Origin of the sequence: Cellulophaga fucicola, from assembly GCF_900119145.1 — a bacterium.
In the GTDB taxonomy this organism is placed as follows: Bacteria; Bacteroidota; Bacteroidia; order Flavobacteriales; family Flavobacteriaceae; genus Cellulophaga; species Cellulophaga fucicola.
Genome location: NZ_FPIY01000004.1, coordinates 115,343 through 173,013, shown reverse-complemented (window position 1 = coordinate 173,013; position 57,671 = coordinate 115,343). Strand labels below are relative to the sequence as shown.

The following is a 57,671-nucleotide window of genomic DNA, read 5'->3' as shown; positions in this document are numbered from 1 at the left end:
TAACTCACCAATTAACTCGTATGGGATATCATCTATCTTTTTAAATCTTATACAACTCTTGCCCGTATCTAATTTGCGTTTGCAATGCTTAGGATATTCTGTAGTAAACCAATTTAAAAGTTCTGGGTCTGCATAAATTCCAGAATGATACAATGCTATAAAGTTTTTTTGCGATGCCACATTCATAAACGGTAGCGGCAACTTTGGGTCACAATGGTAGCCATCTGCATATAAAGTATGTGGTACAACATAGCCTAACATACCATAACTCATAGTTTCTGTAAAACCAGCAGGAATATTATTTAAAATTGTTTCTCTAATTTTAGAAACAGCTTCCTTACGTTCTTCTGGCAGCTCTTTAATGTATTCTTCTGGAGTAGTTGCTTTAGATTGCATAATTGCTGGTGTATTGGTTGTTTTAAAGTTACAAAAACTTTGCTTTTACCTTGTCTACAATAGTTTGCGCTAGTTTAATTTTGCTTTCAACAGTCCATCCGCCAACATGTGGACTAAGTAAAACCTTATCAGAATGTATTAAATATTGAAAAGCTTCTGGTAACTCCTTATCTGTAAACATATGTTCAAAAGATGCTTTTTCGTATTCTAAAACGTCTAAACCTGCGCCTACTATTTTACCTTCTTTTAGTGCGGCCACTAAATCTGCTGTTACTACACATTTACCACGAGCTGTATTAAACAACCAAAACGACTTTTTAAAGCCATTTATAAATGTACTTGTCACCATATTTTTGGTAAGCTCTGTTTGTGGTACGTGTAAACTTAATACATCTGCTTTTTGTTGCAATTCTTCTAGAGATACTTGTGTTGCATTTTCGTTGCCAACACCATCTTTAATGTCATAACAAATAACATCAACATCAAAACCACGTAGTTTTTTAGCAAATGCATTGCCCATATTTCCGTAGCCAATTATGCCCACAGTTTTGCCGTCTAACTCAATTCCACGGTTGCCTTCTCTGTCCCATTTTCCGTTACGTACTTCTTGGTCTGCTTTGTTTAGTTTGTTAAACAAAGATAAAATCATACCCAATGTATGTTCGCCAACAGCATTACGGTTGCCTTCTGGCGCAGAGGCTAAAAAAATGCCTTTTTTTGTGGCGTAATCGGTATCAATATTTTCTAGACCAGCACCTAATCTTCCTATAAATTTTAAGTTGTTTGCTTTGTCTAAAAATGTTTTGTCTAACGGAAATCTACTGCGTATAATTAAGCCTTCGTAGTTATGAATAATAGCTTCTACTTCTTGTTTAGTTGCTGTATAATCTACATCATTTATAAAGCCAAAACCTTTAAATTGTTCTATTATTAAAGGATGATTTTTATCTAAATGCAATACTTTCATTATTATATTTTTGGATATTCAGTTTGTGTTTTCTCGTCAATAACAGTACCTGTGTGCGAGATAGATAGTTTTTCAAATAATAAAACCTCTACAACTTCATCATTTTTGGTTCTAGGGCAATGCTCTATACCTTTAGGAATCACAATAATTTCACCTTCTTTAACAATTTCTGTACGGTCTCTAAATTGCATATATAAAGTGCCTTTTAGAACCTGAAAAAGTTCATCTTCATTCTCGTGTGCGTGCCAAACAAAGTCGCCCTTTAATTTGGCTAAAAGTACCTGCATATTGTCTACAACAGCAATTTGGTGCGGATGCCACTGTTTGCTAAACTTGCTTTGTTTTTCTTGTAGGTTAATAGTTTTCAAAATAAAATGTATTAAAATTAATAACCAACAGCACCGCCATCTGGACTAGATGAGTCTGATGCTCCTACATAAACTTTATTTTCAGTATCAACAGTAATACCCATTAATCTGCCTAGATGCTCGCGTTCTACCATTGTGTGTCCCATAGCCTCTAAAGCTTTTACTGTATCTGGTGATAATAAATCTTTTTCGTACAAAATACGATCTGGTAACCATTGGTGGTGAATTTTCATAGCTTCAATGGCTTTATGTATAGGCATATCAAACTCAATTACATTTAAAACTGTTTGAAAAACCGTGTTTATAATTGTTCTTCCACCAGGGCTGCCTATAACCAAAACGGCCTTACCATCTTTAGCAACAATTGTAGGAGTCATACTAGAAAGCATTCTTTTTTCTGGCTTAATAATATTAGCAGCAGAACCTATTAAGCCTTTGCTATTTGTGTAACCTGGTTGCGGATTAAAGTCGCCCATTTCATTATTAAAAATAAATCCAAGTTTTGGAGAGCCTAATCTAGAGCCGTAGGAGTGTTCTAGTGTATATGTTAAAGAAACAGCATTGCCTTCTTTGTCTAATATAGATACGTGTGTTGTATTTTTGCCATCGTAAATTTGTCCAAATTTAGTAGAATCGCTAACAGATGCTTTTTTCCAATCTATATTGTTGTACCTGTTTTTAGCAAACTCTTTAGAGGTTAACTTGTCTATAGGCATATCTAAATTAAAGTCAGGATCCCCTAAATGTTCTGCTCTATCTGCAAAAGCTCTACGCATAGCTTCTGCAACCAAATGTACATAAGGAGTAGAATTAAACGGCGCGTTTGTAAAATCTGCTAGTTCCATAATATTCATCATTTCTAAAAGAGCAACACCACCAGAGCTAGGAGGTGGCATTACAAAGATGTCGTGCCCTTTATACGTGCCTTTTAATGGCTCTCTTTCTACTGCATCATATTTAGCTAAGTCTTTTAGCGTAATAAGGCCGTCGTTTTTCTTCATAAAACGAGCAATTTCCTTGGCTACTTTTCCTTTGTAAAAGCCATCTTTGCCATTGTCTCTAATTTCTTTTAAAGTAGCAGCAAGTACAGGTTGTTTCCAAATTTCATCCATTTGTGTTATTTCACCTTTTTCATTGGTAAAATAATTGGCCATAAATTCAGATTCTTTTTTATAATGTAATGCGTGTTTGTATAATGTGTAAGATAGCGAAACACCATTTTCGGCTAAATCTATTGCAGGTTGTACTAACGAAGCCCAAGGTAGTTTTCCGTATTTTTTATGTGCCATATATAAACCGGCTACAGTACCAGGAACACCAACAGATTGTAAGCCGTTGTGATTAGAGCCAGATATTAAATTACCTTCTTTGTCTAAAAACATATCTGTAGTAGCTTTTAAAGGTGCTTTTTCTCTAAAATCTATAGTTGTAGCGTTACCATCAGATTTCATAAAAACTAAAAAACCACCACCGCCAATATTACCTGCTTGTGGGTGTGTAACAGCTAAGGCAAAGGCAGTTGCAACCGTAGCGTCTATTGCATTACCTCCTTTTTTAAGGATTTCTGAGCCAGCTTTAGATGCGGCATTATTGTCTGATACAACCATACCGTTTTTGGCATACGTTTGTGCGTTGCAAATACCAACGCATAAAACGACAGCTAACAAGTAAAACAGTTTTGTTTTCATAAGTGTAAAGTTTAATGGTAAATATAATTTATTTAGATGTTTTCTATAGATTATAGACGTTGTTAATCTGCGCTATATTAAATCCGTTTTTAATAATTTGTTTTGCCTTAGCACTTTCTAGATTTAAGGCTGGATTTGTATGATTAAAATGAATGAAATTAATTTTGCTTTTCTCAGTAGCAGAAAGCTCTTTAAATAATTCCATACTTTCTACTATAAACGGATGCGGAATTTCTGATATATCTCTATTGTTTATTTCTTCAGCATCAAAAAAAGTAGCATCTATAAATGCATAATCTACCTTGGCAATCTCTGTAGTAATATCTTGCTCCCATTTTTTCCATTTATCAATATCCGGAATAAATAAAGCGCTTTTGTTTGGGCCTGTAATAGTATAACCAACAGTTTCCGAAAACTCATCTCTGTGTGGCACAGTAAACGGAATTACTTTTAAATTAGAAGTAAGTTCTAATGTTTTTCTATTTTCAGTAGCTTTTATCTCTATGTTTTTATTTACTAGAAGCTGACTCCAAGGTCCGTTTTCTTCAATAAAAGTTTTCATTTTAGGCATAGCATAAACTGCAGCGCAATTGGCATTCATAGCTTCTTTGCCTAAATACATTAGGCCTGCATAATGACCTATGTGTGCGTGAGTTAAAAAAATACCAGTAGGGATTTCTTCTGCCGTAAAACTTGCACTATTTTTTAATGCTTTTACTTGTGATGCTATATCTGGTGTTGCCTCAAACAAAAAAGTTGCTTTGTTTTCGGAGTCTACAACTCCTAATGAAACAACTTTTCTGCTTGCGTCAGGGTTTGTAAATAATTCTTTACAACAATCTTTTTTACAACCAATTTGTGGCGATCCTGCATCTTGTACAGTTCCTAAAATAACCAAAGCTGTATTGCTAATTTTAGGCGTGGTAAGTACAGTTTTTTCAGTTGGCTTTGTTGTTTTGTCTTTAGATACGCAAGCGCTAAAAAAAACAAGTAGTACTAGTGCTTTTAGTAGATTTTTTGCCATTAGTTGTGGTTTTGTTGTTCTATAAAGATAACTATTTGGCATTAAAAAAAGCCAATGGAAATTGCATCCATTGACTTTTGGTTTTTAAACTAGTAGTGTTAATCTAAAAATCTAGCTCAAATTCTTCTTCTACAGTGTTAGGGCAGACAGATATATCATAAATAAATTCGTCTATTTGTGCTTTTGTAACATTAGGCATACAAATAACGTGGGCAACGTCACCTTCTGTCGCTAATTGCCATTTTTGCTTAATTTCTAAAGATGTTTTAGGTAAAACAACGGTAATAGAATTAGGGTTTCTCCAAGCATTTATGCCAATTTCTTTTAATCTATTTTCGCAATAAACAGCTGTTTCTAAACTTTTTTGGTAGCGCGCTCTTAAACCATCTACACCTAGTTTTTTAAGTGCATACCATAAAAATAACGGACTATGGCCATTTCTAGAACCTGTAATAGTAGTGTCTAAAGAACCAATATAAGAAATGCCTTTTGCTATGCGGTCTCTGTTGCTGCGTTTTGTAATAATAACTCCAGATGGTATTGGCGAGCCAATAAATTTGTGTCCGCTTATAGATATACTATCTGCACCGTCTCTAAAATCAAACGGTATACGTGGCTCCATAAATGCACCGTATGTGCCAGATAATGCAGCATCACAATGTATGTAATGGTCTTGTATAGCTAAATTTTTTAAAATACTTTTTATTTTAGAGACATCGTCTTTAGCTTCTTTCATTGTAGTGCCAAAAGTGGTAAGTACAATTGCTGGTTTATGACGATTCATTCTAACTGTATTCTCAAAATCTTCATAATCTATTTCTCCATTTTCCTGAGAACGTATTATAATACTTGGAATGTTTAGTAAGTGAATGTTTTTGCGTACACTGTAGTGTGTAGACTCAGAATAATACACCATACCTTTTGGGTACAATTCGCGAGCTAAGTATAAGCCATATAAATTACTCTCAGATCCACCATTGGTAATGTATCCCCAATAGTCAGATGGTTGTGCTCTAAATAACTTGGCAAAAAAACTAACAACTTCTCTTTCCATTTCGTGGGTTTGTACTTTGTACGTTCCGTCTTCAAAAGGATCTCCTAAATTATTTATTGGGTATTGTAAAAAGCTGCTAAGCTCAGAATAATCAAAATCTTTAGATACAGGGTAACCTAAAAATGAATCTCTTGCCTGCTCTATAGTTTCTTTTAATTTATAAAGACGTTCGGTGTCTTTTTCTGATATTTTTTGATACATAGTAGTATTGTAGGTTTTAATGCTGTAAAATTAGTTTTTTCAGGCAAAGTGTCTTTATTTTGTTGTTAGTTTGATAAATAATTCTGTAAGTATTTAATTTTACAATTTTTAATTATTGTTTTTAAGGTTGATTTATCACTCTCACAAAAAAAAATACTGAAATGGACGCTATAGACAAAAAAATACTAATGCTGTTGCAAGAGAACGCAAAGCAAAACACAAAAGAAATAGCAGATAAAATAGGCTTAACTGTATCGCCAACTTTTGAGCGTATAAAGAAGCTAGAGCAGCAAGATTATATAAAGAGTTATGTGGCGTTACTTAACGAGAAAAAAGTAAACAAAGCCATAACAGTGTATTGCCATATTACTTTGGCAACGCACTCCAGGGAGTTAATAGATAATTTTAAGGACCAAGTTGCTAACCTGCCCGAAATTATGGGCTGCCAGCACGTATCTGGTAATTACGATTTTTTACTTAAAGTTGCGGTTAATGATATGAACCAGTATCAGCAATTTGTTGTCGATAAATTATCGGTAATAAAAGGAATCTCTAACGTACAAAGTTCTTTTGTATTAGATGATATTAAAAATGGTACAGCGTATGTTCTATAAAAACATTTTGGCAATAGAGAAATAAATAATAATACCAAAAATATCGTTACTTGTGGTAATAAAAGGTCCTGTTGCTATGGCAGGGTCAATACCTCTTTTATGTAAAAAGATAGGTACAAAGGTGCCAATTATACCAGCAACAATTATTACTGCAATAAGCGAAATTGAAATTGCAAGAGCCATTTTTACATCTCCTTCTATAAGCCAAGCAAAACAGAAAAGTATAATTGCTAGTATGGTTCCATTAAGTGCAGATAAAAGAATCTCTTTTATTAGTCTATTAACCATACTTCCTTTTAAATCATCATTAGCAATACCCTGCACAACAATGGCGCTAGATTGTACGCCAACATTACCAGCCATAGCGGCAATTAGTGGTGTAAATAATAATAAAGAAAGGTGGTCTTTTATAACGCCTTCAAAAGTACCCATTATGGTAGCTGAACCAACACCACCAAAAAGACCTAAAATAAGCCAAGGTAAACGTGCTTTTGTTAAATCTAGAATGCTATCATCTGCTTCTACATCTTGAGATATACCTGCAGCCATTTGGTAATCCTTGTCTGCTTCGTCCTTAATAACATCTACAATATCATCAATAGTAATTCTACCAACTAGTCTACCTATTTCATCTACAACAGGTATAGCTTCAAGGTCATATTTAGACATTATTTTTGCAATTTCCTCTGGTTTCTCATTTACAGAAACAGAGTCTACCTTTGGTATATAAACGTCTTTTATATGTGTTTTTGTAGAGGTTGTAAGCAAGTCTTTTAAAGAAAGCCTTCCTTTTAATTTTTCTTCATCATCTACAACATAAATAGAGTGTACTCTGGTTACATTTTCTGCTTGTGCGCGCATCTCTTTAACACACGTAAGCACATTCCAATTTACATTAACTTTTACAAGCTCTTTTGCCATTAAACCACCTGCAGAATACTCGTCATAACGTAAAAGATCTACAATGTCTTTTGCGTGTTCTCTATCTTCAAGTTCAGAGATTACTTCTTGTACAATGTTTTGTGGTAATTCTGCAACAATATCGGCGGCATCATCCGTATCTAGCTCATCTAATTCTTCTGCAATTTCTTTTGTAGATAAGTTTGCTAAAATAGACTCTCTTACATCTTCATCTAATTCAGTTAAAATATCAGAGGTTTTATCACTCTCTAATAATTTAATAATATAGGTAGCATCTGCAGTGTTTAGCTCATTAACAATTTCTGCAATATCCGCATAGTGCACCTCTTCTAAAAGAAGCTGTAAGCCAGTATCTTTTTGATCTAATATTAAGGTTTCTATGTGTTCTAAAAACTCGTCTGTTAATTTAAACGGTATCATTGGCTATCTTTTTTGTAAGTGCTACAAAATCTGCAACTGCTAATTGTTCTGGACGTTTGTCAAAGATAGGGTCTTCTTTTAAATTATCAGAAAGTTCAAAGGTTTTTAAGCTGTTTCTAATGGTTTTTCTACGCTGATTAAATACAGCTTTTACAACACGATATAATAATTTTTCGTCTACGCCAATATCTAGATTTTCTTTACGTGTTAATCGCAATACACCAGAATCTACTTTTGGTGGCGGATTAAATACGGTTGGTGGTACGGTAAATAAATATTCGGCAGTATAATAGGCTTGTGTAAGTACAGATAAGATACCATATGCTTTACTACCTTCTTTTGAGCAGATACGCTGTGCAACTTCTTTTTGAAACATACCTGTAAATTCTGGAATACGCTCTTTGTTTTCTAATGTTTTAAAAACTATTTGCGTAGATATATTGTACGGAAAATTTCCGGTTATAGCATATTGTTCAGCTCCGAAAATAGTAGATAAGTCTTGTTTTAAAAAATCTGCTTCTACAACAGTAAAACTACCTTTACGGTTAAGTAATTCTGGATGTTCTAATAAAAAATTCTGATTTAAATACGCTATAGATTCTCTGTCTAAATCCATAGCTATTAAATCTAAATTATGTTTTAAAATGTATTTGGTAAGCACACCTGTTCCTGGGCCAATTTCTATAACATTGGTGTACCCTTTATGGGTTAACGTTTCTGCTATCTGTTGGGCAATAGGCTCGTCTGTCAAAAAATGCTGACCAAGATGTTTTTTAGCCTTAACTGGGCTATCACTCCTGCGTTCTGCTTTATTTTTTTTAAAATATTCTTTTTTCTTTTTTGACATAGGTGTGTAACTATATAATTTAAACTTAGATAAACAAAGAAGGGTAGTGGTTTACTCTTTTGTAGGGGTTAATACAGCCTCGCCAATAACCTCTAACTCTGTTCTAAAAGCAACAAATTTACCAGCAAATAATTTGTTTGCTTCTTGGCGTAATCTATCTGCGTCTTCTTTGTAATATACCTCTAAAGTTTCTTTATTAGGAGTGCTATATTGTACAGAATATGTAAGTCCGCCCATTTCTTCTTCAACTAAAACTTTACACATTTTAGCACCAGTAAATTTACCTGTTGAAAGCATATCCGGAATGTGAGTTTCTTTCATCCAAGAAAACCAGTTATCGTGTACTTCCTCTTCTACATTTATAGTTACGTTGTATATGTACATAGTATTATTTTTAAGTTTGATGTATTTTTTTTATCGATTGCAAAGCTAAAACTAATTAATAGCGTCTCCTCTAAGTTTTCTAAACTCTTTTCTGGCTAACGGAAAATAGTAGCTGTCTTGGTAGCCATATATAATTTTTTCGTAATGATACTTTGCCTTTTCGGTGTTGTATAATATGTTTCTGTATAATTCACCCAAGGCATAATGCGCATCATCGGCAAGTATTCCGGAGCCGTAAAACTCTATAATTTTTAGATAGTTAAATTCTGCCTCTTCGTATTTTTTTTCTTCTTCTAATAATTCTGCTTGTCTTAAAAGAGCTTCATCTTCAATTTTTTCTCCTTTATGGTTTTTTAAAATATCATCTAAAGCAGTTATAGCTTCTGTTCTTTTGTTTTGGTAGGCCAATAAATCTGCAGTTGCATATTTTTTTAATGCTGTTTTTGTAGAGTCTTGCTGTGTGTTGTCAGAAATTAATAAGCTTAATTGCATAGCATCATTAGCAATTAGTTGAGATGTGGAACTACGTAGTACTTTTAGCTGTGCCAATGCCCAGTCAAAATCTCCTTTGTAAAAACTAGCTTTCGCTACTTTGTAACGTGCATTTTGAGCTAAAATATCGTTCTTTAAATCTTTTTGTATTTGGGTGTAATAAATTAAAGCCTCATTAAACCTTTTATTATAGACTAAAATATCTGCTAAAGACATTTTTAACTTAGCTTCTTCGTAACGGTTAAGCTCTAGTTTTAAAGATTTTTTTAAGACTGATATGGCCTCATCTGAGTTGTTTTTTTTGAAAGCTAAAAAGTTCGCGTACTCTATTTGAAGCACTATACTATTAGTTTTGTATCCGTAAGTTTCTAATAGTATATCGTAAGATTTCTGTGCAGCTTCTGTGTTTTTATTGTTAGATAATTCTAGATCTAAGCTTATACTTTTTAATTCTGCGTATAGTTTTATATTGTCTTGGTACGGACTATTTATAACTATATAATTATAAATTTCTTGAGCAATTTCTTTTTCGCTTTCGTCAACACAGATGTTCGCTAATGTTTGTAATCTTCTTAAGCTACCTTCTGGAGACCTTTTGTATATTGCTTTTTCTTGAGTAAAAGCACTATTAAATTGTTTTTGCTGTATAAATAACCAGCTCAACATCTCATTCCAGATAATATCAGGATCTCTTTGTGCTTTTTTAAGAATTTGTTTTCTTAAAATTATATTGTTTAGGTTTTCAGAGTCGGTCATAATAAAATCGTCCAAACTACGAATAACACTGGGCATTTTGTTAGGGTCGTTGGCTATAATATTTAGCAAGCTAAAAAACATTTTGTCTACATTACCTTGTTCGCCATAAATACGAGCCAACTGAAAATTAAAGTCTAATGCAGGGTTTAACTGCATTGCTTTTGTGTATGTTTTTGCGGCATACTCTAAAAGTGAATACCCTTGAAACTTATAGGCTAAACCATAACTATCTCTAGGGTTAATTTCTACTTGCGCATAAGCTAAATCGTAGTATTTAGTAGCTTCCTCGTCCTTGCCTTGTAAGGTGTAATTGTGTCCTAGGTCTATAAAGTATACAGGGTGCGGATTGTCTGAGTGTAGATTCTTGCGTATTTGTTTTTCAGCATCTGTATAGCGTTCTAATTGCTGATAACAACTAATTAAAGAAGTTTGATAATCTGAGCGTCTTGGGTTTTCTTTTACAAGTTTTTCGTAAAAGACTACAGCTTTGTCAAAATCACCATCATCAAAATACTGTTTAGCCAAAAAACTGTTTTGCGCAACAGTAAGTTGCGCAAAACAGAAGGCTAGTATAAGTATAAATATTCTCAAGAAATCTATTTTTTAGGGTAAAGATACCAAGAATATAGATAGTTGCTGTTAAAAGAGCTTTAATCTATCATATCAAAACCACAGTAAGGCACAAGTGCTTCTGGGATTTTAATTCCGTTTTCTGTTTGGTAATTTTCTAAAATACCTGCTAAAACACGTGGTAAAGCTAAAGAGCTACCGTTAAGTGTGTGTGCAAACTGACTTTTACCGTTTTCGTCTTTAAAACGTAATTTAAGACGGTTAGATTGGTATGCTTCAAAATTAGACGCAGAACTAATCTCTAACCAGCGATCTTGTGCTGTAGAAAATACTTCAAAATCAAACGTAAGAGCAGATGTAAAGCCAAGGTCACCACCACAAAGACGTAATATTCTATATGGTAGTTTTAATTCTCTTAAAATACCTTTTATGTGCTCTACCATACCATCTAAAGCAGCATAAGAATTATCAGGGTGTTCTACGCGTACAAGCTCAACTTTGTCAAACTGGTGTAGTCTATTTAAACCACGAACGTGAGCACCATAACTACCAGCTTCCCTTCTAAAACAAGGTGTATACCCTGTGTATGTAATTGGGAAATCTTTTTGGTTTACAATAGTATCTCTAAAAATATTAGTTACAGGTATTTCTGCTGTTGGTATTAAATACAAGTCATCTTCGGTAACGTGGTACATTTGCCCTTCTTTATCAGGCAATTGTCCTGTTCCGTATCCAGAAATTTCGTTTACCAAATGTGGTACTTGAATTTCTTGGTAACCAGCAGCTGTATTTTTGTCTAGAAAATAAGCAATAAGTGCACGTTGTAGTCTAGCGCCTTTTCCTTTGTAAACAGGAAAACCAGCTCCAGCAATTTTAACACCTAGTTCAAAATCTATAATGTCGTATTTTTTAGCAAGTTCCCAGTGTGGTAAAGCACCATCTATCAATTTAGGAATATCACCTTCTCTAAAAATTTCTTCGTTATCTTCATCAGTACTTCCTGCAGGTACACTTGGGTGTGGTACATTAGGAATCTGGTATAACAATGCTTGCAATTCTTCTGCAACAGTGTTTAACTCTTCTTGTAATGTTTTAGAATCTTCTTTTAAAGTAACAGTACGTTCTTTTAAAACATTCGCTTCAGATGCCTTACCGGATTTAAAAAGCATACCAATTTCTTTAGATAACTTATTGCTTTCTGCAAGTGTGTTGTCTAATTTGGTTTGTACATCTCTACGTTTGTCGTCTAATGAAATTACGTTTTCTAACAAAGGAGTTGCATCTACATTACGCTTTTTTAGGGCGATAATGATCTCGTCTTTTTGTTCTCGAATAGCTTGAAGCTGTAGCATCTATTAAAAATTTTAACAGCAAATTTAATGGTAAAAAGGGATTGCGCAAAAGAGAATGCGTAAAAGTTGAAGAGTTTGACTTACGTATTTTATTTTGGGCTTGGTAAAATAAAAGTATTATGCTTAAAATGATGCCATTTTTCTTGTGCTAAGTCAATCTTTGGGTCTATAAAAGGCTGGTATGGTTTACCGTTAATACTAACTCTAGAGTTTACGTATACGGCTATGTCTTTATTGTTTTTTTTGGCTTCATCTTTTAAATGTTGCGCAAATTGCCAAATAAAATCGGGGTAAGCACCAATTTTTCTACGTTGCTTTTTAGTTAGGTAGTCGTCTAGGTTTATGCGTTTTTCTTCATTTGTTTTTTTGTCTATAGTTTTAAAACTTACAATTCCGCTACGCGAACGCAACATCATTCGCCAACTAAGTCTATGGCCTTGCTCGTTCCAGAGAACATCATCTTTAAAAAAGTGATGACGTATAGGTAGTCCCAGTTGAAATAAAAAATAGATAACCCATACACCAATAATTATATTTTTGTGTTTTGGCTTTGCGACTACAGTAGGGACATTTTTTTTCTCTATCATAACAAAGATCTTCCTAAGTTTTTTTGGTTCAAAAAAGAACACAGTAAACGCTAGAGCTAAATAAGGGAAAATACCAATCTGAAAAACGATAGAGTTAAACAGATGAAAAAATACAGCTAGCATAAAAGCAATTTTTCTACTTGGTTTCCAGAGTAAGGCTGGTATAATTAAAAGATCAAACAAAATACCAAAAACAGCAACTACTTTATGCACCCAAGCTTGTTGTAAAAACTCACCAATTAGAAAATAGTTTGCTTTACCTTGCATTAATATTTTTATAAAGCCAAAGTCTAGCCAATCTGCATATAATTTAGCAACAGATGCATAAGTGTATACAATAATAAGCTGCAATACAATTATGTATTTGTAATAAGCGTACATTTTATTAGTGCGCAGTTCAGGATTTTTTTTAGAATCTATAGAGATATCTGTGCTAGCAGGGAAAAACACCATTATCCAAGAAATAAGCATTAATAGGTAATAATGGTTGTTGTAAGATGTTTTTTGCATTAAATACACGCTAGTCCATAACAGCGCAAAAGCAAGCATGCTATATCTGTATTTATAACCAATAGAGATAAAAATACCTAAAGTACCCATAACTATAAAATAGGCATACATTCCTGGTCCTGTTATAGTGTTTAGCCACTCGAACCCAATAAAAGAAAAATTAAAAGTAGGTTCTACAAGATTGGTGCTTACCCAGCCAGTAAGAATTGCTCCATAGCATTCTAAGCTAATTAAAATTCCAAAAAAGATTCTAAATAGTATTAAACCAGCGTTATCTATTTTTTTAAATAGAAAGGAACTCATAATTTAGAAATTATGCTAGTAGCTGTTTCTTGGTCTTTGGTAAGTTGTATTTTTAAGTCATTAACCGAATTAAATTTTTCTTCGTCTCTAATGCGTTCAATAATATCTACTTGTATTTTTTTATCGTACAGATTTTCATTAAAATCAAAGAAATGTACTTCTATGGTTTTTTCTTTACCATTTACGGTAGGGTTAAAGCCAATATTCATCATTCCAAAAACAGTATTATTGTCTATGTTGGCTTTTACAACATACACGCCATTTTTAGGGATTAGTTTGTAATCTTCTTCTATGTAGATATTTGCCGTAGGGAAATTTAATTGTCTGCCTAGTCCTTTACCTCTTGTAACAACGCCTGTAAGCATATAATTGTAGCCCAAGTAACTATTGGCTTTTGCTACGTTACCGTCTGCAAGTGCTTTTCTTATTTTGGTAGAGCTAACAGATACATCGTCTATTTCTTGAGCAGTAATTTCTTCTACGTTAAAGTCGAATGTAGTACCGAAATTTTTTAAATCGTTTATGTCTGCATTACGGTTACGTCCAAATCTATGGTCGTATCCTATAATAATTTTTTTAGTATTGAGTTTATTAACTAGGATATCGCGAACAAATTCTATGGCGCTAAGTCTAGAAAATTCTTTAGAAAAAGGATGAATAATTAAGAAATCTAAGCCTAACTGGTTTAAAATCATTTCCTTTTCTTCAATAGTGTTAAGTAGTTTTATATTGCTATCTTGTTGCAAAACCATTCTAGGATGCGGAAAAAAAGTAAGTACAGTACTCTCTATTTCTAATAGTTTGGCACTATTTATGAGTCTTTCTAATATCTTTTTATGACCAATATGCACGCCGTCAAAAGTACCAATTGTAATAACTGTAGCGTGTGCTTTGTCGAATTTTGAAATGCTTTTGATTGTTATCACGAGACTAAAATAATAAAAAGACTATTTTTGAATATTAAATTGCTTTGTATGATTACAAAACTACGCCTTGTTTTTTCAATAACCATATTATTTGGTAGCTTTTACGGGCTAGCACAACAGAATTATTGGAAAACTGGGAGCTTGCAGCATAATTTAGTTTCTAAATCTATGCAAAATATAGATGTAAATAAAACAAAAACGTTTTATTTAGATGCATCAACTTTTTCTAAAGCTTTAGACGTTACAGCAAGTTTTAAAGGAGAAAGGATAGTTTATTTTCCTGACGGTAAGGGAGATGTGGTGCCTTTTTCTGTAAAAGAACACGCTGTTTTTGCTCCGGAATTGGCTAAAAAATATCCAAAAATAAAATCTTACATAGGTTACGGTGTTGCAAACCCTAAAGACCGATTGCGTTTTAGTGTTTCTCATAAAGGAATGCAAAGTATGTTGGTGCATGATGGCAAAGAAGAAGCAACATATATGCAGCCCTCTAAAAATGAAGAAGGGCAATATGTAGTATACAGTGGCAGTGCGCATTCTGAAAAAGGTGAGTTTATATGTGATACAAAAGATGTAGTATCAGCAAAAAAAAATACATCTGCATTAAAATTAATAGACGATCAGACTTTACGAACATTTAGAATAGCAGTATCTGCTTCTGGTGAGTATACTGCCTATCATGGAGGTTCTGTTGCAGATGCTTTAGCAGCTATAAATGCAACGTTAACTAGAGTTAATGAGGTTTTTGAGATCGATTTAGGGATTCATTTAGAATTAATAGCAGATACGGATCAAGTTATATACACAGATGCAACTACAGATCCGTACTCAGGAAGTTTAAATGCACAAGCACAAAATACGTTTTCTACAGTAATTGGTTCTGCTAATTATGATGTTGGACACCTTTTTCATCAAGGGCCAAATGGCGGTAATGCTGGTACGGTAGGTTCTGTGTGTGATCCTAATTGGAAAGGAAGAGCATATTCTTCTCGTAGTACACCAGAAGGAGATTTATTTGATGTGGATTTTGTTGCGCACGAAATTGGACATCAATTTGGAGCTAACCATACCTGGTCTTTTGACTCAGAAGGTACTTTGGTGCAAGCAGAACCTGCTAGTGGATCTACAATTATGGGATATGCAGGTATTGCAGATGGTAATAATGTGCAAACCAACGGAGACGATTATTTTCATTATTACAGTATTTTTCAGATAGCAGAATATGTAGGTGGTTTAAGTTGTGGTGTTACTACATCTATTACTAATAATCCGCCAGTAATAAGTCCTTTATCAAACTATATAATTCCAAAATCTACACCTTTTGTTTTAACTGGTGAGGCTACTGATCCAGATGCAGCAGATGTACTTACTTATGCGTGGGAGCAGATAGATAATGGTGTTGTAACGCGTACTAATTTTGGTCCAGAGAATCCTAGTGGAGCTAATTTTAGATCACTAAAACCCACAACAAGTAACGAGCGTTATTTTCCTAAAATAGAACGAGTAATTCAAGATGTATTAACACAGACAAATCCTTCAGAAGGATCTTCTTGGGAGACAGTATCTGATGTAGAAAGAGATTTAAATTTTGCATTTACGGTTAGAGATAATGTAGTGGGAGGTGGACAAGTAGTGTCTGAAACTATGAATGTACGTGTTGTAAATGCTGCGGGTCCATTTAAGGTTATATCACAGTCAACCAACGAGGTATACCAGTCAGGATCTGTACAACAAGTAACTTGGGATGTTGCAGGTACAAATGCAGCTCCAATAAATACAGAAACAGTTTCTATTTTCTTGTCTATAGATTCAGGATTGTCTTTCCCTATTGTATTGGCAGAAAACGTAGTTAATGATGGGTCGGAAATTGTACAAATACCAAATGTGGTAACTACAACAGCAAGAATACGTGTAATGCCTACAAATAATGTGTATTATGCTATAAACTCATCTAATTTTACCATAAATACATCTGATGTTAATTTGGAGTTTGAGAAGCTAACATATAATACTTGTCAGCCTAACGATGTTATTATTCCTTTTAAATACACAGTAAATAATGGTTTTAGTGAAACATCTACGTTTAGTGTTTTTGGAGCGCCAGCTAATTTAGGTGTTATATTTTCTTTGCCTACGGCAGATACAAATAATACAGATGTGAATCTTACATTTTCTAATACAGCAAATGTAGCTCCAGGTACATATGAAATTACAGTACTGTCTAACTCCGCAACAAACGCTACAGCAGTAGTGGTAACTTTGGTTATAGGTAATACAACTTTTGCAGATGTAGGTTTAATTTCTCCAGTTAATGGAGCAATAGGAGTAAATAATAATGAAACTCTTTTGTGGGAGTTAAACGAAGCGTATACGTCTTACGATCTAGAAATAGCTACAGACCCTGCTTTTAGTACTATTGTAGAAACAAAAACGACTCCTTTTTCTGAATATAAGCCTACTAGTTTATTGGCAGAGACAACTTATTATTGGCGTGTAAAGCCAAAGAGTTTATGTGCAGAAGGTACTTTTGGTACGGCATATAGTTTTACAACTGCCTTAGTAAGTTGCGCTAATAAAAATGCTGAAGATTTGCCAAAAGTAATACCTGCTGTGGGTACTTCTGTCTTGCAATCTAAAATTACTTTTTTAGATGATTTGCCAATTACAGATGTAAAAGTGAATCTAAATTTAGAGCATACTTTTTTATCCGATTTAACAATAAGTTTAATATCTCCACAAGGAACAAGAGTAGTCTTGACATCTAATTCTTGTGGCGAATTTCAAGATATAAATGCTGTTTTTGACGATGCAGCATCAAGTTTTGTTTGCGGTAGTGGTGCAGGAGCGGCAATTGAAGGATCAGTTAGACCTTTAGGTTCTTTGGCTTCTTTAAATGGAGAGTCTATGTTAGGTGAATGGATTTTAGAAGTGAAAGATGGAGCATCATCCGACGGAGGAGAAATAATAGATTTTAGTTTAGATATTTGTGCAGAAGGTGTATTGCGCCCTGATGCAGATAATGATGGTGTTTTTGATGATGGAGATGATATGTGTTTGGGAACGCCAAACGGAGCAGAGGTAGATGTAAATGGTTGTGCTGTATATAAATTTGAGCCAGATAATTTTGCTATTTCTATAGCTAGTGAATCTTGTACAACAACAAATAATGGAGAAATTATAATTGATGCTGTAGAAGAAATAAATTATAGTGTTGTGGTTACTGGTACAGGTATAAATTCTACGACTAGTTTTACAGATGTTACTACAATTTCTAATTTAGACGCTGGTACTTATGTGCTGTGTATTACTGGTACAGATGGTGTAAAAGTGTATGAAGAGTATTGTGTAACAGTTGTTGTTACAGAGCCAGATGTGCTTTCTGTACTTTCTGCAGTAACAAATACTACATTAAAATTAGACCTTTCGGGAGCTGTTTTGTATACTATAGAATTAAATGGTGTAGCAGAGCAAACTACAGATGCTAAGCATAGTTTAGAGCTAAAAAATGGTTTAAATACAATAAAAGTAAGTACAGGTATGGAGTGTCAAGGAGTGTATGAAGAGCAAATTTATATAGCATCTAACCCTGTAATTTCCCCTAATCCGGTAATGTCTGAAACAGTGGCTTATGTAGGCGCATTGTCTGGTAAGTTAACGGTTACTATTTATACAATAGACGGACGGGTAGTGCAACAAAAAGAGCATAGCATTAACAATGGTATGGTAAACCTAGAGGTTTCTAGTTTAGCAAAAGGAATGTATATTTTATATTTTGAAGGGGCAGAAATAAAAGGGCAAACAAAATTAATTAAGAGATGAAAAAAATAATAGTGCTTTTGTGTTTTGTAGCGTTGTCTTGTTCTAAGAGTTCGCCTAAGCCACCATCTACACCAATGTTAGTCTTTCCTTTAAAAAGTTCTGAATGTACAACGGGTGTATCTATTAATGGTACAAATACAAGTGAGGTAGAGTTAGAGTGGAGTGCTTCTAGTAGAACGGACTTGTATGAGGTTAAAATTACAAATTTAAGTACAAACTTAACGCAAACCTTAACAACAACAGGAACAAAGCAAAAAGTAATTTTAGATAAAGGACTTGCGTATTCTTGGTTTGTAACGTCTAAAAACGATGAGGTTTCTGAAACAAAGTCTAGTGAAATTTGGAAATTTTACAATGCGGGCTCACAAACAACATATGCGCCATTTGCAGCAGAGATTATAGCGCCTAAATCTGGGCAAACAGTATTTAAAGATATTAATAATGATGTTACTTTAGAATGGCTTACAGAAGACGTAGATAATGATATAGCTAATTATAAAGTTTATTTTTCTACAATAACTCCGCCAACGACTTTGTTAGCTACAAATAGTGTAGATAACACAAGTGTAAGTGTAGGTGTAACAGCCAATACTATATACTATTGGAAAGTTGTTACTACAGATAGGGAAGGTAATGCATCTGACTCTGGTATTTATGAGTTTAGAGTGCGATAATTAAGAGTTGTTAAAGCTGTTCATTGTTATTTTTATCCCAGCTAAAGCAAAAGATTTAATTAGTTCTATGGACCTGTCTAAACGTTCAGGCATTTTGTCTTTTTCTTCTTGGTTCCATTCGCCTAAGACATAGTCTACTTGTTTTCCTTTTCCAAAATCGGCGCCAACACCAAATCTATATCTATTGTATGTTGTGGTTTGTAGTGTGTTCTGTGTGTCTTTTAGACCATTGTGTCCGCCGTCGCTACCTTTGGTTTTAACTCTAATAGTTCCAAAAGGTAAATTAATATCATCGGTAATAACTAAAAGATTTTCTTGAGGAATTTTTTCTTTCTCTAACCAGTATCGTATTGCCTTTCCACTTAGATTCATATAAGTAGATGGTTGTAAAAAAAGAATAGTACGCCCTTTAATTTTGTATGTAGTAACAGCACCTAGTTTTTGAGGCTCAAAAACTAAATCTTCTTTTTTAGCAAAGGCATCAAGTATTTTAAAGCCAATATTATGTCTGGTTTCTGTGTATTCTGCGCCAATATTACCAAGGCCAACAACTAAAAACTTTTTCATAGGGTCTGTTTCTTCTAAATAGAACTTTGGTTTTGTTCTAAAAATTGATTTTAAGAGTTTTACTATCATACTTTCTAAAGAGTACTAAAAATACAAAAGCATCCTGAAACTTGGTAATTCCAAGGCAGGATGCTTTATTTTATTTCTGCAAAGATTTATTCAGCAGCAGCTTCAGTAGCTTCTCCCTCTTCTTCTTCTTCGTCATCATCTGCAGCAACAACGTTACGAGATGATTTAACTTGTACAACAACTGTGTTTTCTGGGTGTAAAATAGAAAATTCATCATTTAATAATGAAGAAACTGCTATGTTACCACCAATTTTTAATTTGTTGATATCGATATCAAAGAAATCTGGTAATTTAGCTGGTAAAGCTTTTATAGTAAGCTTTCTTTTTCTAAATAATAATCTACCACCATTTCTTACCCCTGGAGAGTTACCTACTAAACGAACAGGGATATCCATAGTTACCGCTTTATCATCAAATAATTGGTAAAAATCTACGTGTATAATTCTGTCTGATACTGGGTGAAACTGAATGTCTTGTATAACTGCATTCACTTTTTCTCCGTTTTCCAAATCTATCACAACTGTGTGTGCGTTTGGAGTGTACACTAAATCTTTGAACGCTAGTTCTGGTGCTGAAAAATGTAGTGGTTGTTTTCCTCCGTATACTACGCAAGGAACCATTCCAGCATTACGTAAGGCTTTAGTTGCTTTTTTGCCCACGCTTTCTCTTTGTGATCCTGTAATTGTAATTGACTTCATTGTATATATTTAATTAATATTCAAAATTAATGTATTAGCTCTTACATTAAAAATTTAGAGCTAATAGATGTGTTGTTATGTACTCTGTTCATAACATCTGCAAATAAATCTGCACATCCTACGACCTTTACTTTTGGACTTTGTTTCTTTAACGGAATTGAATCTGTTACGATAAGTTCTAAAAGCTTAGATTTTTCTATTTTCTCGTATGCATCACCAGATAAAAGAGCGTGCGTTGTAATAGCTCTAACGCTAAGTGCACCTCTTTCCATCATTAGATCTGCTGCTTTTGTAAGTGTACCAGCGGTATCTACCATATCATCTACAAGAACAACATTTTTACCTTCTACATTACCAATTAACTCCATATGAGAAATTATATTGGCTTTCTCTCTTTGTTTGTAACAGATAACAACATCACTTTCTAATGCTTTAGAGTATGCGTAAGCCCTTTTAGAGCCACCCATATCCGGAGAAGCAATTGTTAAGTTGTCTAGTTTTAAACTTTTTAAGTATGGTAAAAATAAAGTAGATGCAAATAAGTGATCTACTGGCTTCTCAAAAAATCCTTGAATTTGATCTGCATGCAAGTCCATTGTAATAATTCTAGTTGCACCAGCTGTTTCTAGCATTTTAGCTATTAGTTTAGCAGCAATTGGTACTCTAGGTTTGTCTTTACGGTCTTGTCTTGCCCATCCAAAATACGGCATAACAGCTGTTATATGTCTTGCAGATGCTCTTTTTGCAGCGTCTAACATTAATAACATTTCCATTAAGTTTTCAGAACTTGGGTTTGTAGACCCAATTATAAAAACTCTTGCGCCACGAACAGACTCTTCAAAAGAAGGCTGAAACTCACCGTCACTGTATCTAGAGAATTTTACTTGACCTATATCTGATCCAAATGATTTGGCAATTTTTTCAGCTAAAGCAGTACTTTGTGTACAGGCAAAAATTTTAGGTACTGGGACCGTGTATGTCATAGTTGTATTGTTGTTTTCTATGTTGTTTGTTTTCAAGGCGTTAAAGCCTTTGTTCTAAACGAGGTGCAAATTTAAAAATTTATTTTGCATGCTAAAGGATAATTGTCCTTATTTTTTGCGAAAAACAATAAATTTATTTTATTTTTGCAATCCGTTACAAATGCTCGAGTGGCGGAACTGGTAGACGCGCTGGATTCAAAATCCAGTTCTTCGGAGTGTGGGTTCGATTCCCACCTCGAGTACTAAAAAAAGCCTTGATAGAAATATCAAGGCTTTTTTATTTTTAAATAACTTATACCGTTAGGGTTTATAGTCGATGCAAAAAATAGTTTACATAACTAGAAGTGCTATAGGTGCTTATTTTTAGTGCTTTTATCTACATCTACAGAGCTGTTTTTAATACAGTAATTTTGTTACAATTAGTAATGTTCTAAATGCTTTTTTAAAAAGGAAGGGAAATATTTTTATTTGTGTCTTACTTTAGATATTGAAGAATATTTTTTTTATTAGACACAGATCGTATTGATTTTCAAAGTATAAGATCAAATTTTGATTTTCGTTTTTGAGTTAATTTGAAATTGTTTTCGTACAAATTAAATTATTATTTTACTGGTTTAACGCTTACTATTCTATCAGCTTTCTTTTTTATTTTATTGTTTGTTGCAAGTATTCTTAGAATTTTTCGTCAAAACTATTAAACCAAACCAATGAAAACAAAAAAGACCATTAAATTACTTGGATATTTAGGATTAATCGGTTCTATATTGGTGGGTGTTGGAGAATATCTTCTTCATTATTCGCCAAATATTTTAGGTCACGCAGAGAACTACGAATTCTTTGCCTTTGTGTCGTTAAATCATATGACTCTTGGCCATTTTTTCGCAGTCATAGGCCTCCCTTTTTACTTTGCAGGATACCTACATATTTATCAGATGTTAAAACCTGGTAATGAAACTTTAGCAAGAATGGTTCTTGGTATAGGTTTTATAGCCTTTGCTGTTGGCGGTGTTTGGATTGGTTCTAGAGCTTCAGTAGGAAACATTGTACATTTAAAAGAATCTATTAATGCGGAAGCGTATAGTAATCTATTAGCACATTATACGAGACATATGGAAGTTTTGGTGCAAGCCCTAAGGATAATAGTAGCATTACTTTCTGTTGTTTTTGTTATTGCTATTCTAAAAGGAGGCACTTATTATAAAAAATGGATGGCGATTTTTAGCCCCATAGTAGTGCTAATTACTTTAGCAGTAAGTGGTATGGCAATTCCGGTCATAGGTCAACATACTCTTCCAATTCTTATGAATATTACACATTTTATACTTTTTAGTCTATCACTATATCAACTTAATAACCTTTTTAAAACTATAAAAAATGATTAAATTTTTTTTAAAATTAATAGGACTATTGGCTTTTTTAATGGTCGTAATGGTACTTTTTAGATTCTGGAGAGATGCCACCTCTGATAAATATGATGTAAGTATTGAATCAAGTAAAATTCCTAGATTCACAAGTGTTCCATTAGATTTTATTCATAAGTATACTGGTGAAAAATCACTTCCATTAGCTCCTTCTGCTCTTATAGATATTGACAATGATAATATTGATGAGGTTTTCTTTGGAGGGGGGTTAACCCAAGAAGATGCCATTTACGCATATCGTAATAACGAATTTGTATTAATTTCAGATGAAGTTGGGTTACCAAAAAAAGGAAGCAACACAGCATCATTAGGAGTTGTTTCGGGAGATATGGACAATAACGGGTTTACCGATCTAATTATTGGTCGCGAAGATGGTTTACGTATCTATTATAATGATGGTGAAAAATTTACAGAGAAACTGGTTGAAACACCTATGAATGTGAAATCCAGTCCAGCAGGAATTACGCTTGGAGATATTGATAAAGACGGAGATTTGGATATTTTTTTAGCCACCTACCTTAAAAAGGAACTAATGGAAGGACAAAACATTTTTGAACGCTATGATTATGGTGCCACAAGTGAGTTATTATTAAATAACGGTGACAATACTTTTAAGAGTATTACTAAAGCCGCAGGCTTAGACTACATACATAATACCTTTCAGGGGGTTTTAGTAGATATTGACAATGACTCTTGGTTAGATCTTGTTGTAGTTCATGATACTGGCGAAGCTAGAACTTATAAAAACAATGGAGACTTAACATTTACGATGAAAGAGAATCCGTTAACGGGTAAGTTTGCTTACCCAATGGGACTAGCTGTAGGTGATTATAATAATGACGGATTGGTAGATTTTATGTTTTCTAATGTTGGTACGACTGCCCCAAATTTTATGGCAAGCGGTGACATTAAGGATAAATCCCTTTTTAATGATAAATGGATTCTTTTTAAGAATGAAGGGAATTTTAAATTTACTGATGCTGCGGAAGATGCTAAAATTGCAGGATACGAGTTTTCTTGGGGATGCACTTTTGCTGATATGAATAATGACGGACTGCAAGATTTGTTGGTGGCTGAGAACTATGTAGATTTTCCTTTTAGTAAAATATTTAAACTTCCAGGGCGATTACTGATTCAAAAAGAAGACCACACCTTTGTGCCAACAGAATCTGAAAGTGGTGTTGAAAATCCGTTTTATGGTATTACAGCCCTTGTTAGTGATTTTAATACTGATGGTCATTTAGATATAATTTGGACTAATATCGACGGTCCTTCAAATGCTTTTATCAACAAAGGAAATTCCAACAATTTTGTACAGGTAGATTTAGCTGATGCGGCAGAAGCAATGGGTGCAAAAGTTACCGTTGTTACGTCAGAAGGAACTTTTACAGATTGGTTGGTAACTGGTGAGGGCTTAGTGAGTGATCAAACTGCATTACTTCATTTTGGATTAGGTAAAACTCAGCATATCGATAAAATAACGGTAGCCTATTCAAATGGAGATAAAGACGAGATTATTTCGCCTAAAATTAATTCGGTTGTAGATGTTATTAAAGAACGTAATCTACAAATGGCAAATGATACTGTAGTAACAACCTTGAAAGCAAAAAAATGATAGAATTTCTAAAAAGAATGTTCAATAAAAGACCAGACGAATTGGATAAAGTTCCTGAAGGTGTTTGTCTTAATTGTTGGGGTGACCAAGAATACGGAAACGTAGTTCGTGAAAAATATAAGGATCTACAGATTGAAGTTAATAATCACAGTAGTAAATATACTTTTATTCAAAATTTTGTGGTTACGCATTTAACAGGTATACAGCTAAAAAGTAAGGTTAGCGGTCTAGAGTATACCCACTTGTCATATAACCGCTAAAAATGAAAGCTAGTACTACTTTATTCTGGGTTATAAATATGCTATTCCTCATCGGGCTTTTTGGTGCGGGTAGTCTAGTTATTACAGAATTTACAACAGGTGATGGCTGCCCCAAATTTGGGGCTGTGCCCGCCTGTTTAATCATTCTAATATGTTTTATACTTCCCTTTATTTCGCATTTGTTTAAAAAATGGAATCTCATTTATTTCTTATTTACCGGTATTGCAGCACTAATTGCTTTAGTGGCATCGGTAATGCAATTTATAAGTAATGCAGAATGCCCTAAAACTGATTTAGGAATACCTATGTGTTATATATCATTACTAATTTTCACAGCACTTATCATCCTTAAAAAAACTCAACTAAACTATGTCAGCAGTAAATAACCACATAAAGAAAATCAATATTTATAGAAGACTATTCAATTCCATTTTTATAGTTTGTACATTGGTTTTTAGTTTAAATAGTTCTGCTCAAGAAATAGAGAAATCAATTTTTATTACAGCAAATACTGGTAATACACTAAATACAGAAGTACTATCTCAAATAGCAAAAGATGCTGCATCTACAGAAAAAGCCTTGTTATTAATACTTGGAAATGCAACACCAAAAAAAGTATTTAAGAAAGAAATTGATAAACAATTACGCGTAATAGCATCACTAAAAAAAGATGTGGTGTTTATTCCTGGAAGTAACGAATGGAATCTAGATGGGATAAAAGGATTAGAAAATATTGAGGAATATGTTGAAAAAAATAGCAATGCCAAATTTTACCCAAATGATGGTGAGCCAATTAAGAAATATAATGTTTCTAAAAATATTGTATTAATTACGATAGACTCGCAATGGTATCTGGAAGATTGGAATCAACAAATTTATATTAATGAATCGTCTGAAATTAAAAATAGAAATCTATTCTTTTTAGAGTTTGAAAACCAAATAAAAAAAGCACAAGGGAAAATAAAAATTATAGCCATTCATCATCCAATTGAAACACTTACAAAACAGGGTTTAATAGGTAATACGGCAGCACCATCAATACATAACTATCAAAACAAGCAATACAAATCTTTAAGAAAGCGATTAAAGACTATTGCAAGATTAAATGAAGATATTATTTTTATTTCGGGTCACGATCAAAACCTTCAATATATAAACAAAAGAGTTCCGCAAATTATAAGTGGTGCAGCAGGAGCTACTGAAAATGTAAAAAAAGCTAAAGATGGTAGTTTTGCTACAGCACAAAACGGATATTCAAGATTAGATATTGATATAAACGGAAAAGTTACAGTTCACTTTTTTACAGTGGAAGAAGGTGAATCAAAAGCAGTATTTGAAACTGTAATTTTTAAAGGCAAAAAGGAAGGTACCTCAGTCAGTTTTTCACCTAAAAGTACTTTTTTAAAAAGAAAAGAAGCATCGGTTTACACTAAAGAAGCTACTACAAAAAGTGGTTTTTATAAAGGGCTTTGGGGAGAACATTACAGAGAGTACTATAGCAAATATGTAAACGCTAAAGTAGTTTTTTTAGATACACTTATGGGTGGCTTAACACCTGTTAAACGTGGAGGAGGACAACAATCAAAATCATTGAGATTAGAAGACAGTTCAGGAAGACAATTTGTAATGCGAGCCCTTAAAAAAAGTACAATAAAGTTTTTGCAAGCCAATGCATTTCAGGATGTATATATAGGAGATGCCTTAGATGGTACGGTAGTAGATAAGTTTTTAGCAGATTTTTATACAACCTCTCATCCTTACACTCCTTTTGCTATTGGTGATTTGGCTGATGCAATTGATGTATCACACACTAACCCTGTACTGTATTATATACCCAAACAAAATACACTTGGCGTTTACAATGATGAGTTTGGTGATGAACTGTATATGATAGAGGAACATGTTGGTGATACCCAAGTAGGAGCACAGAGTTTTGGTAATCCTAAAAAAATTCTGAGTACTGCAGATGTTTTGCAAGAGATTAACAAATCAGGAAAATCTGTTGTAGATGAGCCTTCTTATATAAGAGCACGTTTATTTGATATGCTACTTGGAGATTGGGATAGACACGAAGATCAATGGAGATGGGCATTATTTAAGAACGAAGATGGGACCGAATATTGCAAACCTATTCCTAGAGATCGTGATCAGGCATTTTCAAAGTATGATGGTAGCTTAATTTCCGTACTTACTAGAATTGTTCCTGGACTTAGAAAAATGCAATCATATGATGAAGACCTTAGAAGTGCTAAATGGTTTGCAACCTCACCATACCACCTAGATTTAACCTTAATTGACAACTCTGACTGGGAAGAATGGGAGAAACAGACCAAATATATTCAGACAAACATTACAGACGATATTATAGAAAAAGCCTTTAATGCAATACCAGAAGAAATTAAAGGTGAAACTATTGAAGACATTAAAATAAAACTAAAAGGTAGACGCGATAATTTGATGAAAATTGCACGTGAATATTATAGTTATCTAAATAAATTTGAAGTAATAACCGGAACTCAAAAAGGAGATGACTTCAAAATTACACGTTTTCCTAATGGAAAGACTACTGTAGAGATACAAAGAAAAGATTTAGGTCTCCTAAACAGAACTTTTACTAAAGAGGTAACCAAGGAAATTTGGATATACGGTCTTGACGGTAAAGATACATTTGTTGTAGAAGGAGATGGGACTAATTTAATTCCTGTAAAAATTATTGGAGGTAAAAAAAATGATACTTACGACTTTAAAAATACTCGTAAGGTAAAATTATACGATTATGATGGTAAAGATAATACGATAGTAAATAAGGCATCTAAAAAATGGTTGGTAGATGATTATGACATAAATAATTATGATCACCGAAAAGTTAAACATAATTTTAATCAATTATTACCTATTATTGCTTTTAATCCTGATGATGGCCTAAAAGTAGGAATTCAAAATACGAATACTTTTTATGGTTTACAGCGTAATCCTTTTACACAGAAACATTTAATAAGTGCTGCTTATTATACAAGCACCTCTGGTTTTGACTTGGCCTATAAAGGGGAGTTTTCTAACATTTTTCACAAGTGGAATTTTGGTGTAGAAGGGCGATATACTAGCCCTAATTTTTCGGAAAACTTTTTTGGTTTCGGTAATGAGAGTACATATGATAAAGATGAGGTAGAGCTAGATTTTAATCGAGTGCGTCTGAAGCAATGGAATGCTGCTATCTCTTTAGTGTATCGTGGCGATAACGGAGGAGCATTTCATGTAAAAACATTATTAGAATCTTTTGAGGTTGAAAACACAACAGATAGATTTATAAATGATCCCATAAACGTACCTCTAAGTAGTACTATTTTTGAAAAACAAACATATGCAGGTGGAGAATTGACTTATGAATTTGAAAACAAAGATAATCCTGCGTTTCCTACCTTAGGAATGGACCTTAAACTTACCACAGGTTATAAAACAAATATTGGAAATAGCACTGCGGAAAACAGTTTTGGGTACCTTATACCAGAATTAGCAATAAATCATAAATTAGATAGCAACGGCTCTTTAATATTAGCCACAAAAGTTGCTGGAGAATTGATAATAGGTGATAATTTTGAATTTTACCACGGTGCGCAAATTGGTGGAGTTAATGGTTTAAGAGGTTTTAGAAACGAACGCTTTATAGGGAAACAATCTTTTTATCAAAATACAGATTTAAGGTTAGCATTAGGAGGATTAAAAACTAGTGTAATTCCGATACGTTTTGGGGTTACTGGTAGTTATGATTATGGTCGTGTATGGTTAAAAAACGATACTTCTGATAATTGGCACAATAGCTATGGAGGCTCTTTATGGATAAGTGGAGTAGATGCTATTACTGCTAACATAGGGTATTTTAATAGTGCAGATGGAGGCAGAGTTGTCTTTGTTCTTGGATTTGCGTTTTAGATAAAGCAGCTTCTGTAAAAAATAAAGGTAGTTCTCTAATTATAATTCTTAAAAAGCCTTGATAGAAATATCAAGGCTTTTTAAGTTTTTTGACTTATTCTGTTATAAATATTAAAGATATTTTATAGTTGTCTTTGTCTCCACTAGCAAATACCATTCTGTTTTCTGTTAGTTCTATAAGTTGTAAGGTAAAAGAAGTACTTTTAACAAGATTGTTGGTAATTTCGCCCCTAATTATAGTTATATATAAATGCCCTTCATCTTCATAAAAACTATATTCTGCTTCAGCAATTTCGTTATCTCCGTAGTAGCAATTTTCTAACCCCGTAACTACTTCTATAATTCCGTCTGGTTTAAAAGTGTAAATGTCATCTACAAGACAATCATTTTGTTCACTTTTTTGCTTGGAATTGTAATCAACATAATACGCTTCTAATTTCCAGGTTTTAGAGTTGTTATTGTGTAAAATAGTTAAATCTTCTGACGAGTATAGTTCTTGGCTGGCATCATCATCATCATCACTACTGCAAGAAGCTGTAATTATTAAAATTAATAATGATAAGATTGGCAATTTTAGATTGTTCATGAAATGACACTTTTTTGTTCTGATTCACTACTCCAATTACCATACCATTTTTACATCTTTTATATTATTTTGCTTCTTTTTTTATAAGTGAATATACCTACCTCTAGTATTAAAAAGCCTTGATAGAAGTATCAAGGCTTTTTTTCTTTAACGGTATTGTATTTATTAGCATAAAAACTGATGAAATATCTTGTTTCTATTAGTGTGTTATTTTTATAGATCTCATCTTTTGTTGGAGTTGCAGAGATTTTATCAATATATCTTATTTTTTTTAATTTATTTTTAGAACCATAAAATGCTGTTTTAACATTACGCCCATCTTCCTGATAATGAATAACTACTAAATCTCCATTGTTTTTGTAGTAATAAGATTTAGAATTATACATTGCTCCTTTGTATTCATCTTCTTTATCTGGGTATTTTATGGTGTATAGTCCTTCTTTTATTAATTGTTTTTTGTCGTTGTAAATAATATAATAAGTACTGTCTTTAGGGTTAAGTTGCTTATATCTTGTAGCTGCTTTTGGCTTACTACAAGGTCTGTGCGCCATATAATCTATCCTCTCAAAAGCAAGTTCATCATTTTGATATACTTTTAAAGTATCTATCTTTTGAGAAAAGGTTTTATTTAACCCTAAAATAAATAGTACTACCAGCGCTTTTTTCATAGAATGTAATTAGCTACTTTATATGCTACTAAGTTTAGTTTTCTAACAATTCTCCTTTGTAGTTGTATTTTGTTCTTCCAAAATCAAAACTATAAATTCTTTTTCCTTCATCGTCCTCTCTTTGGTAATCTAGATCGTCTTGTTTAGTATCTAGTAATACTTTTCCGTTTAGATCAATTAACTTATAAGTGCCGTTAAACTCTACAGTAGTTATGCCTTCTTCAAAATCTCTTGCATCGTCATATTTAAAAGGAATTACTATTTTCCCTTTACTATTCATAAAACCTATTTTAGAGTTACTATCTTTTACTACAATTCTGTCTTCAACTATTTCGTCATTAATTTCAGCAAGACCAGGAACAAGAGTACCATTAGCTTTATCGTCTAAAATATAATATTTTTTGTCACTAGTAATTCCAAATAATAAATCGCCAACTTCTTCTATAAGCCAGTAAGATCTTGATTTTAAAGGCTTGTAATCTGAAGAGTAAAGAATGTAGTCCTCATTTTCTTGTTCAGGTAGTATACCAACAAGGCCGTTATTAAAAGCTTCTACACTGTAAACTAAAAGTGTGTCTAGTTTTTTTTCAGCTTTATTTAAGTAATAAAAGTGATCATAGTCTTCATAAAAGTTACTTCCAATACTTTCTAAACCTTCAGCTCCTTTTATTGTTATTTTAGGTTCTCCCTTATTGTTTAAAAATACAATTGCATCTTCTGTTTGCATAGCAATTAGTGCATCATTTTCTCTAATTGGTTCGTGGTTATATGCTGTAAATGTTTTTTCCTCGGTTTCTGTAGCTTTTTTAAAAAATAATTTCACGCTTTTTACATTACCGTAATAGTAATATTGTTTGTGAAAAATACCATCATTATCATTAAAGAAATCTACATTAGATAGGTTGTCTTTTAAATATTCTTGAAGCTCGGCAGTATCTTTAAAATCATCATTATTTAATTTTTTTTGTAGTTTTTTAAAGTAACCTAGCATTTCTGTAAGTATATCTTCTTCATCCCCAGGCGCAACACCATTGTTAGAGTATCCGCTACGGTCTAGGACTTTACCTTCATCATTATGCCCTTGTACTTTTGTGGGAGATGCAATTGTATCACTTAACGTAAAATAAATATAATTGCCTTCTGCTTTTATAAAGTTAATTTCTCCTCCTTTATATTGTACTGTTGGGTTTTCTGATGAAATTTCAACTACATCATAATCTTTAATATAATCTACTTTAAATGTAATATCTATGCTGTCTATAGGTTTTGTTTTTCCCCAACTCTCATTAAAATTAAAGTCTACCTCATAATCTTCAATACTATCTGTGCGTACCTCGCCATCATGATAGTATATCTTTTTAGGAATAAATGCTTGCGTAACACCTTGGCCAAGTTTTATAGGGTCTTTTGTATCGTTATTGGTGCCTATAAATTGCAATTCACTTTTATAGTCGCTATAAGTTTGCGAAAATCTAACATTTTTAAACTGCTTAAGAGCTTTATTTATACCTGTGGTATCTACTTTAAATGGCTCTTCGTATTTTTCATCTTCTTTATTAATTGTTTTAATATCATTAGAAAATGAGCCATTAAAGAATTTAGTCATAGACTCAAATTGCTTAATATTGGTGTTTACTTCTTCTTTAATTTCCTCTAAAGGTTTATTATCTAAAGCAGCTACAAACTCATTTAATTCTGTGTTATCTTTAGATTGATTTTTAGTACAACTTGCTATGGTTAAGAGTACTGTAATTAGATATATTATGTTTTTCATTATCTTATTATTTTTAGCTCGTTAGACCCTTTAGGTAGGTATAAAAAATTATTAAAAGCATTATGATAACCTTTGCCAGTTAAAATGATCATATCTGACTTGTCTTTTGCGTAGGTGTAAATTAATTTGCCACCAGCATTAAATTCAATTTCAAAATCTTTTGCTACCGTGTACTTATATGTATTTAGTAAAATGCTTAAGTAAGCCTCCCATTCATTACGTGCTGTTTCAAAATTGGTGTCAAAATCTAACTGTTGCATTTCAAAATCTTTTTGATAAAACAAGTCGTTAATAGCTTGCTCATCATTTGCTAAAATGGCATTTCCTAACTTGGTGTATAACGCAATTACTTTTTCTTTTAAATCCTTATTGTTTCTTAAATCCGTGCCATTTGTCCAAGCTTCTGGGTAATATGGTAATGTGGAGTTAAAGTCTATTTTAAGATTTACTGGGATATTATTTCTAATACTTGTTTTTTCTATTTCTTTAACAACCTCTTTTGTGCTATTATCTATAATTTGTATTGAAAAACTAGGGTCTTCATAATAAGTATTTGGTTCTTTTTTTATGCTTTTATCTTTAGTTTTTGCAGTTAATTTTATGGAAGAATTTGGACCAGTAATATAATTATTTAAACTAAAGGACTCTGAATTAGAGTTATGAGAAACGTTAACATCGTTTATACTAATATCAAAAACACTGTTGTAAGACTTTATATTTAGTAGGTATTTAGGCGCTGTATCAAAAACCTTAACCTTACTATGTATTTTTGCTAAAGGAATAGTATAAAGAGGATTATATTTAATAGTTAGCCTGCCATAATCTTTATTGCCAAATGCAGCTAAATGTTTACCGTTTATAAAATTAATTTCTAGTTCTTTATTTTCAATTTCATCTTTCCATTCAAACTCAATATCATCGCCAAAACCTTCAGCTGGGTTTGTCAAGCCTTTTTCGGTCTCTAAAACTTCAAGTAATTTTTTTCCAGAAAAATTAACAGTGTCTGTTGTAAGTAGCGTGTAATTATCTGTAATTGTGGCAGTTTTTATGGGTACACCAGCATAGTGCATTCCTTTTAGTGTAATATCATGATTACTAGATGTGCTGTCTATATCCTCTTCTATATTTTCTAATTGCATTTTAGCAATTAACGCCTTTGTTTCAGAATTAGATTTTACTTTAGCAAAGTCGTATCTAGGAGTAGCAACGCTGTCACAAGAAATAAATGTAGTGCAGACAGTTAAAAGAAGTAATATTATAAAGTTTTTCATTAGTTGAAATTTAATATTATTGTTGTTTTAAGGTTATTTCAAAATCTTCAAAATCTTTAAATTGACCTAGTGTTTGTTCATCCTCTTCTTCTAAATTAATAGTAAGCGTTATAAGCTTGTCGTTGGTTTCCCAGTTATGCTTAATTCTGCTGTCTGTTACATTGGTTTCTGCAACACCGTAAAGCTCAATTAGTTTATTTTTAATTTTATTATAATCTGCTTTCTCATCAAAAGGTGTAATGTCTATGTTGGTACCACTCCAGCCACTACTAAATTTTACTTTGTTAATAATAACACCGTAAAGCCTTAAAAAGCGCTCGTCATTAAATTCTAAATCGCCATATTCTAGATCAAAGGGAATACCTTTAAAGTGGTCTTTTATATCGGTTTTAATAGTAACGTCTTCAATATTTTTTATGAGTCCTTTATAGTCTACCTGCGCATAGCTAAATAGGCTTGTTAGTAGAAAAAGTATTGTTAGTTTTTTCATATTTATTGTATAGTTTTTGTTAGAACAACAGTATATAACAACGCAAACATACCATTAGATATGCTTGGTTAAATTAACGAATCTATATTCGTACTTGTTTAATGTATATTTGGAAAATAGGCTATTCTAGAGAAGTGTTGGTTGGCTTTGGGTTTTACTTGTTTTTTTGCTTCAGTTCTTTTTTGTGCGTAGGCTTTTATTCAGAGTTAGTGTTTTCTTTATTTTCTATTAACTTTATTTTTTTACTATTCCAATTTAGAATAACTCGATAATTTTTAAAAAAATCTAAACCAAACCTACGACTCAAATATTGCTCTGAATATACTTTTTGGTTTTTTAAAATAGTATTTCCGAATTCTAATTCATTAACAATTCCTGTGTAAGATATTCTTGCGTTATCTTGTTTTCCATAAATTCCAATAGCACCGCTTGTTTTAGATTCTGTAAAATTTGAAATTAGACCATTTTCTTTTTGCTTTTTAAATTCGGAAAAAGGTATAACTACATCTCCATTATAGCCAAAATCGACATCAAAATTCCAAACTTTTTCACCATTTATCTTACAAGCAATAGAAGGTATTCCTGCATAACCAATAAATAACTTATTTTCAATTATTTTTTCAGGTAAGCTTAATTTCGATTCATTGTCCGTTATAATAATTTGTTTCTTATCAAAATCAATATCCCAAATAGCGTGTTGCATTAAACTTGAACCAATAAATCCGTCAATATTGAGAGAAGACCACATTGGTGTTGAATTAAAATCATTTATTAAGGCTACTGTTTCAACAAAATCTATTTTTCCAATTCCAATAGATTCTATTCTAGTATATTGGTTAGTTTGTTTTTTATTAAAAACATCAGAAACATTTACAGAGTCAATAATTTTCAAATTTAAACTTTCAGCAAGTTCTTTTGACACAAGAGTTGGCGTCCCAGTATCAAAAAGAAAATTATAGTTTTTATTATTTATTTCTACAGGAACAATTATCCAACCATTTTTAATTTCGAAAGGTAAAGTAACTTTAAAGTTTTCTTGTTTTGTTTTTCCTTCTTTAAAGTATTTTACTGCTTTGCTAGTTGCACAACTACTTATTAAAATTAATATTATTGAATAAATAAATACTCTTGTTTTGTTCATATATTACAATTTTGTAAATGCTGTTTTTAGCTTACGCACAACGTGTTTGTGTATGATTTCGTTGCGTGTTTCAGCGACTAATTTAGCAAATACAAACCAAATAGAAAATCCGCGAGGATTTTCGTAAGTAGGCGAGTACTAGCAATGAATTATACACGGTGTTATGCACTGAAATTTTTTAAATATTTCTTGTAATCATTCACAATTTCGTCTTGAGTATTATTCGTCAATTCGGAAATTTTTTCAGGTTTGAAATCTTTAATTATTCTAATCTCGGTTTCTTCAGAATCGAAAATTTCAAATGCAAGGTCTTCGTAAATGACAAATAAGTAAGAACCTATTTTCCACTTTTCTTGGTCTTGTTTATGGTTTAAATGCAAATCATAATGTTGAAAATTGTATTTGACCATTTCGTGAATATTATCCTCGTCATTAAGCCAAAACATTTCTTCAAACATTCCAGTTCCGCCAAGAATATCATAGTCATCTTTATATGCCTCAAAAGATTTTAATGATGTATTGTCAACTGAATTTTTTAAATGCTCTAATACTGGATAAATAATAGTTTCATCAAAATCTCCATAATGTTCATTACGGCTTTCAAATAGATTGAATTGATTGTAAAAATTAAACAAGATAAAACCTATTTCATTATTATCTAATTTCGCTAAATCAATATTCTCCGAGATTTCCTTTAAAAATTCAAAACTTGGATTAATATTAAATTTAGTTTTGTAGTCTTTGACATCATTAAATAGTTGTTCGTATCTATTGAGTGAAAAATATCGTTCTATAAGTTCAGGATATTTTAAAAGTCTATTTTTTAAATCTTCTCCCTCAATTATGACTATTTCATATTGCTTTTGCGGGTCAATTTTTTCAAGCCAAGTTCTAGCATTATTTGTCAAATAGGAACTTATGAAAAATACAAGGTAATCTGGTTGTTCAGCATCAGCCCAAGTTATTTTAGAACTAATATCAGCAGGTGGAACACCACCAGAAGTATAACGTTTACATTCAAAAAACCATTTAGTTTCTGAATTTTTAATCGTATTACGAAAAAGATAATTTCCTTCAATATCTCTTCCATTATCTGCGCCTCCTTCTCTCCAAATTAGGTTATGAAAATTATATGTTACTAGTAAGTCATAACATAGATTTTCAAATGCTCTTGGTGTTATTTGGTCAAATTTTATGTCTTCTAAAGTATATTTCAATTACGTGCTGTTTTTTTGTGCATAACGTGTTTGTGTATGAGTTAGTTGCGTGATTTAAGGAACTAAGTTAGCAAATAAATCACAGATAGAATATTCCGCAGGAATGTTCGTAAGTAGGCTTAAAACAAGCAATTAATTATACACGGTGTTACAGCACGTATTTTATACAATCCACGTTTCTTCTAACTTGTCAATTATCCATTTTCCATTTACTTTCTTAATAAAAACACGAACTCCATGTCCACATTCTCGACCGCAGCTCATTCCACATTCTAAAACTCCAAAGGATTTGGTTGTGTCAAATTGAATTCTAGTCAAACTTGTTAATCCTCCGAAATGAAATGAGTATTCTTTTTTCCATATGTCTTTGCCTTCTGGAAATTCGGAAAGATATTTGAATCGTAATTTCTTGTCTGCTATTAATTTATTTAATTCAATTTTATATTCAGTTGATATGTCGGTTGAACCAAGTGTTAAGTTTTGGTTTTGAAAATGTTTTAAAAGTTGATTTCTTTCTTCTGTTTTTAATGGATATACGGAATCCCTAATTGCAACAACTAATTTTACAGAATCTGCTTTTAGTTCCGCTTTTCTTTTTTCATAATCGGCTAATCCTTTTCCAATTCCAGTTGTGTCAGTTCCAATTATTTCTCCTTTTTCGTTAAAAATTGGTTTTGGTGGTGGTGGCGGTTTAAGCCGAAATTCAAATTGTAACGAATCCATTAAAGCTGGAAATATTTCATAAACGATAGACTGCTCAAATTCCAATTCAGATTGTTTTTTTTCGCAGCAGAATAAAACCAGAATCATTGAAGTTAGTAGTAAAGTTCGTTGTCTAGTCATATGTGCTGTAACTAGTGTATAAACTCAATTTATTGCGTTTATTCCGCCAATATGGGTGTGTAAACGCACAATTGGTTTTCTAGTTGTTAAATTTTCCTACAATTTAGAATTATTTCTTTACATCAAAAAACAAAAAGTATATAAAAACTTTAGAGGGTAATTTGTATGCTGCTAAATACTAGTAATCTTCTTTTCTGTATTTATAATTAAGTCTACTTCTTGTCTATATTTTACAGGGTTAGAGGCCTTTTTAATAGCTTTGTATGTCTTTTGTGGGTTAGATGTAGACTGAGAAAAGAACTCCCAAAAACCTAACATTTTCATTTTTATAGGTGTAGGTCCAGACAAGTACTCGTCGTACTGTTGGTATATAGTATCGTGGAATTCGGCAAAAATAGACCAACGATTTTCAGGGTATTTCGTAGTGTTATTTTTTATCATACTTGGTAAAAAAGGATCTGCAATTAAACCACGGCCAATCATAAAATGGTCAATAGTAGAAAAACGTTCTTTTATTGCCTTAAAAGCAGAAACACTAGTAATGTCTCCGTTGTAATATAATTTGTGTTTGGTACTGCGTATACATTCTTCAAAAGCATCTAAATCTACAGGGCCTTTATAAAGTTGTTTCCCTATTCTGGCGTGTATAGCAATGTTTTTAAGTGGGTAAGAGTCTAATACAGGAAATGTTTCTAAAATCTCTTGTGCATTCTCGTACCCCATTCTCATTTTCATAGAAACTAAAATATCAGTTTCGTTATGTGCCTTATGTAGCACCTCGTTAATTTTTGCAGGATTACAAATTAAGCCAGATCCCATTCCGGATTTTGTAACCATTGGGTAGGGGCAACCTAAATTCCAATTCAATTCCTTATAGCCTAAACTTTGTACGTATTTTACAACAAATAAAAATTCGTCCGGATCATTAGTCATTACTTGCGGAATTACTTCTAAAGTAGTGTTGTTTTCTGGTAATAAATCGTTTTGGTAAGATTGCTTAATTTTTAACTTTCCGTTTAACCTAATGTAGGGCGCATAAAAGGTGTCTATGCCTCCAAAATAATGGTTAAATGCATTACGAAATCTGAAATCTGTAAAACCTTGTAAGGGAGAAGAAAGTAGAGTAGAAGCCATCTTATAATTTAGTTGGGCAAATATAAAACAATTGGTCTATGTTTTGGTTTTTAATAGTACTCTTACGTTTAAAAACAAAGAATACGTAATTTGGGTTTTTTACTATTGATTTTTACAATGTAGTTTTAATTAAGTTCCTTAGGTTTATAACAAACCACAGCAGTTTTGTTGCAGTAATGTTTTCTTTTAAAACATATTGTGTTTTTGATTAAAAAGATTATTTTTGCACCAATATTATGAAAAATATTACTCATTTTACCACAGTTACTCCGCCTTGATTTATAATCTTTTAAGTCGACTTTTTCGATAAACACCTCTGTATAAGAATTTGTATTATAAGTACGTTTTTTTTAAGTAAGAAAACGCCCCATTATTTATTTCTATTATTTTATGAAGAAAGTATTAAATTTATTCGATTTATCACAAAAGGTAAATTACAAGACAGAAATATTAGCAGGCTTAACTGTTGCTATGACTATGATTCCGGAGTCTTTATCGTTTGCTATTTTAGCAGGTTTTCCTCCATTAATGGGTCTGTACGCTTCTTTTATTGCTGGTTTGGTTACTGCTATATTTGGTGGCAGACCAGGTATGATCTCTGGTGGAGCAGGTGCAACGGTTATTGTATTAATTGCTTTAATGAAATCTAACGGTTTAGAGTTTGTATTTGCTGCAGTAATTCTAGCAGGTGTTTTTCAGCTTTTAATAGGTATTTTTAAACTAGGTAAGTTTATACGTTTGGTACCACACCCTGTAATGTTTGGGTTTGTAAACGGTTTAGCCATAATTATATTTATGTCGCAAATAGACCAATTTAAAACATTGGTTAACGGAGAAATGGTTTGGCTTACAGGTACACCAATGCTTATAATGATTGCTTTAGTTGCCTTGACCATTGCAATTGTAGTGTTGTTGCCTAAAATAACAAAAGCAGTACCGTCTTCTCTAGTAGCAATTATTGTAATATTTGTATTGGTATATTTTCTAGGAATAGAAACAAAAACTGTAAAAGATATAGCATCTGTAAGTGGTGGTTTTCCTCCGTTTAGTATTCCTAATATTCCCTTTACTTGGGAAACTCTAAAATTAATAGCTCCTTATTCTATGATTATGGCTGCTGTAGGTTTAACAGAGGGTTTACTTACGCTAAACTTGGTAGATGAAATTACAGAAACTAAAGGTAACGGAAATAGAGAATGTATTGCTCAAGGAGGTTCTAACATACTAAACGGGTTTTTCTTTGGTATGGGTGGTTGCCCAATGATAGCACAAACCTTAGTTAACTTATCTGCAGGTTCTAGAGCTCGTTTGTCTGGTATAGTTGCTTCTTTAACAATTCTTGTAATTGTTTTATTTGGAGCGCCAATAATAGAGCAATTGCCTATGGCTGCTCTAGTAGGAGTTATGATTATGGTTGCAATAGGAACTTTTGAATGGGTAAGTTTAAAAATATTTAATAAAGTACCTAAGAAAGATGTTTTCCTTGTTATAATAGTTGCTTTAATTACAGTTATACTACACAACTTGGCATTGGCTGTTTTGGTTGGTGTTATTCTTTCTGCTTTGTTCTTTGCTTGGGAAAGCGCTAAAAGAATTAGAGCTAAAAAATATATTGATGATGAAGGTGTAAAACATTACGAAATTTACGGACCATTATTCTTTGCGTCTACAACTGTATTTATGGAAAAGTTTGATGTACAGAACGATCCTGAAGAAATAGTGATAGATTTTAAAGAGAGTCGTGTGTCAGATATGTCTGCTATTGAAGCTTTAAATGTAGTAACCCAGCGTTACCATAAAGTAGGCAAAAAAGTAGTGTTAAGACATTTAAGTAAAGATTGTATTCGATTATTAAAAAATGCTGAAGCAATAATTGATGTGAACATTATAGAAGATCCAACATACAAGTTGGTTACAGATAAAAACGAATAAACAATAGTTAATACTATTGAAAAGATAGAAAAAAGGCATTACACACGTAATGCCTTTTTTCTTTTTATATCTCTTGTTGCGCTTGCACTATTTTTTTAGCTGTTGCAGTTGCTGCTAGCACAGCACCATTCATATAACCAGGAAATTCCAAGGCCGACTCAGAACTAGATATTAGTAGTTTATCAGTAAAAAAGGAATTGCTAAAAATAGGATTTCCGTTATTTTGATGCGGAAAAATATAAGCTTCAGAAGCCTTAAATGTATATTCTTCTTTGCTCCATAAATACTCTTGGTATGTTACATACTCTAAAACTCTAGATCCAAAAGTATTTTTTAACTGTTTAATTACAGCCTCTTGCCTTTCTGTACTAGATAGCTGCTTGTAAGCCGAGTTTATAAATCCGCAAAGTGCAAAAGCAGACCTTTTGTGGTCGCAATGGTCATAAAACTCTGTTACAGGTCCTGCGTTACTAAACAAGGTTGCAGGTATATTTTCTTGTTCCCAAAAAGGTTCTTTAAATGTAAGTGCAACTTTTATAGCATCTTCCATCCAAGTATGGGTTTCTGTGGCAATATTCATTAGGTTACTTGGTAAGCCAGGCGTAAATAAAATATTTTTAGACCATAGCTTAGGTGGCAAAGCCAAGACAACTTTCGTGGCTTTAAAGTTATCTTTAGCTTCTACTAAAACCGATTTCTCTTCAAAAGTTACCTTTTTTACAGTTTGGTTAAGCAACACATCGGTAGTATCTAATGTACTAAGCAATGTATTAATTAGGTTAAAAGTACCACCAGAGATTCTGTAACTAGGAGACTCGTTAGGTATTGTAACTAATTGTGGTGGTTGGGCAGAAGATGGTTGGTAAAACACCTTAGAACCCATATATTGCTCAAAGTAGCTAATGCCTAGTTCTTCTAAAAGAGACCTAAGATAGGTATGCTGACTTGTAAACCAAGTTGCACCCATTTCTACAGGAGCTTCATTGGTTTTGTATATTGTATGTATTCTTCCGCCAACCCTATCTCTTGCTTCTAGAACTTTAAAAGGTATACCTTCTTTTTTTAGGTGATATGCAGTTAAAAGTCCAGATAAGCCAGCGCCTATAATTAGTATCATTCAGTAATAATTGTTTAATAATTGTTGTTGTGGTGTTTAACTTTTTAAAGTTAATACATAATAAACCAACTAGTACGTCTGCTGGCTATAACAATGCTTACACTATTTTATATTAAAGATTTCTGTTTTAGCTATTTACTTTAATAATTATATGCTTAAGAATCTGTGTAAATCTCATTAGATTTTCGGTACTCAGAAGGTCGTTTACCCATTATTTTTGAAAAGGTATTGCTAAATGTTGGTAAGCTATTATAGCCTACCATATTTGCAATTTCTGATATATTATAATCCGAATTCATTAAATATTCTAAAGATTTAAATATTCTTAATTGCGTGTAATACTTAATAAAAGACATTCCTAAATCTTTTTTAAATAAACGATATAAAGATTTATCTGTCATACTAAATTTAGAGGCTAATATGGGTAATAAATGTTCTTTATGTATTTGCTCTGTTAGGTAATTAACAATGTTTATTAATCTGCCATCTGTTGCTTGCGGAAGCTCTAAATGTAATGACTTAGAGACTGTTTGCTCTAATAATGCTTTAAAGGCAAAAGCTATAGCAAACTTGTTTTTTTGAGATTTTACGATGTCTCCGTTCCAGTTTTTAGTAAACAGTAACAACTCCATTAATAGATTGTTTACAGGGTAAATGCCTTCTTTTTTATAAAACCTGGTAGTGCTAGATGCGTTGGGGAAATACAAATTACGCATAATAACATTTGGAGAACTTGGGTATATAGCGTGTCTAACTCCAGATGGTATCCACATATAATGTCTTGCTGGTAAGTAATATACCCTGTTGCTAGTTTTAACATGTACAACACCACCTTCTGTATATAAAAATTGTCCTTTGTTATGGCTATGAGCCTCTATAAATGTTTCCCCCATTAAATTATGATAACAAAATATACTTTGAGGGTTTTTGTCAACTTCAGTTAAATAATATTTAGTATTCATACTAATTACAACAATTTTATATAAGTGCACTAAATTAATAAAATAATGTCTTTTTTTAATAAATAGACATTAAATATCCTTCATACATTGCCAATCTATTTTATTAATTACTCAATGTGAGATTAAAAATTAGTGAAATAGTAAATTTTTTAACCTTAAAATTACTAAATACTTATATTATGTGTAAAATCAACTATTCTCCTTATAAAAGCAAAATTAAGTCAGCAGAAGAAGCAGCAATGCTTATTGAAAATAATGATATTTTAGGAGTTAGTGGTTTTACAAAAGCAGGAGATAGTAAGGCTGTTTTGCCAAAAGTAGCAGAAAGAGCACTTCATGAAGATTTTAAAGTTACAGTTTTAAGTGGAGCATCATTAGGTTATGACACAGATGCAAACTTAGCTAAGTACGGAGCTTTACACAAAAGAATGCCTTTTCAGGCAGATGCTACTTTACGAAAAAGCATAAACAATAATAAAGTGCTATACGTAGATCAGCACTTAGGGCAAACAGCAGATATGCTTCAAAAAATAGATACATTTAAAATAGATGTAGCTATAATAGAGGCTGTTTCTATTACAGAAGAAGGGTATATAGTACCCACTACATCTGTTGGTAATTCTCCTATTTTTGCAGATAAAGCAGACAAAATTATTATTGAAATTAATAGAACATTACCAGACAGTTTAATAGGTTTACACGATATTAAAGTGCTTAAGAAACAACCTAATAGAGAGGTTATTCCTGTGCTTAATTCTACAACCAGAATAGGCAAGACATATATAAAAATTGATCCAAAAAAAGTTGTAGCTATTGTATATACAGATATTCCAGATAGTCCTGCTGTAATTTCTGAACCCGATGAAAAAACGAAAGCAATTTCAGATCATATTCTTAATTTTTTAGGTAAAGAAGTAGATCAAGGTAGGTTAACAGAATCTTTATTGCCGTTACAAGCGGGTATTGGTAAAACAGCTAATGCTATTTTATCTGGTTTTAAAAATAGTAGATTTAAAAACCTAACAATGTATTCAGAGGTGTTACAAGATAGTACTTTTGAGCTTTTTGATTCGGGAAATTTAGCATTTGCTTCTGCCTCGTCTATAACCGTAACAGAAGATTGTTACCGCAGGGTTTTTAATGACTTTGACAAGTATAAAGATAAGTTGGTATTAAGGCCACAAAACATTAGTAATTCTGCTGAGGTTATTAGTCGTTTAGGTGTAATTGGTATTAATACAGCTATTGAGTTTGATATTTATGGTAATGTAAACTCTACCCACATAACAGGTACTAAAATGATGAATGGTATTGGCGGTTCTGGAGACTTTGCAAGAAACGGTTATCTAAGTATTTTTGCGTGCCCTAGTATGTCTAAAGCTGGGAGTATATCTCATATTGTGCCTATGGTTTCTCATACAGATCATACAGAGCATGATGTAGATGTTTTGGTAACAGAACAAGGCTTAGCAGATATTAGAGGTTTAGCTCCAGTAGAAAGAGCAAGACTTATTATTAAAAATTGTGTTCATCCAGAATATAAAGAGCAGTTATTAAAATATTTTGAAGATGCATACAAATTAGGAGGCCAAACGCCACATATACTTAAAGATGCTTTTAGCTGGCATACACAACTAAAAACTAAGGGAACAATGAAAATTGAGGAACTAGTAGCTAGTTATTCTTAATTAATTTAAGAACCTTACTCTTAAAAGTATTACTCCAAACCTTTTTTATCGGGATTCCAAAAGGGTTTGGTTTTAATTAGCTTAGTATCCCATTGTAACTCTTTTCTAAAAAAGGAATTTAGTACAATACACAGTCTACTATCACCAGCAATGTAAACCATCATTTTTCCTTTTAAAACGGGAATAATTTCTTTTATTTTTGAGATAATTTCTTCACTTGGGTTTTGGGGTAACTCATAAAAGGTAAAAGGAGAAGTACCATTAACATCTGGAAAAAAATCACTTTTATCCTGACTGTACACAATGCCGTGTACTTGTTTGTTTTTTCCAATATTTCGGTGAATCATATACAGGTGAGATAGGGCAGACAAATCGCCAATCATTATATAACTATCTGCAGTATCATTGGCTAAAAAGTTTCCTTTTTTATTTTTAAAATAAACAGTATCGCCAGGCTTACATTCTTTTACCCACTTCGTTCCAATACCATTACTATGGGTAGCAATGGCTATATCTAAAAAGCCTTCAGTTTGGTTGTTATTCCATATACTGTAACTTCTTATTTTGTCTTTCATAGACAATTGTTCTTTACCAATACCAATACCCATTCGTAAAAAAGAACCAGGTATAAAGTTTGCTTTTTTTATAGCATCACTCTCCAATCTAATTTTAAAAGCTGTTTTAGAAAGAGCAAGCTTTTCTGTAATTACAGCCTCATCTAAGACTACTGTTTTTATAATGTGTTCTAAGATGCTCATTTGCGTGTAAATTATTTTGTAGAATGCTTTAGCTGATAATCTTGTATCATTTGTAGAGGAGATATATGAGATCTTCCTGCTGCTTTTTTATAATCTGATGGCACATTGTTTACGCCGCTTTTAATACCTTCATAAATACCAGCAATTACAGTTCCTATAAAATCACCTAGAGCAGCTTGGCGTTCCTTTTTGTACTCGTCTACAGAGACAGCAACGTATTTTAAATTAGTGCCAAAAACCTGATTAATATATGTTGCTAGTTGCGTTTGCGTAATAGCTTCACCTACCAAATTGTATGTGTTTCCATTGTGCTTATCACTTAATAACATTTGTGCATAAGCAACACCTAATTCTTCTCTACTGGTGTAACCACATTTGCCCTCGTTGGCGCAATTTCTAATTTCGCCTTCTTTTATATAAGTACCTAGATACTCTAAATCTGGTTCTATATAAATGCCATTTCTACCAATTACCCAATCTAAACCAGATGTACTTACGTCTTCTTCTGTTTGTCGGTTGCTTTGTACTATAGGACTAAATGCCGTGTTAATATCATCGCCAACAATACTTGTGTACACTATTTTTTGCACGCTATTATATGTAGCGGCTTCAATTACATTTCTGTGTTGTTGTATTCTTTTTTGAGGTTCATCCATACCAGAAACAAGTAGTACAGCATCTACACCTTTTAAAGCGATATTAAAATCTTCACGACTGTTATAATCGCCTTTTCTAACTTCTACGCCAAGGTGTTTTGCCTTTTCTGGAGTCCTTGCTATGGCTATTACATTATCCTTTCCAATTTCAGTTATCAATGTTTTTACAATAGCAGCACCTAATTGTCCGCTTGCCGATGTTACTGCAATTTTCATTTTGTTTCCGCTTTTAATATTTCTAATTCTTCTTGAAGCTGTTCTGCTTTAGCTTTAAACTTTTCCATAGCCTTTTTTAGTTGACCAATTTTTTTAAAAGCTTCATCGTCTTGTACGGCCTCATAACTTATTTTACCGTCTATTTCTTTTATTTTAGAATTGCTGCCACAAGTAGGGCATTTTGCTACTTTGCTCATTGTTTATTTTTAAACAAAGTTGACAATTTAGCTCGTTTTGTAAAAGGTAAATCCCCAACTAAAAATGGTAAATATGATACCAAACTTCTTAAAGCGTTGCTTTATATTCTTTAGGAGAAAGATCTGTGTGGTTTTTAAAATATTTGGTAAAGTTGGTAACTTCATCAAACCCACTTTGGTAAGCTACCTCTTTAAGACTTAGGGAACTACTAAATATACTTCGTTTTATTTCTAAAATCACATAGTTATCTATAAAGTGCTTTGCAGTGTTTAAAGTAACATCTTGTACTATTTTATTTAAATGCTTAGAAGAAATATGTAATAGTGCTGCGTAATCTTTTACATTTCTAGTTTTGGTGTAATTTTTTTCAACCAAATTTTTAAAGTCAAAAAAGAGTTCTTGGTGCTTTTTTGTTCCTTTTTTTTGAATCGATTTATGTGCGAGACGCTCTAGTTTTAATAAGTAAATCTCTAGAATTTTAGATATAATCTCTTTTTTAGCATAAGTGCTTTCGGTTTGAATTTCCTGAGTTAACTGTTCTAAAAAAAAATCGTTAAATGTACTGTTTTCTACCAAAGGGTCAGAGATGTGGTAGTTGTACAAATGCGAAATAAAATTAACGGATGACTTTGAAAAATAACGTAAAACGAAGTCTTCTGTAAATACAACTAAGTAACCATTGTAGCTGTAATCTTTTTGAAAAGCGTGTACTTGACCCTTAGCAATTTTAAGTACAGATCCTTTACGTATGGCATAATCTTTTAGATCTACCTGATGTATTCCTGCGCCTTCGGTAACAACAAGCAATGCAAAAAAGCCAATTCTATGTGGTTCTTTTGGGTTGTGGTTTGGGTCTTTGGCTATTCTAGTAAATAGTTCTGCCAAAGGAAGAAATTCAATTTCAGTGGCTCCCTCGCTACTTTTAAAAGATATGTTTGGGATTGTGTTCACTGTTGTTTTTTATAGGTGTTTTGTTTTTAAAACTAGTAATTTTAATACGTAATGTGCGTTTACTTTTAAAAGTATTAAAAATTTGATAGATCTTGTTGTTTTAACAAGTCTAAAATGTAATATATCAAATCTTGCAACAGATTAATTATTTAGTAGGTATTGTATAAGTATATATTACCTTTTTAATGAAAAATGACCTTTAATTGTTTTTTCTGAAGATAATACAGCAAAAAACCAATAGTCACTAGAAGGTAATAATTTTCCGTTATAGGTTCCGTCCCATTTTGGCGACCCTGGGTATAGTACTTTTAATAGTTTACCATAACGGTTATAAATTGATATAGATTCTGCGCTTATTTTCTTTGGCCAAAAATCGTTTATGCCATCACTATTAGGTGTAAAAAATGGTGGGTAGTCTAGGCTAACATCTGTACAAGGACTGGTAATTAACTTAAAAGAAGTTTCTTTATAACAACCAGGATCAGTATTACTGCTTACTCTTACAATTATTTCTTCATTTAGGTATTTGTTTGTGTAAGGATTTGGTAGCGGGCTAGGTAATATATCACCATTGTTGTTGGTGTAAGTAACCGTTACATTTGTTTGGCCCGCTAAAACAGTTGTTTCTACTGTAGAGGTGTCAAAAAACTCAGATATGTTGTTATTGTCTGTATCACACCCAATTATATCTAGCGTTAGATTGGCAATAATGGTAGATACAATTAGCTTAAATGTTGTTTTTTTAGAGCAAGAGGAACTAGCATTATTAACTTCTACTTTAATAACTTCTTGGTTGCTAATTTTGTTTTTGTATGTTGGTAATTCTGCATCCGGAATTTTATCTCCGTTTTCATCATAAAAATCGACACTTATGTTATTTGGGTCAAGTAAAAGATTAGATTTTATTGGAGTTAAATTAAAAATAGCAAAGCCATCTTCATCATCATCGCAAATAGTTATATCGCTTATTGGAGTTATAGATGTAGAAGCGGTTACGGTTACATTAATAATTTTTGTTTCTGAGCAATTAGAATTATCCGAAATGGTAACATTATAAGTCCCTGCATTTATAGAAGATACATTGCTTATAACAGGGTTTTGTACAGTACTTGTAAATCCATTTGGACCTGTCCAGTTATAGTATACTCCAGTTGTTGCAGTTAACTCTAAATTGCTGCCAGAACATACTGCTGTAGTTGTGCTGTTAGGAGGGTTATAATCGTCAGTATCCATCTGGAATTTAAGCATCCAGTAATCCCGTAAACCATTACTATTTTCTGTTTTATTGCCTGATGTATTAGAAGCAGACCAACCACCAACAGTATAACTACCGTCATTAGTTTGTAACACTGTTGTTAAATTGTCTATGTTATTGCCACCAAAAGATTTGTCCCACTCAAGGTTACCAGTTTCATTAAGTTTTACAACCCAATAATCTCTATTACCGTAAGATGCTTCCGTTTTATAGCCAGTATTTTCAGAAAAAGAAGCCATACCCAAAATAAAACCGTTATCATTTGTTTCTCTAATATTACCAAAAAATTCAGTGTCATTACCACCTATGGTTTTATCCCAAATTAGTTGTCCGTTAGTATCTATTTTTATAACCCAAGCATCCGTAGAATTACAAAAAGAGTTTTCAGTTTTTTCTCCGGAGATATTTGAAGCAGATTCTCCTCCAATTACAAAATTTCCGTCTGATGTTGTATGTATAAAATATGCGCCATCACCGTTATTACCTCCGTATGTTTTTTGCCAAATAATATTTCCTGTAGCATCAATTTTTAAAACCCAATAATCTTTTAGTCCTCTAGAGTTTTCAGTTTTTTCTCCTGATATATTTGAGGAAGAAAATCCTGCCAATATAAAATTACCATCATTAGAACTAACTATAGATTTTAAAATATCGATATCACTGCCACCATAAGTTTTTTGCCACTCTTCATTTCCGTCCGAGTCAATTTTTATAACCCACAAATCATTTAGTCCTCTAGAATTTTCACTCTTATCACCAGAAATATTTGAGTCAGATTCTCCTCCCATTAAAAAACCGCCATCTTGGGTTTCAATTATGCTCCAAAGCCTATCTGTACCAGAACCGCCAAATGTTTTGTCCCAAACAATATTTCTAGCGGCATCTAGTCTTACAACCCAGTAATCATCACCCCCTCTAGAGTTTTCTGTTTTGTCGCCAGATGTGTTAGATGCGCTATAACCACCAATAATATAACCACCATCTTTAGTTTGTTTGGTAGAGGTTGCATACTCTGTGGCATTACCACCAATAGTTTTTTGCCATATAATGCCGCCAGTAGCATCATCTAGTTTAAGAATCCAATAATCGTTATTTCCTTTGGTGTTCTCAGTTTTATCGCCAGAAGTATCAGAATAAGAATAACCCCCTAATATATAATTTCCGTCTAGAGCTATATCTGTTGAAAAAAGCCACTCATTGCTAGAGCCACCAATAGTATTTTGCCACTGTATAGTTTGCGAGTTGCTATTAATTGAAAATAGGTAGAAGATTATAAATAAAAGGTAGGCGCTTTTAAGGTGGTTAATCATTCTTAAATGAGTTCTTAGGTTTGGGATTGGTTTTTTTATACGAAATTACATACAAAATAGTTGCATTATTTTTTTTGATGTAATAAAGTTCCTAATTTATAAAATTAATGCTAATTAAAAAAAGTAATTTTAATTAGGACTAACACATTTGTTTTTACTATTTCTACCAGGAAAAATAGTATTTAAGGTTTCGGTTAGTTTATCCCAGTCTGCAGCCATTTTTTTGGCTTGCTTTTTAGTTATTAATACACCGCCATTTGCTATTTTTCTATCCCTAACTATTTTGTCATAATAAAAAACAGTAAAGTCAATATTGATATTGTCCTTATATTTTTCTGTAACGTCTATTATATTTTTTTCAGAATCATCAACAAAAATTATAGATTTAAAAGTCTTACCAGTTCTACCAAGAATATGCGCTATCATATCTCCTTTGTTCATCCCAGTAGTCATCATCAGTCCGTCTTCATAACTCATTTCTCTATCTAAAGTGTAATTGTATGTTGCTATAGAACCATCAATTTGTTTTAAAGGAGATTTAGATAAATCTATACCATTTTTTAGAAGCTCTCTTTTTGTTGCGGTTCTGTATCTTGGACTTCTAGATGTTAATGCAAAAACAGTAGTGCCGTTTTTTTGCCAATTATTTATGTATTGCGGAATTAGAGTGTCTGTTAACCTCATTGTACCTAACTCGTATAACAGGCCAATAACATCTTCGTAGAAGCAGTTTTCAATTTTTTGTTTTTTTGTAGGTATTGCGTCTTTAATTTTACCCCTTTGCCAATTATACCAAATATCGCCGCCAAGGTCTACATTGCTTGTTAATAGTGTGTTGTCTATATCTACAATAACAAGTACGTTTTCTATTCCGTATTCTTTACTTTTTTTAGCTACAAGGTTGTTTACGTCTTTAAAACTAAAAATAGTACTATCTTTTAGTGTTTGTGCTTTAAGAACTCCGGTGATTAGGACAGTTAATAGAAGAAGAACTAAGTACCTATTTTTATTCATAACACAGTATTTATATAATTTTAAATTAAAGCGATTAAGCAAAAAAGCGTAGAGTAGCGGCTATAACTAAACGTGCTTGTTTACGGGTTCAAAATTACATATTTTGCTTTTATTTTAGGCTTTAAAGTCTTTTAAGTTCGGCTATTTTATCTTTTACTATGCCATCACTTATTTTACTTGTATCTATTTTGTCGTCCCAGAAATAAAAGCCATTCTTATCTTTTGCAAAACAACCAATTCCTTTTTTTGTTTTAAACGAGTTATAATCAACATTGTCCATTACCATAGCTCTCTCGCCAAAAATATGATTTTTATCCTTGGCGTAGCAATCGCCTAAAATTTTAAAAGTAGCAGCATCAGCTTCTTCTACTATCCAAAAATTTCCGCCATCAGACATTACATAATGTGTGTAAATATGGTTTTTATCTTTGTAAAAGGAGCTTCCAAGAAATTGAAAACTTGCTGTGTCTATTGTTGCTTTTATAGACTCTCCGTCACAACAAACTTTGGTTATATACCTGTTAGTATATATACCTTCTAGGGTTGCTTCTTGTGTCTTAATTCCTAGCTCTCCATTTTTATTAATCCAAAGGTTAGATTTAAATTTTTTCCAATTTAGCGTAGTATTTAAACTATCTATTTTATTTTTTCTATAATTTATTCTTTCAATTCTTTTGTTTGATATAGAATCTTTGTAGGCCGAATTATCTTGTGTTTCATTTTGTCCAAAACTTAAAAAGCTAAAAAACAAAAAATATATAATGTACTTAACGTCTTTTTTCATTCTAATTTATATTTAAGTTTTGGTGTGTAGAGTAGGTCAGGAGATGCTTTTATGTTAGCATTACAATGCTGTTGAGGTGTGTGTTTATTTATTTCTATTCTGTTACTTAGCTCAGATGTACCAGCATCTTTTTTATCCAATTTGTAAGGAAAGATAGAAAGACAAAAAAATAATAAGAAAATCTGTTTCATTGGTTCTTAGGTTTATTTTAAATCTATAGACTTCCATTTTCCTTTCTTAAAAAACATATTTTTAAATTTAGGAGAGTCAAAAACCAGATAAAAACTCCAGGCCTTTCTATACGTTGTAGGGTTGCTTGTTATAATATGGTGCGTTGGTTTTTCCATATCTATTATAAGCCTTGCCGAGTTATAAGGTTTGGTTGTGCTTATTTTTCCTTTGTATGTTTTGGTAATGGTTTTATTTTCTGTTGTGTAAAAATAAATTGAGTCATTTTCTTTAATTTCAAATCTAAAATGATTGTACTGCCAATCTGTTTGTTTTCCTTTAAAATAGGCTCTATTAATTACATATTCTCCGTAATAATCTTCTTTGTCTAACTCTGTTTTTGCTGTTAGCCATTGTGTTATTCCAGAAAGTAATGTAAGTCCAAAAATTCCAAGCCAAATAAAACCTAGTATTTTCCCGACTATATTTTTTTTAGATAAAATCCAAAGAATAAATAGTATACCTGTTAGGGGAAGAAGAATAAAAATGACCAATAAATTAAACCCAAATCCCATAGTAAGTTATTATACGTTTAAAAGGTTTACTTAATCTACCTTTTCTAATTCAAATGGTATTTCTATTTCTCGGCCAAAAACCATTACATTTATTTTATTTCCGTTTTTCCGGTATTTATTTTTTTGTAGCATCGTTAACCCATTCAGAAACTAATTTCCAACCAGGTTCTTCGGTATTTATTAACTTGCTAATTAATCATAATACACATACTCGCGCGTTGTTGTAGTTTTTGGGGGTTGACCAACTTCGTATTCTGTTTTTTTAATCCAATTATCTTCATCATCATAGACATAATCATATCGCCATTCTGTATCTAATTCATCATCGGCATTATAGATGTTTTCTATAATAGGATTTCCTTTATCGTCATAAGCAAATATATGGTAAAGAGTTAATTCGCCATTTGCGGGACTAAATATATTTACTTGTATGTTATTGCCATCTTCATCATATTCATAGGTTTTTCTACTTATAACTCCCTCTGGGTTATGAACATATCTCTCTTTAGATTCTACTCTGTTGCCGTTTTCATCATTTACTAACAAACGATATAATGTTAATTCATCATTTGAATTAAAAATAGAGTGTTTTATTACATTCCCTTGTTCATCGTATTCGTAAATCCATTTATAAGATACGTGACCATTAGCGTAGATATTTTTTTTGTCTATTAACCTACCATCATCTGTATAACGGTTAATAAATTGATAATCTAAACTACCATCTAATTTATAGTTGTTTTCTTCTAGCATATATCCTTTTTCATCATAATTTTTTTGGATGTTTTTATAAGGATATTCTTCTTTTGCGTCATTTATAAACTCATAAGATTTTTCAGTAAAAGATGTAACTTCACCTTTTAAATTATCTTTGGTCCAGTCGTTATTATCATCTTTACTTGTGCAACTATTAAAAAATAGTAGAAGAGTAATTGCTAAAACAACATTTGGTAATCTGTTTTTAATTTGCTTAAAATATATTGACATGCTTTTTATTTTTTAGGAGATATTTAGTTTTTTATTCATCATATTAAATAGTAAGGTGCTACTTTATTTTCTTGTAAAACTATATGGTTTAAACTATAGTTATGGTGTTAGCTTTTTTTTACTATAAATTATGGATTAAGTATTGTCTTTTTTGAGATTTACAACTAGGTTTTAAGCCCTTTAATTTTTTGGTTTTTGTACCCATCCAAGATTGGAGTATGTATCATTTTGTTTAATTAATACCAAAAGCCAATTTTTTTCTTGGTTTAGTACAGTAACATATTCGTTCTCTATTGTCCCAATAACATTTCCATTTACTTTTTCACCTGTACAAGGATCTTTTGTAATAACATCATCTAGCTCTGGTGTACTTCTTAAAATCCCGGATATTGTTTTAGCATATAATTTGTCTGACGCTGTAATAATTGTTTTATCATGAAACGATATTGTACTTTCCTCAACAGCAGATGTATTGTTAATAGTTACTTTTATTAAGCTAGAATAATAGTCACAACAGCAACTAGGATTGTAACTATGTATTTCTGTGCCATTTGTGTTATTTGTTATTGATAGTATTTTGCCAGGAGCATCATGCACAAGTTGAAACCCTTTTTTACTATTTAAAAATATGGCTGTTTGATGATATGGTTGACACGTTCCAGTAAATATAAGATCTTTTAAGCCATCATTATTTAAATCTTGTACGTGCCAATTATTTCCAAGTTCGTTAGTGTCACAATAATATGTAGGTACTTGTATTTTGGAAATACCCGTAGAATCTACCTTAAAATTAGATGTAGTTTTCAGTAAACCAATTCTAATTTTAAGTGCATTAAAATCTTGACTAAATAAACTTATTGAACTTAAAAAAAATACGATTGTAATTAAATGTTTCATAGTACTAAATGTATTAAAAGTCGTTAGTAAGTTGTATTGTTTTAATTAACGATAGTTTTATGAATCTATCTCATACAATTTTGGAAACTCAGGATAATAAGATAACCATTGTACTGTTGTTGTTTTTCCCTCAAAGGATTTATAAATTCCTATTACGGTTATTATATCTTCACCATCTACTGTTTTTTCTTCTATAGTGTAGCCTAATTGTTCTTTGTCTTTTATTATTTTTTTAATCAATTCATTATTAGAATTAACTATGTAGTTTTCAACTTCTAAATAGAGTTTATTTAAGTAGTCTTCTGTGTAACTATTTGTATATGTGTATTTTATTTCTTTTTTATATGTTTCTCTAAAGTTAGCAATTTTACCATTTTTAATTTTTTTAGAAGCTATAATAAAATCAACTAGTTCTTTTCTGTCTCCTTCACCAGCAATATAAATAACACCAGTTTTCCATTCAATTTCAATACTATCTCCTTTTAAATAGCTGCGTCCTTCTTCGGTATTAATAAAGCCGTGGAAAGAGCTGCCTTTTGATGTTGCTATTACGGGATAATCAAAATTATCATTATAATGAAGGAAATTGAATGTGTCTTTTTGTTTTGGTTTGGATAAAAAGCCACTAAAAACATAGCCGGTAAGCTCTTCGTTACTATCAGAGTTACCGGTTACTTTGTACCATTGTCCTTTTATTTTTTTTCCGTCGTCAGTTACTTCAAAAAATAGATCTGTTTTAGTTAATACCGTTACTTTTTCAGCATAATTAAATTTCCCTGTTTTTTTAGCGTCCAAACTAGAATTTTCCCTAACGTTTAAGCCGCTTCTTGCAGTAACAAACAAATTGGTTTGGGCAAAAAGAGGTGTAATTTGAATGAAAATTATAAATGCTAAGACAATTTTTTTCATATTAATTATTTCTTTTGGTGTAAGTAGTTTTTAATGATTTTGCTTATTATTGGTATCATCTTAAGCTTTTTTGTCTTTGTTTTGTGCTTTCATATATCTAGTATATATAAAAAATTCTAGCAGCGGAAAAGCCATAATAATGAGCAATAAAAAACACAAAGATTTTACCATAGACTTGTATTGCGACTCTAGCATTGTAGAAAACCAATTGGTTAGCTTGTCTTTTACAGCAATTTCAATATCATTATAACCTACGTCTAATAAAATTTCCATAGCAGAACTAAACTCATTATAGGGTAGGGCTTCATTAATGTTAATATGTGCTTTGGCACCAGCAACATTAAGCATAGCGTACATACCTGTTGTGTAAATTTCATCCCCGTATTCATCAATTAAATAAAGAGAAAGTTTGTTTTTACCTGCGTCAATAACAGAGTTTCCGGTATTGTAATTAACCGCAGATATTTTTAAAATATCAGATAAATAATTAGACCCGGTTCTAGCTTCTTTTGCAGCCTCTTGCAATCTTTTTATAAAATCGTTTTTGCTTTCTTCAGAGTCAAAAGTATAGTCTATGCTTACATCATACAAACCGTTAACTACAATTGCTTTTTCCTTATCTATGATTTTATAAACGCCTCTTAAAAAACCAATTTGTCCAAAAATGTACATAAATAAACCTATTATAATTGGTATGTAAAGCTTTACCAACCAATTATAATATTTTGGTTTTCTTTTAAGGACTCCTTTTTTGTGTAAAATAACAGCATATATAATAGATAAGAAAAGTCCAATTATTAAAAACAAGATACTATTAAGTATTAGCGTTCCTGTGTGCGGAAGAATAATGTCTTTAGTGATGCTCCAAAGTAGGCTCCAATCTATATCTTTTATGTATTTCATATCTGAAACTAATTATGTTAACACTCTAGATTTTATAAAATGATGTCTTATGGTTTTTTACCCAGCTACTTTTGGTAAAAATGATAAGTCTACGGCATATTTTTTAGGGTCTTTTTTATCTATTAAAACATTTATTTTATCTGTTTTAATAAAGTCAGTAGGATCAAACCAAATATTATCACTTGTAAAAAGGTGTAGTTCAGATGTTGTAGGGTTTTGCCATTGAGACACAACTACATAAGGATTTTGCCCATTAACAGCAAGAGTGGTGTTTAGAGTTACATTCTGAAAATCTGACTCTATCCTTGTCCCGTGAGTTTTTAAGTGTTTTAGCATATTTTTTTTCTTTACGCTAGAAACAATTATACCAAAACCAATTAAGAAAACAATAAGGCCTAAGATTCCTAATATCATAGCACCTCCCCAAAGCGAGAAAAAGCCTTTTATTTTAGCTTTATTTGGTGATTCTGGATTGTAAATAACATCTACCTTTTCATTAACACTATAACTTGGTGGGTTACTACTTGTAGATGATGCAAACTCTACCTCTGTTCCTTTAGCATCTGTAAATGCTACCAATGGCTTGTACATTATAGAGTTGTCTGACGAGCTTTTAGAACGCGATTCTAACAATTCTATTACTGTACCTTGAGTTTCTACAGATTTCTCTATAAAATCGCTAGTGCTTTTATAAAGAAAAAAGGTTCCTACTAGCATACCTGCTCCTATAACAGTTAAGACGTATTTTACAATATTTAATGCTTTCATTTTTAGTTTTTTAGTTATTTATAAGATTATAGTTGATGTAATTAGGTGAGGGTTTTAAACCAATTGCTCACCTAATAACACAAACATAGGAGTAATTGTAAGGGTTTTAATTGGTAAACCTATATTCGTACTAGTTGAATATATATTTGATATAATGGAAAGTATTCATAGCTTGCTGTGTAGCTTTAAATGTGCAACACAAGTCTTAGTTGTGCTGTTGTTTGTTGTAGTTTTTTACTTGCTCTAGAATCTTTTTTTTTATACAAAACCTTTTTGTGTGTGGTATGTAGCTTAGTTAAACAGCTAGTTTATATTTTCGATTTGTAATTTATTCTGTCTTTATTCTTATTATTAAATAAATAATAAATTCCCATTGAGAGTATAAAACATAGAATCCAAGAAATTAACTCAGCATTTGGTAAATAGTAGTCGTTATGTCTCCAGTTTTGTAAAATTAGATAATAAATAGGAGTTGTTATTGTAAGTGCAAATCCAGTCAATATTGTTCTTAATTTATGTTTTTTAATGACTAATTTTTTAATCATATAAACTATTGGAAAGTAAGAAAGGAGGCTCACAATTATAGTTGTTAAGTTGTAAAATGCAGAAGTCTGTATAATACTCCAAAAACTCCAATCAGAAATGGTAGGGTAGTTCTTTAATGCTAGAGATAGTGCAGACTCACTTGTTAAATTATACTTCATTAACAGGAAGTAAAAAATTAAAAATGATAAGTCTTTAACTAAAATATGTATTGGAAATAATTTCAATGTTTGATACTTTTAATTCCATCTTTTTTAGTGCTAATTACTCTTTTGTCAACGTATTTTTTTCAATTTTAAAGAAGAAGGAATAGTTTTTATTATGTTCAGTTTTCTTAGTATAGGGGAATGTCTATTTAATAAATTAGCATTTACTTTTTCTGTTTTTCCTTGATAGTATTAAATAGTAGTATCATTTAACTATAAGTTATAGATTAAATTATCTTTTTTTTAAAATTACGTATACCCTATTTGTATAAGAATAGTTTGGTGCTTAAACCCCTAATTTAGTAATTATTTGTACCCTTTGTGCTTAGTTGTTACTCTTAATATAGTTCTTTAATTGTTCTATCCAATCAGAATTCATATCGTATGTAATCTCTGGCTCAATTCCTGTAGATTCAAATGCTAGGTAGTCCGAGTTCTTTTTAGAGCTAAGTACAGCTATAAAGTTACCACAGGGTAGCGTGTAACTTTCCGCCTTTATTTCATAGGCGAGAGTACCATTAGTTCTAATGCCAAAAAGTTTGCAGTTCTCTAAATTACGTAGTCTATTGGCAAATTGTTCTGCGTTGCTTACCGTTCTATGATTAATTAATACATAAATCTTATTTTTTTTAGCGTAGTCTTTTAGTAGCTTGTATATAATATCAGAGTTACGGTCACCACCACCACCATTATTTCTTAGATCAACAATTAAGTTACTTTTATTTAGATTCCCTTCTAAGGTTTTATAGAATTTTTCGGCATCAGATAAAGTAGGGTACCAAGAGTTAAAGCTACCTATTTTTAGGTATGTGGTTTCATTAGAAAGCTCCTCTCGGTAATAGGTATCTTCAGAGGGCATTTTTGCAGCATAATTTGTTTCAGAAATATCTTTCTGAAAGCCCATAAAATAAAAGAAACCATTTTCTATTCTTTCTGTATAAGCAATTAACCTCTTAGATGGTGTGCTACCTCCAATGCTTAATAGATAATCATTACCAAACGGAATTAGAACATACATAATTTCACCAACTTGCCAAACATCAGACTCAGATTCTAGAATAATGGCCTTATAACTTTCCTTGTCTTCATTTTTATAGACACCAATAGTCATATAATTTTTTCTTGTGTAGACACCTTCTAGTTCCATTTTTGTTTTAGAGTTCAAGACTGCTCTTAAACTATCTAAATCAATATTTGGTTTTGGGTACGCATTAAAAAGGGCAGATTTTTTAAAATTATTTAACTCATCAGGACTTGCTTTTACTTTGTCTGTAGCTCCTAAATCCACACCATAAATTTTACTGTGATTGTCGTTTAAAGAAATTAATAATTTA

At 32.0% G+C, this 57,671-nt stretch carries 53 protein-coding genes and 1 tRNA gene (2 of these 54 running past the window's edge); 11 read left to right on the top strand and 43 right to left on the bottom strand.

Features of this window, described 5'->3' with window-relative positions:
- The 6 genes from BT107_RS13790 to BT107_RS13765 all read right to left on the bottom strand — a co-directional run.
- On the bottom strand, nt 1–396 hold the 5' portion of the coding sequence (locus tag BT107_RS13790; RefSeq protein WP_072304405.1) for a DUF1801 domain-containing protein. 60 nt of this gene lie to the left of the window's left edge; the window shows 396 of its 456 coding nt (coding positions 1–396); the start codon lies at nt 394–396; its stop codon lies beyond the left edge, outside the window.
- A gap of 28 nt (nt 397–424) precedes the next feature.
- Entirely contained in the window at nt 425–1,363 is a 939-nt protein-coding gene (locus BT107_RS13785; RefSeq protein ID WP_072304404.1) for a 2-hydroxyacid dehydrogenase, read from the bottom strand.
- A 2-nt stretch (nt 1,364–1,365) separates the two neighbouring features.
- On the bottom strand, nt 1,366–1,731 hold the full coding sequence (locus BT107_RS13780; RefSeq protein WP_072304403.1) for a cupin domain-containing protein: 366 nt from the start codon (nt 1,729–1,731) through the stop codon (nt 1,366–1,368).
- Nucleotides 1,732–1,748: 17 nt separating this feature from the next.
- Complete coding sequence (gene ggt, locus BT107_RS13775; RefSeq protein ID WP_072304402.1) at nt 1,749–3,419, bottom strand: gamma-glutamyltransferase; 1,671 nt, start codon at nt 3,417–3,419, stop codon at nt 1,749–1,751.
- Nucleotides 3,420–3,462: 43 nt separating this feature from the next.
- Nucleotides 3,463–4,443 (bottom strand): MBL fold metallo-hydrolase, encoded by a 981-nt coding sequence (locus tag BT107_RS13770; protein ID WP_072304539.1) that lies wholly within the window; start codon nt 4,441–4,443, stop codon nt 3,463–3,465.
- 103 nt (nt 4,444–4,546) lie between these two features.
- Nucleotides 4,547–5,698 (bottom strand): histidine decarboxylase, encoded by a 1,152-nt coding sequence (locus tag BT107_RS13765; protein ID WP_072304401.1) that lies wholly within the window; start codon nt 5,696–5,698, stop codon nt 4,547–4,549.
- 161 nt (nt 5,699–5,859) lie between these two features.
- Between BT107_RS13765 and BT107_RS13760 the strand changes: the two genes are divergently transcribed.
- On the top strand, nt 5,860–6,312 hold the full coding sequence (locus BT107_RS13760; protein WP_072304400.1) for an Lrp/AsnC family transcriptional regulator: 453 nt from the start codon (nt 5,860–5,862) through the stop codon (nt 6,310–6,312).
- Here BT107_RS13760 and mgtE read toward each other — a convergent pair.
- The 7 genes from mgtE to BT107_RS13725 form a co-directional block, all read right to left on the bottom strand.
- Nucleotides 6,307–7,653, bottom strand: a complete 1,347-nt coding sequence (gene mgtE, locus BT107_RS13755; protein ID WP_170854740.1) for a magnesium transporter — start codon at nt 7,651–7,653, stop codon at nt 6,307–6,309. The two genes, BT107_RS13760 and mgtE, sit on opposite strands and share 6 nt — an antisense overlap.
- A complete protein-coding gene (rsmA, locus tag BT107_RS13750) occupies nt 7,640–8,500 on the bottom strand; it encodes a 16S rRNA (adenine(1518)-N(6)/adenine(1519)-N(6))-dimethyltransferase RsmA (RefSeq protein WP_072304399.1) in 861 nt (286 codons plus the stop codon). The genes mgtE and rsmA overlap by 14 nt, the downstream gene beginning before the upstream one ends.
- Before the next feature lie 51 nt (nt 8,501–8,551).
- Complete coding sequence (locus tag BT107_RS13745) at nt 8,552–8,884, bottom strand: DUF4286 family protein (protein ID WP_072304398.1); 333 nt, start codon at nt 8,882–8,884, stop codon at nt 8,552–8,554.
- 51 nt (nt 8,885–8,935) lie between these two features.
- The gene (locus BT107_RS13740; protein ID WP_072304397.1) at nt 8,936–10,723 is read right to left on the bottom strand and encodes a tetratricopeptide repeat protein; all 1,788 of its coding nucleotides are present in this window, start codon (nt 10,721–10,723) and stop codon (nt 8,936–8,938) included.
- A 59-nt stretch (nt 10,724–10,782) separates the two neighbouring features.
- Nucleotides 10,783–12,054: a serine--tRNA ligase gene (serS, locus tag BT107_RS13735; protein WP_072304396.1), complete on the bottom strand. Its 1,272-nt coding sequence runs from the start codon at nt 12,052–12,054 to the stop codon at nt 10,783–10,785.
- A gap of 89 nt (nt 12,055–12,143) precedes the next feature.
- Entirely contained in the window at nt 12,144–13,454 is a 1,311-nt protein-coding gene (locus BT107_RS13730; protein WP_072304395.1) for an HTTM domain-containing protein, read from the bottom strand.
- Nucleotides 13,451–14,380, bottom strand: coding sequence for a bifunctional riboflavin kinase/FAD synthetase (locus tag BT107_RS13725; protein ID WP_072304394.1), 930 nt, complete (start codon nt 14,378–14,380; stop codon nt 13,451–13,453). The genes BT107_RS13730 and BT107_RS13725 overlap by 4 nt, the downstream gene beginning before the upstream one ends.
- Before the next feature lie 48 nt (nt 14,381–14,428).
- On the opposite strand from BT107_RS13725, the gene BT107_RS13720 reads away from it, so the two are divergent.
- Both BT107_RS13720 and BT107_RS13715 read left to right on the top strand, forming a co-directional pair.
- The gene (locus tag BT107_RS13720) at nt 14,429–18,199 is read left to right on the top strand and encodes a reprolysin-like metallopeptidase (RefSeq protein WP_072304393.1); all 3,771 of its coding nucleotides are present in this window, start codon (nt 14,429–14,431) and stop codon (nt 18,197–18,199) included.
- Nucleotides 18,196–18,873, top strand: a complete 678-nt coding sequence (locus BT107_RS13715) for a hypothetical protein (RefSeq protein ID WP_072304392.1) — start codon at nt 18,196–18,198, stop codon at nt 18,871–18,873. Before BT107_RS13720 ends, BT107_RS13715 begins: the two co-directional genes overlap by 4 nt.
- Here the strand turns inward: BT107_RS13715 and pth are convergent, their stop codons facing one another.
- From pth to BT107_RS13700, 3 genes are all read right to left on the bottom strand, one after another.
- Nucleotides 18,874–19,509: an aminoacyl-tRNA hydrolase gene (gene pth / locus BT107_RS13710; protein WP_139254327.1), complete on the bottom strand. Its 636-nt coding sequence runs from the start codon at nt 19,507–19,509 to the stop codon at nt 18,874–18,876.
- 86 nt (nt 19,510–19,595) lie between these two features.
- Nucleotides 19,596–20,207: a 50S ribosomal protein L25/general stress protein Ctc gene (locus BT107_RS13705; protein ID WP_072304391.1), complete on the bottom strand. Its 612-nt coding sequence runs from the start codon at nt 20,205–20,207 to the stop codon at nt 19,596–19,598.
- A 41-nt stretch (nt 20,208–20,248) separates the two neighbouring features.
- Nucleotides 20,249–21,190, bottom strand: coding sequence for a ribose-phosphate pyrophosphokinase (locus BT107_RS13700; protein ID WP_072304536.1), 942 nt, complete (start codon nt 21,188–21,190; stop codon nt 20,249–20,251).
- Nucleotides 21,191–21,352: 162 nt separating this feature from the next.
- On the opposite strand from BT107_RS13700, the gene BT107_RS13695 reads away from it, so the two are divergent.
- From BT107_RS13695 to BT107_RS13670, 6 genes are all read left to right on the top strand, one after another.
- Nucleotides 21,353–21,432, top strand: a tRNA-Leu gene (locus tag BT107_RS13695).
- 465 nt (nt 21,433–21,897) lie between these two features.
- Nucleotides 21,898–22,572, top strand: a complete 675-nt coding sequence (locus BT107_RS13690) for a DUF6796 family protein (protein WP_072304390.1) — start codon at nt 21,898–21,900, stop codon at nt 22,570–22,572.
- Nucleotides 22,565–24,226 carry a CRTAC1 family protein gene (locus tag BT107_RS13685; protein ID WP_072304389.1) on the top strand — a complete coding sequence of 554 codons (1,662 nt, stop codon included), beginning with the start codon at nt 22,565–22,567 and terminating at the stop codon, nt 24,224–24,226. Before BT107_RS13690 ends, BT107_RS13685 begins: the two co-directional genes overlap by 8 nt.
- Complete coding sequence (locus BT107_RS13680; RefSeq protein WP_072304388.1) at nt 24,223–24,486, top strand: hypothetical protein; 264 nt, start codon at nt 24,223–24,225, stop codon at nt 24,484–24,486. Before BT107_RS13685 ends, BT107_RS13680 begins: the two co-directional genes overlap by 4 nt.
- Nucleotides 24,487–24,488: 2 nt before the next feature.
- A complete protein-coding gene (locus tag BT107_RS13675) occupies nt 24,489–24,872 on the top strand; it encodes a hypothetical protein (protein WP_072304387.1) in 384 nt (127 codons plus the stop codon).
- Nucleotides 24,856–28,416, top strand: coding sequence for a metallophosphoesterase family protein (locus BT107_RS13670; protein ID WP_072304386.1), 3,561 nt, complete (start codon nt 24,856–24,858; stop codon nt 28,414–28,416). Before BT107_RS13675 ends, BT107_RS13670 begins: the two co-directional genes overlap by 17 nt.
- Nucleotides 28,417–28,510: 94 nt before the next feature.
- Here BT107_RS13670 and BT107_RS13665 read toward each other — a convergent pair whose 3' ends face one another.
- The 9 genes from BT107_RS13665 to BT107_RS13625 all read right to left on the bottom strand — a co-directional run bounded on the left by BT107_RS13665 (nt 28,511) and on the right by BT107_RS13625 (nt 37,540).
- Nucleotides 28,511–29,002, bottom strand: a complete 492-nt coding sequence (locus BT107_RS13665; protein ID WP_072304385.1) for a hypothetical protein — start codon at nt 29,000–29,002, stop codon at nt 28,511–28,513.
- A 131-nt stretch (nt 29,003–29,133) separates the two neighbouring features.
- A complete protein-coding gene (locus BT107_RS13660; RefSeq protein ID WP_072304384.1) occupies nt 29,134–29,670 on the bottom strand; it encodes a hypothetical protein in 537 nt (178 codons plus the stop codon).
- Nucleotides 29,671–29,704: 34 nt separating this feature from the next.
- Nucleotides 29,705–31,444: a WG repeat-containing protein gene (locus tag BT107_RS13655; RefSeq protein ID WP_072304383.1), complete on the bottom strand. Its 1,740-nt coding sequence runs from the start codon at nt 31,442–31,444 to the stop codon at nt 29,705–29,707.
- Entirely contained in the window at nt 31,444–32,715 is a 1,272-nt protein-coding gene (locus tag BT107_RS13650; protein WP_072304382.1) for a hypothetical protein, read from the bottom strand. Before BT107_RS13650 ends, BT107_RS13655 begins: the two co-directional genes overlap by 1 nt.
- A 16-nt stretch (nt 32,716–32,731) precedes the next feature.
- Entirely contained in the window at nt 32,732–33,205 is a 474-nt protein-coding gene (locus BT107_RS13645) for a hypothetical protein (RefSeq protein WP_072304381.1), read from the bottom strand.
- 196 nt (nt 33,206–33,401) lie between these two features.
- Complete coding sequence (locus BT107_RS13640) at nt 33,402–34,346, bottom strand: retropepsin-like aspartic protease (RefSeq protein WP_072304380.1); 945 nt, start codon at nt 34,344–34,346, stop codon at nt 33,402–33,404.
- Nucleotides 34,347–34,507: 161 nt separating this feature from the next.
- On the bottom strand, nt 34,508–35,563 hold the full coding sequence (locus BT107_RS13635) for a restriction endonuclease (RefSeq protein WP_072304379.1): 1,056 nt from the start codon (nt 35,561–35,563) through the stop codon (nt 34,508–34,510).
- A gap of 162 nt (nt 35,564–35,725) precedes the next feature.
- The gene (locus BT107_RS13630; RefSeq protein ID WP_139254326.1) at nt 35,726–36,331 is read right to left on the bottom strand and encodes a hypothetical protein; all 606 of its coding nucleotides are present in this window, start codon (nt 36,329–36,331) and stop codon (nt 35,726–35,728) included.
- Between the two features lie 246 nt (nt 36,332–36,577).
- A complete protein-coding gene (locus BT107_RS13625; protein WP_072304377.1) occupies nt 36,578–37,540 on the bottom strand; it encodes a tRNA dihydrouridine synthase in 963 nt (320 codons plus the stop codon).
- A 390-nt stretch (nt 37,541–37,930) separates the two neighbouring features.
- Between BT107_RS13625 and BT107_RS13620 the strand changes: the two genes are divergently transcribed.
- Nucleotides 37,931–39,472 carry a SulP family inorganic anion transporter gene (locus BT107_RS13620; RefSeq protein ID WP_072304376.1) on the top strand — a complete coding sequence of 514 codons (1,542 nt, stop codon included), beginning with the start codon at nt 37,931–37,933 and terminating at the stop codon, nt 39,470–39,472.
- A gap of 64 nt (nt 39,473–39,536) precedes the next feature.
- On the opposite strand, the gene BT107_RS13615 is transcribed toward BT107_RS13620, so the two are convergent.
- Together BT107_RS13615 and BT107_RS13610 are read right to left on the bottom strand one after the other, a co-directional pair.
- Nucleotides 39,537–40,589, bottom strand: a complete 1,053-nt coding sequence (locus tag BT107_RS13615) for a flavin monoamine oxidase family protein (protein ID WP_072304375.1) — start codon at nt 40,587–40,589, stop codon at nt 39,537–39,539.
- A 155-nt stretch (nt 40,590–40,744) separates the two neighbouring features.
- On the bottom strand, nt 40,745–41,551 hold the full coding sequence (locus tag BT107_RS13610; RefSeq protein WP_072304374.1) for an AraC family transcriptional regulator: 807 nt from the start codon (nt 41,549–41,551) through the stop codon (nt 40,745–40,747).
- Between the two features lie 179 nt (nt 41,552–41,730).
- Between BT107_RS13610 and BT107_RS13605 the strand changes: the two genes are divergently transcribed.
- A complete protein-coding gene (locus tag BT107_RS13605) occupies nt 41,731–43,239 on the top strand; it encodes a succinyl-CoA:acetate CoA-transferase ScpC (protein ID WP_072304535.1) in 1,509 nt (502 codons plus the stop codon).
- Between the two features lie 29 nt (nt 43,240–43,268).
- Here the strand turns inward: BT107_RS13605 and BT107_RS13600 are convergent, their stop codons facing one another.
- The 16 genes from BT107_RS13600 to BT107_RS13530 form a co-directional block, all read right to left on the bottom strand.
- Nucleotides 43,269–43,997 carry an FAD-binding oxidoreductase gene (locus BT107_RS13600; protein ID WP_072304373.1) on the bottom strand — a complete coding sequence of 243 codons (729 nt, stop codon included), beginning with the start codon at nt 43,995–43,997 and terminating at the stop codon, nt 43,269–43,271.
- A gap of 11 nt (nt 43,998–44,008) precedes the next feature.
- Nucleotides 44,009–44,869 (bottom strand): SDR family oxidoreductase, encoded by an 861-nt coding sequence (locus BT107_RS13595; protein ID WP_072304372.1) that lies wholly within the window; start codon nt 44,867–44,869, stop codon nt 44,009–44,011.
- Complete coding sequence (locus BT107_RS13590; RefSeq protein ID WP_072304371.1) at nt 44,866–45,066, bottom strand: hypothetical protein; 201 nt, start codon at nt 45,064–45,066, stop codon at nt 44,866–44,868. The genes BT107_RS13595 and BT107_RS13590 overlap by 4 nt, the downstream gene beginning before the upstream one ends.
- Nucleotides 45,067–45,154: 88 nt before the next feature.
- Nucleotides 45,155–46,018 carry a helix-turn-helix domain-containing protein gene (locus tag BT107_RS13585; protein WP_072304370.1) on the bottom strand — a complete coding sequence of 288 codons (864 nt, stop codon included), beginning with the start codon at nt 46,016–46,018 and terminating at the stop codon, nt 45,155–45,157.
- Between the two features lie 174 nt (nt 46,019–46,192).
- On the bottom strand, nt 46,193–48,583 hold the full coding sequence (locus BT107_RS13580) for a T9SS type B sorting domain-containing protein (protein WP_072304369.1): 2,391 nt from the start codon (nt 48,581–48,583) through the stop codon (nt 46,193–46,195).
- Between the two features lie 129 nt (nt 48,584–48,712).
- Nucleotides 48,713–49,597: a DUF2608 domain-containing protein gene (locus tag BT107_RS13575; RefSeq protein WP_072304368.1), complete on the bottom strand. Its 885-nt coding sequence runs from the start codon at nt 49,595–49,597 to the stop codon at nt 48,713–48,715.
- 121 nt (nt 49,598–49,718) lie between these two features.
- Entirely contained in the window at nt 49,719–50,381 is a 663-nt protein-coding gene (locus tag BT107_RS13570; RefSeq protein WP_072304367.1) for a DKNYY domain-containing protein, read from the bottom strand.
- Nucleotides 50,378–50,572 carry a hypothetical protein gene (locus BT107_RS17425; RefSeq protein WP_139254325.1) on the bottom strand — a complete coding sequence of 65 codons (195 nt, stop codon included), beginning with the start codon at nt 50,570–50,572 and terminating at the stop codon, nt 50,378–50,380. The genes BT107_RS13570 and BT107_RS17425 overlap by 4 nt, the downstream gene beginning before the upstream one ends.
- Before the next feature lie 12 nt (nt 50,573–50,584).
- Nucleotides 50,585–51,124 (bottom strand): hypothetical protein, encoded by a 540-nt coding sequence (locus tag BT107_RS13565; RefSeq protein WP_072304366.1) that lies wholly within the window; start codon nt 51,122–51,124, stop codon nt 50,585–50,587.
- A gap of 192 nt (nt 51,125–51,316) precedes the next feature.
- On the bottom strand, nt 51,317–52,111 hold the full coding sequence (locus BT107_RS13560) for a hypothetical protein (protein WP_072304365.1): 795 nt from the start codon (nt 52,109–52,111) through the stop codon (nt 51,317–51,319).
- Between the two features lie 180 nt (nt 52,112–52,291).
- The gene (locus BT107_RS13555) at nt 52,292–53,008 is read right to left on the bottom strand and encodes a hypothetical protein (RefSeq protein ID WP_072304364.1); all 717 of its coding nucleotides are present in this window, start codon (nt 53,006–53,008) and stop codon (nt 52,292–52,294) included.
- A gap of 57 nt (nt 53,009–53,065) precedes the next feature.
- Complete coding sequence (locus BT107_RS13550) at nt 53,066–53,917, bottom strand: SH3 domain-containing protein (protein ID WP_072304363.1); 852 nt, start codon at nt 53,915–53,917, stop codon at nt 53,066–53,068.
- Nucleotides 53,918–53,977: 60 nt separating this feature from the next.
- A complete protein-coding gene (locus tag BT107_RS13545) occupies nt 53,978–54,820 on the bottom strand; it encodes a hypothetical protein (protein ID WP_072304362.1) in 843 nt (280 codons plus the stop codon).
- A gap of 57 nt (nt 54,821–54,877) precedes the next feature.
- Nucleotides 54,878–55,588: a DUF3592 domain-containing protein gene (locus BT107_RS13540; protein WP_072304361.1), complete on the bottom strand. Its 711-nt coding sequence runs from the start codon at nt 55,586–55,588 to the stop codon at nt 54,878–54,880.
- A 308-nt stretch (nt 55,589–55,896) separates the two neighbouring features.
- On the bottom strand, nt 55,897–56,292 hold the full coding sequence (locus BT107_RS13535) for a hypothetical protein (protein ID WP_072304360.1): 396 nt from the start codon (nt 56,290–56,292) through the stop codon (nt 55,897–55,899).
- 370 nt (nt 56,293–56,662) lie between these two features.
- Nucleotides 56,663–57,671, bottom strand: the 3' portion of a protein-coding gene (locus BT107_RS13530) for a S41 family peptidase (RefSeq protein ID WP_170854739.1). The gene runs 227 nt beyond the window's last position; the window shows 1,009 of its 1,236 coding nt (coding positions 228–1,236); its start codon lies beyond the right edge, outside the window; its stop codon occupies nt 56,663–56,665.

Coding starts and splice junctions, on each gene's coding strand:
- BT107_RS13580 (WP_072304369.1), bottom strand. CDS start 48,583: ATGATTAACCACCTTAAAAGCGCCTACCTTTTATTTATAATCTTCTAC.
- BT107_RS17425 (WP_139254325.1), bottom strand. CDS start 50,572: ATGAAACAGATTTTCTTATTATTTTTTTGTCTTTCTATCTTTCCTTAC.
- BT107_RS13670 (WP_072304386.1), top strand. CDS start 24,856: ATGTCAGCAGTAAATAACCACATAAAGAAAATCAATATTTATAGAAGA.
- serS (WP_072304396.1), bottom strand. CDS start 12,054: ATGCTACAGCTTCAAGCTATTCGAGAACAAAAAGACGAGATCATTATC.
- BT107_RS13655 (WP_072304383.1), bottom strand. CDS start 31,444: ATGAAAAACATAATATATCTAATTACAGTACTCTTAACCATAGCAAGT.
- BT107_RS13685 (WP_072304389.1), top strand. CDS start 22,565: ATGATTAAATTTTTTTTAAAATTAATAGGACTATTGGCTTTTTTAATG.
- BT107_RS13730 (WP_072304395.1), bottom strand. CDS start 13,454: ATGAGTTCCTTTCTATTTAAAAAAATAGATAACGCTGGTTTAATACTA.
- BT107_RS13540 (WP_072304361.1), bottom strand. CDS start 55,588: ATGAAAGCATTAAATATTGTAAAATACGTCTTAACTGTTATAGGAGCA.
- BT107_RS13560 (WP_072304365.1), bottom strand. CDS start 52,111: ATGTCAATATATTTTAAGCAAATTAAAAACAGATTACCAAATGTTGTT.
- BT107_RS13745 (WP_072304398.1), bottom strand. CDS start 8,884: ATGTACATATACAACGTAACTATAAATGTAGAAGAGGAAGTACACGAT.
- BT107_RS13765 (WP_072304401.1), bottom strand. CDS start 5,698: ATGTATCAAAAAATATCAGAAAAAGACACCGAACGTCTTTATAAATTA.
- BT107_RS13640 (WP_072304380.1), bottom strand. CDS start 34,346: ATGAACAAAACAAGAGTATTTATTTATTCAATAATATTAATTTTAATA.
- BT107_RS13575 (WP_072304368.1), bottom strand. CDS start 49,597: ATGAATAAAAATAGGTACTTAGTTCTTCTTCTATTAACTGTCCTAATC.
- BT107_RS13590 (WP_072304371.1), bottom strand. CDS start 45,066: ATGAGCAAAGTAGCAAAATGCCCTACTTGTGGCAGCAATTCTAAAATA.
- BT107_RS13715 (WP_072304392.1), top strand. CDS start 18,196: ATGAAAAAAATAATAGTGCTTTTGTGTTTTGTAGCGTTGTCTTGTTCT.
- BT107_RS13650 (WP_072304382.1), bottom strand. CDS start 32,715: ATGAAAAACTTTATAATATTACTTCTTTTAACTGTCTGCACTACATTT.
- BT107_RS13535 (WP_072304360.1), bottom strand. CDS start 56,292: ATGAAGTATAATTTAACAAGTGAGTCTGCACTATCTCTAGCATTAAAG.
- rsmA (WP_072304399.1), bottom strand. CDS start 8,500: ATGTCAAAAAAGAAAAAAGAATATTTTAAAAAAAATAAAGCAGAACGC.
- pth (WP_139254327.1), bottom strand. CDS start 19,509: ATGATAGTAAAACTCTTAAAATCAATTTTTAGAACAAAACCAAAGTTC.
- BT107_RS13660 (WP_072304384.1), bottom strand. CDS start 29,670: ATGAAAAAAGCGCTGGTAGTACTATTTATTTTAGGGTTAAATAAAACC.
- BT107_RS13675 (WP_072304387.1), top strand. CDS start 24,489: ATGAAAGCTAGTACTACTTTATTCTGGGTTATAAATATGCTATTCCTC.
- BT107_RS13625 (WP_072304377.1), bottom strand. CDS start 37,540: ATGGCTTCTACTCTACTTTCTTCTCCCTTACAAGGTTTTACAGATTTC.
- BT107_RS13700 (WP_072304536.1), bottom strand. CDS start 21,190: ATGACATACACGGTCCCAGTACCTAAAATTTTTGCCTGTACACAAAGT.
- BT107_RS13705 (WP_072304391.1), bottom strand. CDS start 20,207: ATGAAGTCAATTACAATTACAGGATCACAAAGAGAAAGCGTGGGCAAA.
- BT107_RS13680 (WP_072304388.1), top strand. CDS start 24,223: ATGATAGAATTTCTAAAAAGAATGTTCAATAAAAGACCAGACGAATTG.
- BT107_RS13770 (WP_072304539.1), bottom strand. CDS start 4,443: ATGGCAAAAAATCTACTAAAAGCACTAGTACTACTTGTTTTTTTTAGC.
- BT107_RS13570 (WP_072304367.1), bottom strand. CDS start 50,381: ATGAAAAAAGACGTTAAGTACATTATATATTTTTTGTTTTTTAGCTTT.
- BT107_RS13720 (WP_072304393.1), top strand. CDS start 14,429: ATGATTACAAAACTACGCCTTGTTTTTTCAATAACCATATTATTTGGT.
- BT107_RS13610 (WP_072304374.1), bottom strand. CDS start 41,551: ATGAATACTAAATATTATTTAACTGAAGTTGACAAAAACCCTCAAAGT.
- BT107_RS13605 (WP_072304535.1), top strand. CDS start 41,731: ATGTGTAAAATCAACTATTCTCCTTATAAAAGCAAAATTAAGTCAGCA.
- BT107_RS13615 (WP_072304375.1), bottom strand. CDS start 40,589: ATGATACTAATTATAGGCGCTGGCTTATCTGGACTTTTAACTGCATAT.
- BT107_RS13620 (WP_072304376.1), top strand. CDS start 37,931: ATGAAGAAAGTATTAAATTTATTCGATTTATCACAAAAGGTAAATTAC.
- mgtE (WP_170854740.1), bottom strand. CDS start 7,653: ATGATACCGTTTAAATTAACAGACGAGTTTTTAGAACACATAGAAACC.
- BT107_RS13645 (WP_072304381.1), bottom strand. CDS start 33,205: ATGAAAAAACTAACAATACTTTTTCTACTAACAAGCCTATTTAGCTAT.
- BT107_RS13690 (WP_072304390.1), top strand. CDS start 21,898: ATGAAAACAAAAAAGACCATTAAATTACTTGGATATTTAGGATTAATC.
- ggt (WP_072304402.1), bottom strand. CDS start 3,419: ATGAAAACAAAACTGTTTTACTTGTTAGCTGTCGTTTTATGCGTTGGT.
- BT107_RS13785 (WP_072304404.1), bottom strand. CDS start 1,363: ATGAAAGTATTGCATTTAGATAAAAATCATCCTTTAATAATAGAACAA.
- BT107_RS13565 (WP_072304366.1), bottom strand. CDS start 51,124: ATGGGATTTGGGTTTAATTTATTGGTCATTTTTATTCTTCTTCCCCTA.
- BT107_RS13595 (WP_072304372.1), bottom strand. CDS start 44,869: ATGAAAATTGCAGTAACATCGGCAAGCGGACAATTAGGTGCTGCTATT.
- BT107_RS13760 (WP_072304400.1), top strand. CDS start 5,860: ATGGACGCTATAGACAAAAAAATACTAATGCTGTTGCAAGAGAACGCA.
- BT107_RS13600 (WP_072304373.1), bottom strand. CDS start 43,997: ATGAGCATCTTAGAACACATTATAAAAACAGTAGTCTTAGATGAGGCT.
- BT107_RS13550 (WP_072304363.1), bottom strand. CDS start 53,917: ATGAAAAAAATTGTCTTAGCATTTATAATTTTCATTCAAATTACACCT.
- BT107_RS13555 (WP_072304364.1), bottom strand. CDS start 53,008: ATGAAACATTTAATTACAATCGTATTTTTTTTAAGTTCAATAAGTTTA.
- BT107_RS13665 (WP_072304385.1), bottom strand. CDS start 29,002: ATGAACAATCTAAAATTGCCAATCTTATCATTATTAATTTTAATAATT.
- BT107_RS13545 (WP_072304362.1), bottom strand. CDS start 54,820: ATGAAATACATAAAAGATATAGATTGGAGCCTACTTTGGAGCATCACT.